This window comes from Spirulina sp. LEGE 11439 (assembly GCF_059821285.1).
Window position 1 is genome coordinate 57672 of sequence record NZ_JCAMRX010000006.1, and the last position, 55412, is coordinate 113083.

Below are 55412 nucleotides of genomic sequence, written 5' to 3' on the forward strand. Positions count from 1 at the left end.
GTGTTAAAACTACCGGGAAATAGCGATCGCCAAAAAGTTTATGAAACAGTGGCTCGTGGGTATAAGGAGCAATTCAATTTAATCTGGCTCGCACCCTCTCCCATGAACAATACACAAGCATTGGTCGTCACGCAAGCAGGAGCAGAAAAATACGGCATGAAAACAATTTCCGATTTAATCGCGAATGCCGATCGCATTACTCTGATCGGACCGCCAGAATTTCAAGAAAGAGAAGATGGTTTGCCCGGTTTGGAAGAAGTCTACGGAAAGTTTACCCTAAAAGAATATCAAGCTGTTGACGCTGGATTGCGCTATCAAGGATTAACCCAAAGAGAAGCCGACGTTGCGGTAGGATTTAGTACTGATGGAGAAATTAGTGCCTATAATTTAATCGTATTGCAAGATGATAAAAATCTTTTTCCTCCCTATCAAGTTGCTCCGGTGGTACGTCAAGAAATTCTCGATCGCCATCCTGAAATTACAGAGATTCTCAATACTGTCACAACTCGCCTAACCGATAAAACCATGCAAGAATTAAATTACGAAGTGACAGGAAAACAGCAAGAACCTGCTGATGTGGCTAATGAGTTTTTGCAGCAAGAAGGATTATTAAAACGATAATCTGCAAGACTTTGCAGGTAATAAGGAGTTGATAATTGCTTGTATTGTTCGCTTGCATTTCCGCGTTCATTTTTCATTTCTCATTGGAAAAAACTTCGGGCAAAACAGTTTTTTCTCCTTCCATTTTCCAGCCGTTTTCTATTGCAATTTTTTCTAATTTATTAACCCGATTTTCTGATAAGGGGTGACTATAAAAATATTCAGAAATTTTCAATTTTGTTTCTTCTTCTTGCAAACGTTTAAACAAATCTAAACTATGATTGCCATGATCGTAACGACGGATAATCGCTTTTAAACCATATAAATCTGCGGCTGATTCTTGACTTCTACTATAGTTTAAATCAGAAAGATTGAGTACAGTTCCCACAACTCTTGAATCTCCGCCGCCTGCTGTTCCAAAAATAACTGACCAACCCAAATTAATCACTAATGCTCGACCCAAACCGCGTAAACTATCTCGGTTTTTTAAATGCCCTAACTCATGTGCCAAAACAAAAGCTAATTCATTTTCCGATTTAACTTCATCGAGGAAAGCCGTCGTTACGAGAACATGACCGCCAGATATTGCTGCGGCATTGACAATCGGACTTTCTAACAGATGCAAAGTTAGAGGGATTTTCGCTTCTGGATCTTGTAGAGAATCAAGCAATTCTTGGAGATGAGAAATGCGAGGATCGTCTTTAATCGGTTTTCCGTCTAAGACTAAATAAGCGCTGGCAATAGACGCATCGCCGATCGCTTTTTCGGTTTCTGCGGGAACTCGGGGAATGACAAGATCCACTGCAAAACCCAAGGCAATATAAATTGCAACACTCACCCCGATAACCGTTCCCAATAATTGGGTTAAATTCGTGAGGGGATGAATTTTAGAAACGTTGACTTCTTCTTTGATTTCCTTGGGTTTGTATTCCATTGTCTTAACGAATAGCCGTTCCGTAAACAATGACTTCTAATGAGGCAACTCCTTTCTTGCTGCTATTCCCAATGGTTGCAGTTTCATAGCGAACATTCAGCACTTGGGTTGCCCCCCATTCGATCGCCTGTTCCTTTAAGCGTAACAAACTTTCCCGACGGGCTCGATCGAGGAGAGTTTCGTAAACCGTGACTCGCCCTCCCACTAAGTTCCGCAATGCTAACACAAAGGTTTTAAAGGCATCGGGAGAAATCACGACTTCTCCGACAAATAAGCGAGCTTCTCTTGCATCGGGTAAGGGTTGCTTGCAACCGAAATTAATAACGGGCAAGTGCAAAGTTTGGCGTTCTCGCTTACGAATACTTTCGTAATGCTGTTTCTCAAAATATGCTCCGATTAAATAACCAAAACCAATGAGAAACAAAGGGACTAGAATAATAATTAGGTCGTCCATCGTTATGAAACCCTCACTGCTGTTCCATAGGCGAATAATTCGGCGGCACCTTGGGCAACAGAAGAGGTGGCAAAACGAATGTTAACAATAGCATTTGCTCCCAATTGTTGCGCCTGTTGGATCATGCGATCGAGGGCTTCTTGGCGGGCTTCATGGAGCAATTCGGTATAGCCTTTGAGTTCGCCTCCGACAATATTTTTCATGCCAGCTAAAAAGTCTTTGCCGATATTTTTAGCACGGACGGTGCTTCCTTGGACGATCCCATAATGTTCTAAAATTTCTTTTCCCGGTACGCCTTCAAGGGTGGTGAGAATCATGGTTTTCCTTGTGTTGTTAATGAAGTATTGATGAAAGGTTAAAGTTTCCTCCCTTGAAAAAAGGGAATCGATCGCAGATTATGGCATAGTTCTTTTCTGGGGAGGGCATTTGTAACAATTCTTTCTCAATTGAGCGATCGCAGGGGTTTTGCTAGGATAGCGATCGCAAAAAATCAAGAAAACAGCGTGACACTCTCAAAATTGCAAATATCCCCCCTGACCCGAGAAAAACTCGAAGCAGTAGTGGAACTCGATCGCCTCTGTTTGGGGGGAATGTGGAGTTTGGCGGGTTATCAAAGAGAGTTAGACAGCCCCAACAGCGAAATTTTAGTCTTATCCGTACCCAACAATGCGATCGCGGGAATCGGTTGTTTTTGGTCGATTCTTGAAGAAGCACATATCACCCTCCTCGCCATTCATCCCGATTATCAAGGACAAGGTTTGGGACAGCTTTTACTCTATTCTTTATTGAAGGCGGCAGTACAACGCCAATTAGAACGGGCAACTTTAGAAGTTCGCGCTTCTAATCAAATCGCCCTCTCTCTCTATCAAAAATTTGGTTTCAAAGAAGCCGGACGACGGAAAAAATACTATCCCGGTACAGATGAAGATGCTTTGATTCTCTGGCGTGGAGGATTGCATACTCCCGAATTTGACCGACAATTAAACATTTGGCGCGAATGTATTTTCTCTCGCTTGGCGATGCAAGAGGCTTGGTGTGTTGAAAACGAGCATTGAGAAAGAAAGCTGTCTTTTCTGAGAAAAGATTCTTTTTTTATGAAGAAACGTAACTAGAAAAATTTTAGTTTGGGAATTGCGATCGCTGTTGACGACTCACCTTTTCTGAGTTTTTCCTAAGTTTTGTAAATCGAGATTGGGCGGCGCGATCGCCAAAACAAAGGTGAGTCAATAGCTGTAAATCCTAAAACTATAAGGTTTTGAGAAATTTTCATTTTTCTCTATCTTCACAAAAAAAGGGTTCTTTATCATAAACTTTCAACAAAAAGTATTACGTTTCATTACAAACATTTCATCTTCCTGAAGAATTTATCTATACTGACTTATCAACGAACGCGCAAAGAAAAATCAAAAATTAACAAGATCGGTTTAATTAAAAAAATTGGGAGGAATCAGACAATGGTTTTAACAAGAAGCCAAAGTTGGGAGAAAACGTACTGGGCGATCGCAAAAAGTTTTTTAACATGGAGTTTCACATTAATCGTTTGTTTATTAGTGGTCGGATTTCCTCTGGTGGTTTTAATGACAACAATCGCGGTACTGGCGGCCATGATTTTACAATCCGTGCTGCCGGTTAGTGCGGTTTTGGTGGTTGTGGGAAGTACACTCGGCATTAATATTTTAGCCGTATTATTGGGCGCAATGATATTGACATTTAAAGGCATTCATCCTGAAGAAGTCAGTTGGTTGAGTTGGCTGCATGGCGAAGCAAACAGGGCCAAAGAACCGACTTTTGCATCTTGTCCGTTAACCTGTGCAATTGAAGATTGAGCGATTAAAAGCAACGCTTCAAGACGCTCTTTCAAAAGGTTTTGAATTCATCTTTGAATTCATTAAAGTTTGCAGTGCAAAGTGAAGCCATCGGGGTAAGTTTTATCTTATCCCGATTTTCTTAGAATCGAGTCCTTCTGCTAGACGTTGCAAGCGTTGGAGTTGTGCTTTCATATCCGCTTGCGTCCAAGATGAGGCAAAAAGCTGAAACCCCCACCGGATTAAAGGATTGGGAATTGCAAATTCAAATCGGTTTAATAAGATTGTTCCTCCTTCAGTTGCTTGACATTCCCAGCGATCGCGTCCTTGGAAAAAACCGCGAAATTCCCAGACAACCAACCCCGATTCGCGCTCGATGACTGTGTTTTCTAAAACGAGAGGTAAAGGGGAAAATTTAACAATAAAGCGACTGCAAGCGCCGATTTCCGTACTCCATTCTCCGATCGGTTCGCAGCGCAAAGCAGGATTGAGCCAACAGTGCATTAAATCGCGATCGACGATACATTTTTCTACTGTAGCAACACTGGCATTAATTTTTATAGATTGCTCGAATTTCATAAAATTCATGATCTCTCCAATTTTTTCCGCAAGCCTCATGTATTTATATTATTGAGCTTTACCTCCAACAAGCTATCAGATATTTAATTGATGTGGCCGATCGCTCGTTGGAGAAACTCCTAAGTGACTTGTTCATCTTAGCGATGAGGTTTAGCCAATAATTCCTAAGATCTCCAGTAATTATTGGCAGCAGCTACTGTCGCAAATTCGGTAGCAACGGTTTGCCCGATAGCGATTAACATCATCGCATCGGAACCATATACATCTCGCAATTTGTCTCTCGTGTCTGCATTGGGTTGCGTCAGCTTAATGGTGAGTCGTGCCATTTTCACTGCCAACTGTCGTCCTTCTTCAGGGGTTTCAACGATCAAGGAATTATTTGGGACTAAAGTTACTTCTTCCATTGTTGGTTCTTTCCTCATTTTAAGGGAACACAATAATCGTGTGCGATTAAATCGTGTGCGATTGTTTCATCGTAAACAATACCTTTTGAAAAGTCAAGCATTTGCGAATAAATCGCACGCAACTTACAATTGAGGAGAGGCTGAAACCTTTTTATAGCAATCCATTTAATACTCTTGACGAAAGGAAACAATGTCTGACTCTATTCCCCAATCTAAGATATCCCTTAGTCTTGATAATTTTCTGTGTTTTGCTCTTTATTCTGCCAACCATGCTATGAACCGTGCCTATAAACCATTGCTAGAGAAGCTAGGACTCACATACCCTCAGTATATTGTAATGGTTGTGCTATGGGAAGAAGACAAACAGACAGTCAAGAGTTTAGGTGATAAACTTTTTCTAGCCTCAAATACACTCACTCCTCTTCTGAAGCGTTTAGAGAAAATGAGTTATGTTAGCCGACAACGAGATCTAGTTGATGAGCGAAAAGTTCTCATTTCCTTAACACAGCAAGGCAAAGAGCTAAAAGAAAGTGCACTCCACATCCCAAGCTGCATCATTGATTCCACAGGACTAACGCCAAAAAACTTGCAATATCTTCAGGAGCAAATGTTTCTACTTCGCAAAAATCTTGAGATTGCAGTAGAAACAGACTGAAACGGCTTAAGGGATAACAACCTACCTGTAAGGCTTGTCAGATTTAGGTTTTTCAGGAAGGCGAGCTTATCTTTGGGTGTATTAAGACCTGTTGCGGCGATCGATTTGTTTTCAAGCTTGTTTTGTCTAAAGCTCACCTCCAGAGGCTTTCAGCCATCTTGTCACCTTGTAACCTTTGTTTGCTAAGGATACAAAAGAGCCATTAATTATCCATCAAATCTCGAATCGTTAATGCTGTAGCAGGGGCGAGTAATACGCCATTGCGATAATGGCCAGTTGCCAAGAGGACGTTAGTATAGCCGGATAAGTGCGTAATAATGGGGGCGGGTTGGCCTTGGGGACGAGGGCGCATTCCCCACCACGATCGCAGTATTTCTCCTCGGGCGAGATCGGGACAAAAGGCGATCGCATCTTCTCTCATTTTTTCTAATAAGGAGCGATCGGGGATTACTTGCCCACTTTCATCGGGAAATTCTACTGTTGCCCCCAACCAATATTCCCCGCAACCTAAAGGAACAACATGAACGTCATTCCCAGTAATTGCAGGCTGAAATTCGGGATTTCCAAGAGGATTGGCAATCTTGAGATGGAATGCCTGGCCCAACACCGGACGAATATCAACGGGTTGTTTCAAATGCGTCGTGAGGGAAGTCGATCCTAATCCAGCAGCCACAATCAGATCGTCGAGTTCGAGAACCTCTTCGGTGGTTTCAATATGGCTGCATTGACGGTTTTCAGAGCCATTCAGTGAGGTAGAAAGACCATCTCGAAGCTCAACTTCAAATTTGCATTCAACCCCCTGTATTTGGGCAGCGTGGACGAGAGCGCGAGTGAGGGATATGGGGTCAATTTGTCCATCTTGGGGAGAATAAACTGCTCCGATCGCGCATTGGCGTTGGCTTCGCTTTGCGAATAGCGTGTTTTGAGAAGTATCGCCTCTAATTTGAGGACAATATCTCTGCAAAGTTGGGGAATCCCACAACTGCAACTCCCATCCTTGAGAAGCACGAATTTTAGCTAAATTTTCCCACTTTTGCCAATCGTCTCCGGCAAACAAGAGTTTCACCAGTCCATCACGATTGTAGGGAATGTTTTGTCCGGTTAGAGCCGCCAATTCCGGAAGCAGGGTCTTGTAACGTTCTAAACTTCTTTGGCGCAATTGCCATTGTCGTCCCTTTGTTTTCTGGCTGATGATTCCCATTAAAAGACCGAGAGCAGCACCAGTAGAGCCGGATGCGGGAACGTGTCGATCCACCAAAGTAATGTGTAAATGGGGAAGCGAACTGAGTTCGTAAGCGATCGCGGCTCCAATAATACCGCTCCCAATGATGACAACTCGTCTCACGAAGCGATATCGCTTTCCGTGGGAATTAAGTCGATATAGGCATCAAAATCTTTTAACGTGGTTTTGTATTCCCCGATCGCAAAGCCATACGTTCCAGCTTGTGCCGCCGCATCTAAGCGTTCAATATCTTTGTAAAAAGACTCGTATAAGGTTTCTAGGGCGGGTCGGTCTTTGGGCAGAACGACAGTACGATTGATATAGCCCATTGGACTGCTCAAACCACCTAGCGGTCCGTGAATAAAGGAGCTAACATTGCCCCAATCTTCTTCTTCAATGTATTCGGCTAACTCAGGCATTCTGTCCCGTGCGATGTATACGGGAGTCATGTATCTTTGAATCTCGGCGATTTTCTCGGGGGTGTAAACTGGGGGCGCTTTTGCAACATTTCCCCCACAACTGACCAAGAGGATAGCGAAGGCCGCTAACAAAATGGGTAATATAGACCGCAAGCGTTTCATAAGTTGATTTCTGCAACAAAATACTCAACTTAATAGGATAGAACCTTCTGGCGTGTAATCCCCACTCGGTTAAGAAAATGTATTAACCGTAAATGCCAATCTTGACTCCCTATTTTTTCGCGATCGCAAAAATTGAAGCTCGCTTATTAATCTGTATTATGATGCGAAGGGCGCAAGCATTACCCCAAACTTGCGCCCCTTGGTTGACACAACGATTCTGTGCCAACCATTTATTAATTAATTAACCTTTTTCGACTTCTGCAACCATCAGCAGGGTTTTCAGCACCGAATCTGGGTTTAAACTCATAGAATCGATCCCTGCTTCGACTAAAAACTTAGCAAACTCGGGATAATCGCTGGGAGCCTGACCGCAAATGCCAATTTTGACTCCTTTTTCTTTGGCGATCGCGATCGCCATTTTCACCATGCGTTTCACCCCTTCATTGCGTTCATCAAATAGGTGCGCCACTAAAGCCGAATCGCGATCCAAACCCAAAGTGAGTTGAGTGAGGTCGTTGGAACCAATGGAGAATCCGTCGAACACTTCCGCAAACTCGTGAGCCAAAATGACATTGCTGGGCAATTCGCACATCACGTAGACTTGTAAACCATTTACCCCGCGTTTCAGCCCTTGTTTGTCCATTTCTGCCAGCACCCGTCGCCCTTCTTCCGGGGTACGACAGAAGGGAATCATCGGAATAACATTGGTTAATCCCATCTCATCCCGCACTCGCTTCATGGCTTGACATTCTAGGGCAAATGCCTCGCGATATTTGGGGTCATAGTAGCGAGAAGCGCCGCGCCAGCCGATCATCGGGTTATCTTCGTGGGGTTCAAAACCCTGACCTCCCAACAGATTCGCGTATTCATTGGATTTAAAATCCGACATTCGCACGATAACGGGTTTGGGATAGAATGCCGCTGCGATCGTGCCGATCCCTCGTGCCAATTTATCCACGAAGAAATCGGGTTTATAAGCATAATTTTTGGTGAGCTTTTCGATCTCGGATTTTTCCCAACGATCGCTCAATTCATCAAAATGCAGCAACGCTAAAGGATGCGCTTTAATATTATTGGCGATAATAAACTCCAATCGCGCCAAACCCACGCCATCTGCGGGAATGCTCGCTAAAGAAAATGCCTGTTCCGGGTTGCCAATATTCATGAGAATTTGCGTGCGGGTTGTGGGCAAATTATCCAAGAGAGTTTCCCGGACTTCAAAAGGCAATAAGCCTCGATAAATACGCCCTTCTTCCCCTTCCGAACAAGATACCGTCACCTCGCTTCCTTCGGCGATCGCTTCCGTTGCATCTCCACATCCCACGATCGCAGGGATACCCATTTCTCGGGCGATAATGGCCGCGTGGCAAGTCCGTCCTCCTTGGTTAGTCACGATGGCGCTCGCTTGTTTCATAATGGGTTCCCAGTCGGGATCCGTGCGGTTGGTCACTAATACTTCCCCGGGTTTGAAGCGATCTAAATAGGAAGTACTGAGAATTGTGCGCGCTTTTCCTTGACCGATCGCGGTGCCGACACTGCGACCCGAGGCCACAACCTCGCTGCGTTCCTGCAAAGCGTAGGTTTTAAGCACATTAGCCGCTTTTTGAGATTGGACGGTTTCCGGGCGTGCTTGCACGATAAACAGTTCCCCCGTGCAACCATCTTTCGCCCATTCCATATCCATCGGCGTGTCAATGCCTCGAACTTGAGAATAATGTTCCTCAATTTGGATCGCCCATTGTCCTAACTGCAAGATTTCTTCATCGGTCAAACAGAATTTTGTTCGTTGCGGTTCGGGAACTTCGACGTTTTTCGTCAGTTTTGAGCCGCCGATATCGTACACCATTTTAATCGCTTTCGTTCCCAAACGCTTTTCCAAAATAGGTCGATATCCTGTTTTCAAGGTCGGTTTAAAGATTAAATATTCATCGGGGTTAACGGCACCTTGAACGACATTTTCTCCTAACCCGTAGGCGGCGGTAATGAGGGCGGCATTTTTAAATCCAGTTTCCGTGTCGATGGAAAACATGACCCCCGATGAAGCCAAATCCGAGCGCACCATTTTTTGTACCCCGACGGAAAGCGCGACGGTAAAATGATCGAAACCGTTGCGATCGCGATAGGAAATAGCGCGATTGGTAAACAAGGACGCAAAACATTTATGACAGGCTTCAAGAACCCCTTTAATACTCCGGACGTTAAGATAGGTTTCCTGCTGTCCGGCAAAACTGGCTTCCGGTAAATCTTCCGCCGTGGCACTCGATCGCACTGCCACATCCATATCTTGGCTAATATCCTCGCAAAGGGCGCGATATTCTGGGTCAAAGTGAGCATAAGACCCTGTATTGCACCCATGCTCCCGACACATTTTTTTATACGCCAGGGCGATCGCGTCTTGCAGGTCTTTGGGGAAGAGGGTGTGCAGGATCAAAGAACGAGCCTGTTGCCCTCGCTCTTGTAAGTTCTGAATATTAGTAACATCGAGATCGCTGAATAACTCCCGCAAGCGCGGCTCCAAACCCGTCTCTCGAATGTAGTAACGATAAGCGTAAGCCGTTGTTGCAAATCCCATGGGAATATTAATTCCTTTGGGTTTTAGCTGTTGGATCATTTCTCCGAGAGAAGAATTTTTTCCTCCCACTAAACTTACATCTTCGCTTCTCACTTCATCGAACCAGAGAATAAACGTATTCTCTCGGGTGGTTTCTATTGGGCGCTCTAGGTTAGCTTGTACCATATTCTGCTCCTCGAGAATTAAACTCAATGCAAAAAACTGCGGCGATCGCGCTCATTGAGCAACGATGCCTCTTTTTGGGGACTCGCGATCGCATCGGTTGAGGGTTTCCAGTTTCTCTATTTTCTGGTTTGTTCGGCCGGTTGCGATCGAGAGTTTCCCAAACAATATTTAGCAATTAAATTGTCAAGTTTGACAATTATTAATCAACATTCAAGTTACTGTTACCGTGCAAAATGGAATCAAAATAAGTCAGAACATTATATTGTCAACATAACCCTTGCCAAAACAATTTTTATGTTGTATAATGCTTGCAGTTGTGATTTGCTCCGAAAAACCAATTTGCTTGATATGTAAAGGTTTAGACCGCTAAAAAACACTTTAAATTAAACCTTTGATTTACCAAGAAATGTTTTTCTTGTAATACTTTTAGTTTAATCTTTTTTCCGATTTTTTAAAGAGGTACTTTGAATTTATTTACTTTCGATCTCTGTTCTGTGTGTTTTTGTAAAGAAAAGAATAGTAATATTAACAACAGAAGGAAAAAGTAGATTCAAGAAAAGATATAAAAACAATCATGTTGTTCTTGCGAAAATTTTTGCAATTTCTGTTCTTCCTCCCTCTTTTTCCGATCTTTCCCATCCTTCCGTTCCCAGTGTAAAATCGAAAAGCGCGAGATAGACGAACTGAAAACTGCATGGCCGATAACAAGACTGATAACAAGACCGACGAAAAAAAAACAAACATTTGGGTAGAAAGCGCGATGCTGGTGGGAGTTAGCGTCGGTCTAGCGTTAGCAATCCGCACCTTTATCGCCGAAGCTCGCTATATTCCCTCTAAATCCATGCTCCCCACTTTGGAGGTTGGCGATCGCTTGGCGATCGAAAAAATCAGCTATCTTTTCCGGCAACCCAAACGCGGCGATATTATCGTCTTTACGCCTCCCGATAATGCCATTCGCTGCAACCCCGCCCAACCCCAAACTTTACCCATTAAAGATGCTTATATCAAGCGTATTATTGGCGTGCCGGGGGAGACGGTGGAGGTCAAAGAAAATCGGGTTTATGTGGATGGACAGCCTTTAGAAGAAGACTATATTAACGCTTTACCTCAATATCGCTTTCCTCCCGTCACGATTCCCGACGATCGCTATCTCGTGTTGGGAGATAATCGCAATGAATCCTGCGATTCCCATGTTTGGGGCTTTGTGGTCAAGGATAAAATTATCGGTCGCGCGGGGTTTCGTTTTTTCCCTCTGAATCGTTTGGGAGGGTTTTAGGACGATTGGGCGATCGCTTTCCCGAACCCAACCACGAAAGTAAGGCAAAAAAGCAGACAAAAGAGATAAAAACCTTCAAGAATTCAAAAATCCCCAGCCAAAAAATTCCCCAAGGATTTTGCTGTAACATCATGCGACCGGTTGGGGAGAACAAAACAAAAATTAAATGAACGATCGCGACAATAATCCCCAAACAAGCCCCAAAAATTAAGGTAATACCCAACCACAATTGCAAAATTTGGCCGCGTTCTCCGAGATTTTTCCAGTTTGAGAGATTTTTAAGTTTTGCCAAAGTGGATAAACGGATGGGAAAGTGTTGCAGGATGGGTTGAGGGGAGAAGCGCCGCCACGTTTGCTTTGAGGGCAACCATTTCCGCTTTCGCGATCTTTTTGGCAGACGAGGGGATGCGATCGCGTTGGTGGGAGTGCGATCGCTGGGCAAATCTTTTTCAGGCGAATCTTTTTCAATAGAGATGAGGGGTAAACTATCCGCGAGTTTCAGATATTCCACGCCCAAAATCTGAGAATAATGTTGAATAATGAGGCGGGTTTGTTTGGGTGTGGGTAACAGTTCTACTCTTCCCCCTTCCAATGCCAGTAAAACAGCAGGATCGATCTGGAGTCTAGCAGCAAGGCGATCGAGGGGGCGATTGTCGCGATGAAACTGAAGCATTACGCCAATCAGTTGCAAGCGTTCGATTTGCTGGGGTTGCCATTGGGTCATTTCAGTTATCAGTTATCAGTTATCAGTAAAAAGATATACTCTACTCAGACTGGATATCCCCTCATTTTTCTCGAACAAGCCAATAATATAATGTGGCTTCTTCTTCTGCCTCGATCGTCTCGAGTTTCAGACTGCGATCGCATTTCCAGTCTCCCATCTCAAAATCCCTTGAAATGACTCGCGTTCCCGGTTTTAATTGTCGCCAAAGTTGGGGGCGAATTCGCAAGTTAAGATGAGGTAAAAGATATAGAAAAACTACGCTTGCTTCTCTAAAGTTGCAGGAAAATAAATCTTCTTGGCGAAGCTCGACTAAGTTTTGAACATTCGCTTCTGTTGCTTTTAAATTTGCTTCGGAAAGGCGATCGCGATCGCATTCAATTCCCACACCCCGAGTTCCGAATCTCTCGGCTGCACGCATTAAAACTCGACCATCTCCGCAGCCCAAATCATAAAGGATATCCTCTCGGGTAATTTTGGCAAAATCCAATAAAAGATCGACTAATTTAAACGGAGTGGGAATATAACCAATATCAGGTTTTTTTGTTAACATTAAATCGATCGCTTGTCAAGTTTAGCGGCACGCCACAACGAACTAAATGCGCCCAATATTATAATAGCAGAAACAATACTAATGAGTTGCCCTAACTGTTCTTCAATTCCTGCTTCCAGTTTAATCAATACTCGCTGCTTTCCTTGAGGGATAAAAATTCCGACAAGTCCGCGATCGGCATAGGTAGAAAGAAAGCGATCGCTTGCGATAATTTTTGCGCTCCATCCTTGATAGTAAAGTTGTCCAATTTTGATAAAAATATCTGTTTGTGTATTTGTTTTTAAGATAATATTTCTCGGTTTCCATTGCTCAATCGAAACACTTCCTTCACCAAAAACAACTTGAACTTTATTAATATTATGACTGAGTTTTGTCATTTCTTCATCTGACCACCATATTTCATCGTCAAACCATCTCGGACGATATTCAGGAGGATCTCGTCTCAATGCTAATATCTTTGATAATTGCTCGGGTTGGCTAATATTGTCATTGAATACAAATCCTAAATGCAATTTTTTCTCGATCGCCCAACCACCCGTGAAACAAATCGCGATCGCGATTAAGAAAATTGCGATCGCCAATATTTCTGGACGACTTCCCAATCGAGATTCTATCATGAGAAGTGACGTGAAAATTGGGAGTAACGCCAGACCAAAAAAGATAAAAACTCGCACAAGTTTAAAGTTTTCATCTTGAACCGAGTACATTGAATAAGATATCCATGTAGTTAAGCTAATAGATAAAATTAAAAGCAAAGCGATTTTGGGTTTCTTCAGAACATTGAATAACTCCATCTTTAGAGAAGAGACTACGAAAGCGATCGCAGCTGAAATACTCAAGGTCAGCAAAGAATGAAACCGCCAAGGAAATTGTAGTTTGTGTAAAATTGTTACTTTATCCCAGAGCCATTCACTCAGAGGAGTCATCATCAATATTGAGGCAAAAGAAATGAATAGCCAATAGCTGAGTTCTCGTCTGTTTTTGTCACTGTTTTGATAGGGAATAAAGAAACAAGCTAGAATTGCGATCGCACCCATCAATAAAGTCAGAAGTTCTAAATAATTCCAAAAAGAAATTCTCCAATCTATTTTTTCAAAGAGGAACAAAAAGTTCTTATGATAAAGAAATCCTGCTTTTTCCCAGAGGAAATGAGTCGAAATATTATCTTGTGTTGTCATTGCTGGCAACCAATAGATTGCCGATAATCCCAATCCCAAAAAAAGCGATAATAATAGTTGAAATGCTATCTTTAATTTCTGCTTGTATTTTACCATTAAAACTGCATAAATAATGGGAACAAAAGCAAAAACAACAAAAGTCAATAAATGCGTTACAGACAACAAAAAATAACTGATGATGATGCCAATAAAATTTAATTTTATTCCTTTAATATAGCGAACTAAAAAATAGAGTATTAAAGGCAACCAAACGAAAGCCCAATATTCTGCAAAAGCAAAGCGGAGATATAAATTAATAGTGAGATGATAGGGCAGAATCATATAAGCGATCGCGCCAATTAAAGCCCCAGATTTCTTGGTAATTTCTTTGAGCCACAAATAAGCAGCGATTCCCGATAAAGTCAGAGATAAACAAGCAGATGATGCTAAAGCAAGCCATCCCGAGGAATCTCCAGCAAAAAGAGGCTGAAATAAACTCGTAATATAATAAGGAAGAGGAGGATAAAAGAAAAAACTCGGACTGCCTAAACCGGCATGAGCGTCGGACAACCAACGTGGATAGAATTCACCCTGCCAGAATTGTTTCGAAAAGCCATTTGACCAAAGGAGATGAGCCTTAATGTCGTGAGCGTTAAAAATGCCATAAAATAAAACAGGAACCGTGACGAGGAGAGCAACTGAGATAATTAAAAATAAATGCCAAATCGTGTTTTTTTTCAGAGAGAGCATTGAAGGTTATTTAAAAAGAAGTAAAAATAAATAATACCCAAAAATGAATAGGACTCCACAGCAAAATAGGAACGATCCAAAACCACTGTAAAAAGCGAGTCTGTTTGCCAATTGTTTGTTGTATCCCCCAGATTGCGACTTCAAAAACAAACAAGTAAATAATACCCCCAAGCCATAACGCTATCTCTGAATTCGCGGATAGAGGTACGCCAATATCAGCAATATTTCTGCCTCGACTCATAGCAGCGATCGCAATTGCGATCGCCGATGAAATCCAAACAGTAACAAATGCCAGAATCCCCAACAAAAATCTCATTGTTATTTGTTATTTGTTAGTCTTTTAATCTAAGCTAAGTCCGGTGGAATATTGCGCGATTTAGAGAAAGATTTCTGCCAATCTTGCCATTGTATCTCAACGAGCTTCTGTAGATCCGATCGCCGCACTTCCTTCCCTGCCGATAAATTACCGGGAGTTTCCATAAAAACGATACTATCGACTTCTTTGAGGGCAAATAACTGAAATAAAATATGCGTCACCGGTAGCGCGATCGCAACCAAATTGGGATCGGAAGTGTCTTGAAATCCTGACGCATCTTTGAGCGAGGCAAAAGCATAAATTACCTTTTTTTCCACCCCTTCCCGAGCGCGATTGCTCAAAGTCGTCAGCACCCAACCCTGTTCCAACGTTTGTACGACATAATACTCTAATTGCTTTAACTGCTCGGCAAACGCTCTTAACGTCGGCACCACTGCTCGCTCGATAATCTTCACCGTCATACCATCATCCGGCGATCGTTCGATGAGGAGTTGTAATTGTTCTTCGATGTCCATATTTTATTAAGAATTGCGTTTTCGGTCGGGCAATTTCCGCCTATATCGAGTTTATCTTTGGATCGCGTCCGTGCTAACCTCTACAATATTCTCTAGAGAAATCACTATTTGGCAAGGGGCTCTACTCAAACGTGGAGACAGTTTTACAACATCTAGTTATCCAGTTGCGGCAACACACCAAGGCCTCCGAAAGCCAGTGCCGCAATGTTGCCTCGCGCATTACTGACGAAGTTCAGCGCATTTGCAATGAGAGTCCCCGCATTCAAGCCTCGGGGGAAATCGAAAATTGGGCCAAAACTCTTGCCAACCATCGTTTTAAACAATGCCTCCGCTATTATAAACTCGGCTCCGCTCGAGGAAGAGTCGAATTGCAAAGCCTTCTCAGTGCGATGGTCTATCGTTATATTTCTCCTCTCCACGGCTCGAATAGCTATCAAGGACGCGTGATTCTCATTGAAGACTTTCTGCAAGGATTTTACGTCGAAGCCCTCAATAACCTTCGTAAAGAAGCCAAACTCCCCTTGACTTATTCCCCGCGATCGCTGCTCGAATTGGGAGAATACATGGCATTTTGCGAGCGCTATGCCAAACGGCGCATTTCCTTACCCGGTCGTCGCTCCCAACAACTGATTATCCTACGAGCGCAAACCTTTTCCAAAAAACAGCCTCCCGAAACCTCCGTCGATATGGATCGCGCTGCAGAAGGAACTATTTCTGACTCGGAGGATCGCGGCGATCCCGTCGTACAGCAACTTCGCGCCCTCCTCGCCAGTAATAATAATAATCCTGCCGATACGACCCTGCGAGATACAATTATCGAAGAAGTGATTCAATATCTCGCCAGTCGCAAGCAGAATGATTGTGCCGATTATTTCGTTCTGCGCTTGCAGGATCTAACCGCTAGCGAAATCGAAGCCATTTTAGGCTTAAACTCTCGAGAGCGGGACTATCTCCAGCAGCGCTTTCGCTATCATTTAATTCGCTTTGCTCTTTCCCATCGATGGGAACTCGTCCATCAATGGCTCGAGGCAGATATCGAGCGCAATTTGGGATTAACCGCTCGAGAATGGCAATCTTTTCACAATCAATTGACTCCCCAGCAACAACAAATCCTACAATGCAAGCGTCAAAGCATGGCGATCGCAGAAATTGCTCGCAAAATTGAATTAACACCGACACAAACGGAAAAGCAATGGTATAAACTACTCGAACTCGCTTGGGAGATTCGCAATCGTTCTGTATCCTGATCGGGGGCATCGGTCGATGAATAATGAAGTAAATCAAAACTGGGACTCTTTATACTGCCAATTTCTCAGTTGGCTTAAATCGGAGTCCGAACATCCATCCTCCTTAGAAACCAGCGAGGAATCCCAATTTTCTGAAGGCGAAAACGCCATGCAGGAATTAGATATTGAATCGCTAGATCCCTTGGACTGGGAGGAAGAAGAGGTGAATTTGGCATCTTCCACTTTTGATGAACCTACAGCAACCCCTCAATCTTTCACTATGGGAGAATCCATCGTGCAAAAACGCTTTCAAGCGCTGTTGCGGCGCAAACTTCAGACAGAGATCGAGCGCAACCCTCCCCTCTTTCCGTGGGAAACGGAACTCACCGAATACGACCCCGAATATGCTGACGAAGCGGTGGCAGCAATGTTGCCTTCGCGTCAGTTGTGGCTGCCCCAAGTAACGGCGCTGATGCCTTTTGCCTTGCCCGATCGCGTCCTTTCGGTGCTTCTCGATACCTGTACCGAGGCTATGGGGTTAATGCGCCCTCAAAATGCCAAAATGGTCAATGCGGTGAAGGCTTTGTTCCCCGAATATGCTCGTAAGCTCAATGATATGGCGGGACGCATTCGCCTCTCTCCCAGCTTTGCCGTCACTCGCTTGTCTTCCCAAGAGCAACAGCGACAGCGACAAAAATTGGCCGAGGTTTTACCCAGTGCTTACGATGAGGCAACATTGGAACAACAAATGGCGATTTCGCTGTTAGTGGCAAAGGAAATTTTGGAAACTCTCTCGATCGCCCTCTCTCCTCGCCAACCGCGCATCGAACGACTTTGGGAAACCACTGTTGGCATCGTCAGGTTTTTAGTTGATTACAATCCCAGCGATCGCGATCGCGACGACTTATTCAGTCTCACCCCCTTGCGCGTCAGGGTGCAGTTACCCAAAGGAGGCAGTTTAACGTTACAAGCTGATGGCGAATCGATCACGGCACAACGAACTTATGCAGGGTATTTAACCGTTGAATTATCCGATTGGCAAGCAGGGGAGCAGTATTTACTCGAGGTGCGATTGAGCGATCCGGGTCAAATGCCGTTAAAATTCGCGATCGTCTGTCAATAATTTGATGCTAATTTTAGTCAAAAAAATGAGAAGTTAAATATACGCCTTGAGATGCGTCAAATTTTCTCCCTCCATGCTCGGGACTGGGGGGAGACCTTTCGCTCATTGGAATCGATCGCGATCTGCATACAAGAGGAAAACCCGCCATTCAATTTGCCGATGGGTTTAGCATCTATGCCTATCATGGGGTAAGATTTCCCGAAAAATACGGCAAACTTCCTCTCTCTCAATGGCGATCGCAATCAATCTAGAAGTTAACGAAAGATTGAGAGAAGAACCGATTTATTTATTCAAAATGACATGTCCTAGCACCGGACACATTCATGTATTTCGCGTTCCTCTTACTATAGTACAGGATAAAAATTGGATGATCGCAGCTTTTGTTTGACGGCTATAACTCACAAATTGACTGAAAATGAAAAAATGAAATCTCATAACAAGGTCTTGCGATCGCCACAAAAACATGATTTAGAAATTCGTGTAGGGTGCAGAAGCGCGATTGTATAACCCATCCAAGTTTTTAAAAACCAATTCAGCAACCGATCGCTGACCTTGGGGAGTTAAGTGCGCCCAGTCTACAAAATAAGATTTTACCTTTTCGCTAGGAAGTTCCGACCAAGCGCAATGAATGTCAATCGCAGGAATTTCAGATTCTTGCAGAAATTGGAAAAATTGGCTTTTGTAAAGAGGAATATTAGGGATGGGTAAAACATCCTCGCGACTGGGAGTATAAATCACAAAAAGCGGAATATTATTTTCTTGAGTTAAAGTGGCGATCGCTTGTAAATATTGTAGATTTTCTGTAAATTGCCAGTCTAAATTCTCATTGCTGAATGCGACTTTTCCGCGTAAAAAATGGGAGATGCGAGGAATCAGATAGCGTTGAAATAGTTCTGCGATCGCCGAGGGAGGATAGTCGGTGGGATACAAATCTCTTCCTTGACTTTTTGGCTGTACTAGATCGTGAGTGCCAATTTGTAAAATAACGGCATCAGCATTAAATAACCCAAACTTCTGTAAATAGCCTAATTGATTGCCAATTCCCCAAGAATTTGCCGAAGCATTGAGAATTTCTGTATCTGTCCTTGTTGCTTTGAATTGTGCTTCCAATTGTTCGGGAATTGTTTCCTTTTGATCGGTGCGGTTGCCACCATTCAATACCGAATCCCCTAACATTAAAATCCGCAAAATATCTTCTTTTTTGGTGCGATCGATGGGTTCGGAACGCTGAGAATATTGATTGTATTCTACCCAATTGCCAAAACGCCGCGTTTGTTGATTGGGTTGGAAGCGATAGCCTATTTCTGCATCAGTTTGGACTAAGGCTGGTTTACCTAGACCGAAAAAAAAGCGCAGTCCTATTTCTGTTATGAATACACTTAATAGAACTGCCAGTAATATTTTACTAATACCAACAAGTTTCATCTCATTCATTCAGCTATTAGCTAAAAATTGCAGTTAATTATCAGCACTAACTAATTAAAAATTTGCTTAAAAAACTGCTTCATTGCCGTCCAAGAACGCTTATCTGCTTCTACTTGATAGGCGACTCCTTTTGAAGGATCGTCTCCTGCATCGGGATCGCTAAAACTGTGTACGGCACCACCATACATTACCAATTCCCAATCAACATTAGCCGATCGCATTTCTTCAGAAAATGTTTGCACTTGTTCGAGAGGAACTAAGGGATCGTCAGCACCGTGGAGTACCAAAACTCGTCCCTGAATATTATTTGCATCAGCAAGATTAGGCGTGTCTAAATTACCATGAAAACTAACAACTCCTGCAACAGAAGACCCACTGCGGGCGAGTTCCAAAACTGTTCCACCGCCAAAACAATAACCGATCGCAGCTAATTTTCCCGGTAATGTTAACTCGTGGCTTTGCAGGATTTTTAAACCTGCATTCGCGCGATCGCGAAGCAATTGGCGGTTAGAACGATAAATCGTTGCTTGCGTTCTCGCTTCTTCGTTATTTTGAGGACGAATACCTTGACCGTAAATATCAGCAGCAAAGGCAACATAACCTAACTCGGCTAACTCTCTTGCTCGGCGTTTTTCGTAATCTCCCAAACCTTTCCACTGGTGAACGACAAGAATTCCGGGGCGTTGTTCTTCAATGTCATCATCGTAGGCTAAATAGCCTTCTAAAATTGTTTCACCGTGACGATATTCAACGATTTCCGTGCGAATAGCGGCTTCGGCAGGTGCAGCAATCCAAGTAATAACGGGAGCGAGAAACAAGGCAATAAATAAAGGCTTCATGGCTTGAATTAATATTTTTAATGTTTACTCTATTTTACCAACTTTGTGACAATTTCAAACCCAATGTTTTGCGAACTTTTCGATTAACTTTTTTGAAAAGATTGGGTTGGTAATCAAAATAAGTGGATTCGGTGTAGCGATCGGCTTTATCGTGACGAATCACAAAAGGAGGATGTTTTAAAGGAAATTCCAGTGCTTGGACTTCCAATTGATTGTACTGGCTTAATTCATTGGTTGTATGGGTCGCATCTTCAGTATAACCAATGTATTTAATCAGATTTTCTCGAGGTGTTATGGCTAAGCCACCATGAACCCAATTGGCAAAAATCCACTGAAAATCCCAACAATCTAATTGTTTCTCTCTGATAATATTAAAAGTGTGCGTCCACGACTTAACTGCATGAGGATCTTGCAAAATATCTTGTAATAAATCTTTTTCTCGAATTTCCGGCCATAATTTTAAGTCAAAGTCAAAATATTGCCAAGCTCTGCGCCAACTTGCCCAACCCCAACAGTGATTATAGCGAGAAAAATAATAACTGTAGTCTGTTGGATTATTGCCAAATTGTACGTTTAAACCGCAGATTGTCATAATGCGATCGTTATGTCGATAATACGCTAATAAGTCCTGACAATAGCGAAAAAAGCTCGGATGAGGAAGACAATCATCTTCAATAATAATGGCTTCTTCTACTATCTCGAAAACCCAATCAATTCCCGTAGATGGACGCTTACCACAGCCTAAGTTAACATCAGAATAATTTTTGTGAACCTGACAGTCCCAATCTACTTTTTCAATAATTTCTCTAACCGCAGCGCATTTTTTTGCTTCTCCCGGTTTGTCAGGACGAGGACCGTCAGCAATCAAAAAAAGAACAGGAGGTTTAACTTGACGAATTGCCTCAAATACTTTCTCTGTTGTCTCGGGTCGATTAAAAACAATCATCGCAACAGGGGTTGTTAATTGCCAATCATTCATCGTGCTGAATCTCCATCGTTTGCATTGATAACTTTCAATCGATCGACAAAAGCGATCGCGTTGACAATATTTCTACACTACTCGATATCACTTGAAAATGGCAAGTAAAAACTTGATGAGTAAAGAATTCCTAGATACAGTCTTTTTAACGCTCAAACAGACCAATTAAGAAAATTGCTTTAGTTTGTCGCCAAAAAATAGCGCGAGTGGGTTTAAATAATAATCCTGATAAATAAGAGGCAACAATTTGAGAAATCACGGTAGCAACAGCCGCCCCTATACCGCCATAAGTTTTAATCCATAAGGTGTTCAAAATAATATTAATTACAGCCCCTAATGCAGTTGTTGCTGCCGCAAATTTCGTTAGGTTTTCTGTAGTTAACCATGTGGTTCTCGCTACTCCCAAACCGATAAATAAACCTGCCCAGATATGAATGGTTAAAATATTTGCAGATTCCGCATACTGAACCCCGTAAATCAGATTTACAATAAAAGGACTTAAAAAAGTCACAGGAATGGCTGCCATATAGCCAATAATAGCAACCACACTCAATAATTTTTGGATGCGACCGTAATAGATGCGATCGCCAAGATCTTTTCCTTGAACGATAGAAGGATAAACCGAATTAATAATAGAAATGGGAACAAAATACCACATTTCAGAAATTTTGACGGCGGCTGAATAAATCCCTACTGATTCTGAATTAACCATTTGTGCTAGCATAATTTGGTCGATTCTCATGTAGATAACAGTGACGATATTTGCTAAGATTAACGGCCAACTATCTTTAAGCAAAGAACGAGCGCGATCTCGACTGAATCGCCATGCTTGAATTAAGCTACCACTCAATTGATAAACAATCGCTAAACTGGTTGCTGTTAAAAGTTGTTCGAGAGAAATAATAACAATAAATGCTAATAAAGGAAATTGCTGTTGAATAGAAATGATTTTAGCAATGTTAATAATAACATAAACAATATTTTTTGCCAAGACAACATATTTAGATTTAACTTGAGATTGAAACCAGTAATCAATCACCTCCGTCGCCCGTCCAAAACTGGTTGCAAAGGAAAAAATACCCAATAAAAGATAAATTTGTGGATCGCGTTGTGTGGAAGTTAAAGCAAAGATCATTACGGCGATCGTTGAGAGAAGACTAGCGCTAAATCTTAAGAGAAAACCTGTTCCCAGCGTTTCATTTTTTTGCTCGATATCTCGGGAAATATCGCGAACAATAATTTGTTCTAATCCTAATTTTGCGATAACACCAAATAGTAAAACAATGGCAATGACATAGTTGTATAAGCCAAATTTCTCTGGTCCTAAATAACGTGCAACCCATACTCCTACAAAAAGTCCGAGAAAAAGCTGTAAAATTTTTTCCCCAAATAACCAAGTTGTATTGCCAATAATTTTCCGTAAATTCGGATTAATTTTTTCTAACATTTCATTGCCAATTAATTGTTTCCGTGTTAGTGCAAATTATTATGAATGACTGATATCAATACTAATTCGCGTAGTCAAAGTAACATACCAAAAAAAAATACTGGTAACGCCGAGTAAACCGGTCTCAGTTAAATTAGTCACGAGGATATAAGTTAAGAGAAGTATTGGTAAACCACCATAAGGCATGGAGGCACGACTTAAGTAGATGACTGCTTTGACAATACTAGCAAGAAATGCAGTAATAAAAAAGGTTAACCCTAGATAACCTAAATCGACGGTTAAATCCATGAATCCATTGTGAGAGTGAGGGGGAGCAAATTGGGTTTTTTGGACGACAACATCTACAGCAGGGTTATTTGCACCTTCCCAAGGTTGCCAGAATCCATCAATTCCATAACCTAAAATCGGACGTTCGTTAATCTTATTAATAATCAGCGGCCAAAAATCAGTACGCCCTGTCAGTGTTAAATCTTTATTGAGCGTATCAACAACAATAAATTCAAGATTTTCTGTTACTAAAATGGTTACACCAATACTGAGAATCATAAAAAGAATAACAGAAGTTACCGCCCATTGAACGGGCAGCGTTTTTACAAATCCTAAATAAAACCAAAGTGCGCCTAGGCAAACAACTGTCACTTTTCCTGCACCACTTCCACCTTTATTTAAGGCGAATAAAGCCATTAAAATCATGAGAATGCAAAATAGGCGTTGTTTAGGATGATATAGAGATTGAACAAACCAAAGATTCGCACTGAGTGCCATCAGAAAACAAAATTGATTTTTATGTCCGTTGATGCCAACCCATGCTCCTTCTGAAACCCCAACTGAAGGTTGGAAAAAGCCATAAAAAAAGGCTAGCAAAACAAGAATTGCATGAAACCATAATAATAGAGGATATAGCTCTTCCCAAGTAAAGCGTTTGCCAGTATAAATTGCAAAAACAGCAGTTTCTAAAATCACACAACTGGTTTTTAATGTTAGGATAAAATTATTAGACCATGACGCTGAAAGTAAGATTAATAAGAGAAATGAGTAAAGAAAAGGATTACGAGTAATGAGAATTCCAAAAACATCAACAAACCCTTTTAAGGTATAGCGTAAAAGAGGAATGAGTAAAAAAATTGCTACTCCATATATAGCAACTTGTGCAATAATTGTTGGTGGTGTTACTGTCGTATTAGAAAGGACTCGAGGATGCAATTTTGTGAAAGGAGAAATAGTTGCTCCTGTTGCTCCAGAGATGGTAATCAAAAACAGTATGAGACAGCATTTTTCGTAAAGAATTGTATATTTGAGGTGGGTTCCTAAGTAATTGAAGGCGATCGCTAAATAAATTACACCCATACCGAGGATAAGGGGTAAAATAAGAGGATCGAGAAGAATTTCTTTCATGGCAGTATTTTTCAGGGGTTGGGCGATCGCAAGAAATATTGTTTTGTAAATCTACTAAACTTGCAATACTCTTATTTTTATTAACTTTTCTAGCGTAATATTTTTAGATTTTGCTATATTTAACGTTCTTTGACTTTGAAGGGACTCAATTTCAGAAATCGTGTTCAATGATTGCAACTGCTCGAAGCAGAACTATTTTTAACAGGGAAGCCTCGATCGGACTCAGATTTTTTAACTTTCAGACGAAAATATCGCCAACAGCAATAAACGCTGTTCGTGTTTTATCGCTATTTTTAGGGGATGGCAATGTACGAACCTTCCGAACGAGATAAGTTGGCTTTAGAATTCCGTCGAGAACGTTCGGTTCGTCGAGCGGCTGCTATTCTTGAAGCCAAACGCAAACGCATTAGGGCAGAACTCAAACAGTTACTCGCTCATATTTCCCTGTTAATTCCGGCTTCGGAAACAAAGAACGATCGCAATTCTAAATTAACACTACTGGAAGATGCTGCCGAACGCTTGCGGGATGAAAATTTTTCGCAGTTACTTTTAGAGATTTTGCGCGAACGTAAATAAAATCAGCAAGCATTAAAACCCTCTAATTTGCTGTTTGCGCCGCAGTTTTCTCACTCGCCTCAAAACAAGGCTGAGAACAAACAAAACTACAATTCCTGCAAGCACGGGAAGCAGTAAAGCTAAAATGGACAGCGTGATGGCACTGAGGGCTTCTAGGGTAGCAAGGATGCCGTTTCCCAAGCCTCCTGTTGTGGTCGTGGAGGCTAAGCGAGTAACACTGGTAAAACTTTCGATCGCCCCAGCCGTTCCGCCTCCGGCGATCGCGGCTAAGCTCCAGCGCAATAGAGGATTGACTTCTCCTAAGCTGGCTGCTGTTATGATGGTACCAAAAGCGATAGCGGTGGGAATTTCTAGGGTATCCAAAAAATTATCGACAACGGGAAAATAATAAGCAGTAACTTCGATGAGGGTAGCGATCGCAAAGGTAATGAGGGCTGGATAAGTCCCGAGCCAATCAAAACCGGGAGCAAGGGTCAAATTCCCCGTTAAAGTGGCAATGCTCATGGCTAAAGGAGGAATAAAAATCCGAAAACCACAGGCTGCACTCAAGGCAACTCCCAAACAAATTCCTATCGCGAAATCGATCATGGCAAGGTTATATAAATTGGTATTTCTGTTATAGATCGTCCCTGCAAAATTCGCGTACTTTTTATTATAATGCAGCCCAGTTCAGTCTTTTACTCATTCGGCTTTTGTTCCTCGGGTGCGAGTAATGCCAATACGATTTGAGGAACAAATTGGGTACTTAAAAAATCAGGTCGAGAGTTACCTAAAGTTGTATTACAATTCAAGACAGGGTTTTTCATGCGATCGGGAATGCTATTGCCTCCGCAAACTGCACCAATTAAGCCGCCAACAATACAGGCATTGGTATCCGTATCACCTCCTCCAAAAAGGGTTTCGCGAAGGGCTTGCTTATAATTCGTTCCTAATCGTAAATGCCGGAAAGCGTGAATAAAGGCAATTTTAATAAATCCGATGCGGGGAGAATAAGAAACATTAAGATTGTTTGCGGCGGCATCTAACCAACTGGTTACTTCTTCATAACCTCGAGAATGTTCTAAAGAAGGTGATAGATCGCGTTGAGTTTCCAGCCAGTTTTGAGCGCGGTTAAATGCCAGTTGACTATCACCCAAATCTCGCATTAAACTGGCGATCGCAATAACATAACAAGCAACAGCATAACAACAAGTTGGATTGGGATGAGAGAGACAAGAATCTTGCATAGCATAGCTTGCTAATTCTTCATCAGTTGAACGATGTCCCCAAATTCCTAACGAGGTAATTCGCATCAAACTCCCATTGGCTTTTGACCCCAAACAACGCTCCTTTGCGGCTTGGGTCATCACTACTGCAATTCCTTCTTTTTCTCGCAAATCCTGCCATTTCTGTTGAGAATAAGAGCCAATTGAAGCGGCTGTCGTATTGCCGAGATCGAAAGGTTTAGAATCAATCCACCGTGCATAATTTTGGGCAATTTTCTCTAAATTAAAAGTCGAACTTTGTCCCAATGCTCGTGCTAAACAAAGGGTCAGTTCGCCATCATCGGTAATCTGTCCGGGAGCAACTCCTAAGATACCTCCACCGGGCATTTTTAGGGCGCGATCGCAATCTTCTAATGTTACCTGCTCTCTAAATTCTAAAATAGCCCCGGCTGCATCGCCTACTAATGCACCAAGCAAACAACCCAGAGCGGCATCTTGAAGATTTTGACTTTTTGGCTGCATAATAATTCTTGACAGAATTTTATTTTTATGATTCAATCTCCCACAAGTAAAGCACTGGCTAATTTATCTTTCGATAAAGTTTAGAAAAATTAATTATAATTGAGTTAATCGTCATGTTAAAGAAATTAAGCAAAAAAATAAAACTTTGGTTTTACAATCGCGAACTACAGAATAAAGTTCAAGAAGCTGCCCACAATTTAGAGCGACCGCGATCGGTTATATTTTATACGACGCATAAATGTGCTTCAACTTTTGCTCAGAGGCTGTTTGAAGTCATGACTAAAAATGCCGATTATGAATTAGTCGATTATGCGGGGGCAATTTGGGAGGCAGGCGATCGCTTAAAAAATATTGCTAGCCCCTACGAAGTATTCTTAGAGAGAGCTTATACGGAATTATATTCTCTCAATGGTAAAATATACGCACCTCAGCGAGAATACTTAGATTTTCCCGGTCGCCATAAGTTTAAGCATATTTTCTTTTTACGAGATCCCCGAGATGTTTTAGTCTCTGCTTATTATTCTTTTGCTTTTACTCATGCAGAACCGTTAAGAAGTAGCGATCGCAATACGTTTATCGAACAAAGAACGCAAATTCAAGAACAAGAAATCGATGCTTATGTTTTAGAACAAGCAGAACAATGGATCGTGCCTTTTTATGCAAATTATCAACGTTTGCGAGATACTGCTGATGATTATTTATATGTTAAATATTCTCTTTTCATTAATGATACTGCTGAATTTATTCAGAAGATATCTGATTTTTGTAACTTGAATCCCTCTGACCAAGATATTCGGTTTTTAATGCGAGAAGCCAGTCCTGTACAAATCAAGGAAAAAATGAGTCATAAGCGATCGGGTAAAACGGGACAATATCTCAAAAAACTGCACCCGGAAACGATAGAAAAACTCAATCATATTCTGGCAGATATTTTAAAGAATTGGGAGTTTGAGTCTTAGAAATAATTGCGATCGCAGTCAATATCAATGTTATACTTGAAATTCTTTAGATTTTAGATCCAAGGAGAAAGAACTTGTTTTATCCTAAACTGCGATCGCTTTTATCGATCCTATTAGCTTCAGGCTCTTTATTAACAATGATAGGTTGTACTCAACCTGAATCACCAACAGCTAATGGAGAATCTGAAACTTCTGAACAAACGGCTTCAGAAAAAACAGCTTCAGACTCTTCCAAAAAATCGCCTTCTACTTCTAGTTATAAAAATGCCGAGACTGAAACCGGAACGGGTAATATTACAGGTGAAGTGCGCTGGAATGGCAAAGGTGCTACTAATCTAGAAGTTAAATTGTGTGAAAATCTGACTCTCATCGGTTGTAGTGGAGAGCAATTTGATACCAGAACAAATGATGCGGGAAATTTTGAATTTGCCAATGTTCCTACAGGAACTTATAGCGTTGCTGTCAGAGTATTTGAAACTGATTCTTGGGTTTATCCCACAAGCGGTCTGATTAGTGCTTCAGAGTTTGAAATTAAAGAAGGAAAAGTTCTCGAAACCAGTTTGCTGAATATTTATAAAAGTTTACTTTTAAAGAATCCTTCCCCAGAACAAAAGATTTCCACAAATCCACCTATTCTGTCATGGCAGGAAATTACCGAGACAAGTTACTATGAGGTTTATGTATCGGCTGAGAAAAATTTTCACCCTTACGAGAAAGGAATTACTAATCTCAAGATTGAAACTAATGAATATACTATTCCTGAAGAATTACAAAAGTGTAAATATAGGTGGCGCATTGAAGCATTTAACACAGAAGGAATTCTGATTGCAAGAAGTGATTTTGGTAAGTTTTCGATCGAAGGATGTCAGTCTCCTAGCGATGAATAAATTGAGAATTTTATTGGTTGAGAGAATTGCGATCGCCAAAAGCGCGATCGCATTTTTTTAATCCTGATGACAAGTTTCTCAACCAATTGGGTAACTTAGAAACTAAGGCAGCGATCGATCGAGCCAAATCCATTTTTTAACCATTATAGGACGATGAAAAAATCTCGGATTCGAGGAGGCAAAGTTCTCTTCATGGTTTTTATTGTCACGACGGGTTTAAGTCAACCCATAAGAGCTTTTTGCGGATTTTTTGTCAGCAAAAATTAGATGATTTTACTGCACTGCGTCTCGTTCTATCTCATTTTGTGGCTTCGCATTTTGCGGTTGAGGAATTGCGATCGCATTTGCTGAATTTTCCTGGGTAAATTGGCTTGTCAGTTGTTCTAAAGTTAAATCTACAGAAGTGGGTATTGCTTGTAAATCCTGCAATATTTCCGAGACAGCAGTATAGCGATGGTTTATGGCAGACTTTAACATTTTATCTAAAATTCGTCCAATTATCTAAAATTCGTCCAAATTCTTCACGAACAGCCCTCTTTAGCGATTGTCTCTAAGTCCATTCTCCTTGGTGAATATCAAAGAGATCGAAAGGATGCAAACCCGTTAATAAACTAATACAAGTTACGCCTAAACTGTAAATATCGCTGGCATAAGTTGCGCGACCGATCGCCTGTTCCGGTGCGGTAAAACCTTGAGAACCGATCGCCGTTGCCGTCTATCCGAGAGTTGCCGAATCAATCGTTTTAGCTGCACCAAAATCAACTAAATATAACAAGCGATCGCTTTCGCGGCGAATAATATTTTCAGGTTTAATATCTCGATGAATCATTTGCTTGTCGTGAATGAAGGCGAGAACTGAGAGAAGATTTTCTAATAAAGCACGCACTTTAATTTCATCAAATGCCCCCAATTTTCTGACTTCCCGGGCTAAGTTATCTCCAGCAATAAATTCTTGTACCAAATATTGGCGATCGTCCCAAGAAAAATAAGCCAACAAATCGGGAATTTGCGGATGCTGCCTTAATTCATCTAATTGAATGGCTTCCCGTTCACATAATTCGCTCGCTTTAGCAAGAGTGCTTTTTTCTGCAATACGAGGAAAAAATTGCTTGATCGCACAATAGGGTTTTGAGGGCTTATCTTCGTCAATCGCGAGAAATGTTTTCCCAAATCCACCTTGTCCCAACGGTTTCAGGGTTTCAGCGTCCGATTGCGATCTTTGAGTTGTAAGTTTGCCCCACAAGCATGACAATAGTTTGCGTCATGGGGATTTTCCGGGTGAGAACATGGGGATTAAGACAATAGCTCATGGATGACGAAATGCCAAAAATATATCCTGCTTCTATGGTATGCCCGATGGAGAGAAATCAAAGCGATCGCGAGTTTGCTGGAAAGGAATATGTAAAGATTGATGCGCGATCGCGACAATATCAAAATGTTTTTCTCCTTGTTGAGAATATAAGGGAAAACCCGATCGCGGACAAACAATCTCGGTTGAAAAATTGCTCTTTTTCCGAACAGTGCGAGCAAATACGAGAAACTCAGCCAACAATCGATCTTTTTCTTTCGCGATCGCCTCGCGTTCTTGGATTAATTCTTCTGTTGCTTGGAATAAAGCGATCGCAACAGTTTGCAACTCTAGAAAACCGGGTAATAATTGCTGTTGATATTGCAGGAGATAAGCAGAAGGCTCGACGAGATGAACGTGCAAATTTAATCCCGTCGTCGGATCTTGAAAGAGTTTGAGCATTAATAATTTGTGAGATGCAGGCAAAAAGGCTGTGTAATGGCTGCATCTCCAATTTGTAAATCCCCTCGATCCTCCTTTTGTAAGGAAGGGATCGGCTTCCCTCTTTCAAAGGGAGACAGAGAATTTCTGCTAAATCGTATTTTTGCAAAACTGAGATGCACCTTCAGTATAAACCTTCTTTATTGGTTGACAAGGACGAGACCATACCATAAGTGACTAGATCTTATGTTTCACTAATTAGCAATTCAATAATCTTAAGTTAACCTTTTCTTAACTAAAATACAAACTTTTCTTTATCTTTGCTTTAATTTATCGATTTATTCTCAGTAAAAGTCAAAGCCATCACAAATTTCATAAGGAGTTTTCAAATGAAAATTGCAAAGTTATTGGGAATAGTTGCATTTTTGATTGGTTTGCCGAGTTACGCGAATGCTGCCACGGTTACCTACACAAATCAGTCTAATTTTGAAGCGGCTTTAGCCAATGATTTCAAATTGATCGATCTTGATAGTCAACCAGCCGCAAATTTTGTTAACGAGTTAGATCTATCGGGCTTAAATGCTGGTTTTTTTGGTGCTAATGCCGAGATCATCTCGAACCAAAATGGACAGACAGAAGGAGATAACGATCGCCTCATTAACAATGGTCCGGGGTTTAATGGTTTAATTGGTTTAAATTTTTTTCACGGATCTAATGGTGTTGGGGCTTTTTCAAACTTTATCGATGGTGGAAGGATTCAGTTATTTTCCGAACAAAACGGTCAGGGGAATCTTATCGCCGAAGTTGGTTTTGGAGGTGGAAGTATAAATGGTGGAAACTTTGGTGGAATAACCATCGATGAAACTTTTCATTCGGCAATCGTTACCTGTGATTTTAATACGGATTTAAAATGTGGAGTTCATGACATCCAATTTAGTAGTTTTGACGCGCCAGAAACGGTACCAGAACCTGCATTTTCCTTCGGTATTCTCATGCTAGCAGCGAGCGGCAGTTTGGCCATCAAGCGCAGGAAATCGGCAAAATAGAGGGAATTTGTAGCAAAGGCACAAATCAATAAGATTGCGATATCTATACGCAGGGTAAACGCATCTAAATTCGTATCAAAAGCTACAGATAGAAATTCAATCATAGTATCCAAGATATGTGATTTTCCTTGTTGTTGACAATATCTATGGCTTATTGCACATTGGAAAGGAATTTCTCTTTTGTGTAACTTGAAAAATCCAAACATGGCGATCGAGATCGCAACGGTTCTTGTTTTTTTCTTCAAAATCATTGGACAATTGAAGCAAAATAGAACAAAATAACTATCTTGCCCTTCGATTTTAGGACAAATTAAAATAAGTGGATTTTTTTCAGTTACAATTTATACCAAATTAGATGCGTTTGCCCTGAGCAAAATGGCGCTATCACGATCGCTTTAAATCTCAATGGAATCAAAATCTCGCCCAGTTAACAGGCTGGGATATTGAAGAGATCAAAAAAAAAGTGGAATTACGAAGCGCAAGGATTTCAGATAATCTGCAATCTTCTCAAGAAAAATAGAATAATTTATCTTTACTCTTTGCCAACGATTCGACAATCTCGCAACCACAGGCGCACGGCTTGACCGATCGCGCCGTTACTGGCTTCTCTGGGAGGGGATGGGGGTCGATCTTTTTGCAGGGAGCCGTAACGAGTAAAAAGTGTTGCCATACGCCACCCGTCAGAGGTTGGAGCGAGAAATAACCAATGATAGTTTTCTCGAGAGATGGCGCGATCGCTTGCAAAAGACTGCTCTAGGGTGGTAAAAAAGACTTGTTTGGGGGCATCGGGAGAGGCTGGTAAAGAGCGCGATCCTCCTAATTCCAAGGGGTCAAATTCTGGTTGACCCGCCATAATGATATAAGTTTCGCGATCGCTAAACCCCGAAGTACGCGATCGCTGAATGATGCGATTCGCGTAACCGGGTAAATCCTCCAAAAGCAAGCCTACAACGGTTTCTAAGTCTCGCGGACAGGCAATCTCTGCAATAGCAGCAGCAGGAAAGATACTGCCAGTGGCGATCGCGATCGCGAATCCTGCCAGCACTTTTTTAATACTCACAGCAAAGCTCACAATCAAAGCGCTCCGGCAACTTCTTCACAAATACGATTCCATGCCTCTTGGGGATTTGCAGCTTGAGTAATGGGACGACCAATGACTAAATAATTCGCCCCTGCTTTAATTGCTCGGGCGGGGGTCATCACTCGTTGCTGATCTTTCGCCTCCGACCAACTCGGACGCACTCCTGGACAAACTAAAAGAAAATCATTACCGCAAACTTCTCGTAATTGCTGAGCTTCTCGAGGGGAACAAACCGCACCATTCAGTCCGCATTCTTTTGCTAATAATGACATCTGCAAAACATATTCGGGCAATTCAAGGGGGATTTTTAGATCGAAGGCCAATTCTCGAGAATCGATACTCGTGAGCAGCGTCACGGCTAAAAGTTGTAGGTTTCCCGAGCCGCGAGCCGTTTTTGCGGCTCCTTCTAGCGCCTTGCGCCCCGAGGTTGCATGAATGGTGAGGAAGTTAATATCATAAAGTTTAACTGACGCACAAGCACTGGCGACGGTGTTGGGAATATCATGGAGCTTGAGATCCAGAAAAACGCGCTTATTTCGTTGTTTGAGAACTTTAAGAACTTCTACTCCCGCACTGATAAATAATTCCAAACCGACTTTCCAAAATGTGACTTCTGGGAGTTTATCGATCAGCGCGATCGCTTGGACGGGAGTGGGTACGTCAAGGGGTACGATAATGCGATCTTTAACTGACAATTGCTCGCTTTTCATTGATGACCGTTCATGGATAAATGAATTTTTTCTGATAACTTGTAAGACTTTACCATCGATCGACAGAAGCGATCGCTTGATAGTTCCCACTCAAAATACTCCTATAATGATTGCAGAAATTGTTTTAAGCGATCGAATGCTAAACTTTCCCAATTAAAGTAACTTGCTTCAGATGCTTCTGCAAGGCGCTTGCTCGGATCAATTTGAGAAGATAACCAAGCATGAATTTTAGCTTTTGCCATATTTTCAGGTTGTTGGTTAGCACAATTTTTTACACATTCAAAATATTTATCAATGCAAGACATAACAGGACTATCTTGAAGAGACTCTAAACATAAATCTTCTAGCATTCCCGTTCTTATTCCATCGGGAAAGAGAAAAGAAGCGATCGTGGGTTCTCCTTCTATTTTCTCACCAATTCTAGTAGGGACGGAAAATTTATTATTGTTTAATGCAGAGCAAATGCTATTCCAAGAAGATGTAACATTATCATCTGCATCTCTGGTTATTGCGAGAACTGCTAAACGAGAAAATCCCGGAATCAATTTTAAAGTTTTCAAATATCTTGATAAATTATCTTTACCGCTATATGCTTCTACTTGAATATCAGTAAGATTAAGATATTTTAGAAAAGCCTTGAGAAAGCGTCGATCTTCAACCCCTTCACCAATGAGTAACTTAGGTTTGACAATTTCTTGAGGTTTATTTGTCATTAGCGCATTTCAAGGTTAAGTTCTGTTGATGTTTCAATTGATTCTCGATCGTAGGTTATGGCCTTAATGCGATCGTCAATTCGTTCTAAACGATGATAGCGAAAGTCATACACTTCTCTTTCTGAAAAAGCATGATGAGCAGCGCGAATACTTTCTATACTATGAGTTGTTGCAAAAATTTGCGTGTTCGATCGCCTTGCGGCTTCACCAATGGCCTGCCAAATTTTAGGTAAAATAGAATGATGTAAACCATTATCAATCTCGTCAATGAGTACAATTCCATTTGGTGCATTTGCGATCGCTAAAATTATAGAAAGCAATCTTACCATTCCTTCTCCAGATAAGGGTAGAGGGACAAGATGTTCTAAACCTAGATTAGTATAAAGCATGGGCTTTCCATAGGAAACTAGAATAGATAACTCTTTTAATCGTGGTTCAAGTATGGTTAGAGTTTTTAAAATACTCTCTCCCTGTTTGGATTCTTGAAGAATACTATAACGTTCTATATCTTCATTAAGAGAATGATGACCTGTTTTGAGAAAAACTGACGGGAATGAGATATTTATTTCTCCTTCACCTTCACTTGCCCAGACAAATCTATCGATTTGTTGTCTATCAACACTTAAGTATAATCTATAAGTTAATTTTTGACCATCTATATTCTCATATTCTATCTCCAAATCTTTTTGTCTCGATTCTCTAATAGAAAATTGAGGATGCAATTTAAAAAGTTCGATATCTTTTGCATGAACAAGTTTGAGTTTTAATATCCCATTTCTTTGATTATTTTGAAAATCGGTAAAACAAATCTCTCTATCTATTTTTTGATTATAGAACAACCAATTGCAATTTCTTTCTATATCAAAAGATTGCTCTATTGCTCCTCTCTCATCATTTAATTGGAGAGGTGCGTATAACTTATTAATCCCAAAATGTAAAGAGATCGCTTCTAATAATGCCGTTTTACCAATATTATTCATTCCTCCAATTAGATTTACTTGTTCTAGAGGCTCTATCTTCAGTTGCTCGAAACATCGGAAATTTTTGACAGAAAACGCAGTTATCATTTTCGTTTGGGTATCAACGATCTATCCTTTAGATTAGCAGCAAACAGAATAACTGACAAGCATGAGCAAAAATTAACGACAATATTAAAATCCTCCCTGCCGCAAAACAGCAAAGAGGACGTTAAAGAAAATCACGAAAACGAAAATCGGAATGTGCAAAGTGAATTAGAATGGCAAGTTAAATAATCCCCAAGAATCACCTTGAAAACTATTCAGCAAAGCCAGAAAAGCAAATATGTTTAGCCCGGCAAGCAGGAAAATAATTAAGAATTGCTCCGGTTTGACAAGATTGGATTTCATTCGTTTCTCCTATTTTGGATTGAATTGAAGTAACAGAGCAATGCTACATATTGCTTTTTCCAACTTTGAGTTTAATCTGCAATTTGCGATCGCCTTGGATTCTCTTATTAACTTTTAAGATTTGTAAATTTTAGGTATTCTAGAACACAAGTCTTGCTTTGATTCGCGATTGTAGAGTCCAGAAAAAATGAACAAAAAGTTAAGCAATCAAACGCACAAATTTTTTCTTACCCACTTGTAAAACTTTGCCATCTAGATCCGCAGGGGAAGCGAATTCGAGATTGACATCAGTAATGCGATCGCCATCCAAACGCACTGCACCGCCTTGAATCTGTCGGCGACCTTCCCCACTACTTTTACATAAGCCACTCGCCCCGAGAATGTAATACAATTTGGCAGGAAATTGTACTGCGCTTAAAGCATATTCGGGGACGGCTTCCGTGGCAATTTGCGTGCCTTTACTTAAAGATTCGGCGGCTTTTTTCGCTTCTTTCGCTGCTTCCTCACCGTAATATTGAGAAACGACATCCAAGGCCAGTAATTTTTGCTGCTCCCTCGGATTTCCTGGCAAACTCTCTAACGATAGCTTAGTCAGTAACTCAAAATACTGCTCCAAGAGAGCATCAGGAGTTCCTTCCAGTTTGGAATACATCGAGAGGGCATCCTCGGTCAAACCCACATAATTATTGAGAGATTTCGACATCTTATTCACGCCGTCAAACCCCAACAGTAATGGCAATAACAAGCCAAACTGAGGCTTTTGACCAAAATGGCGTTGCAAGTCCCGTCCCACGGCTAAATTAAACTTTTGATCCGTTCCGCCTAATTCCACATCCGCTTTTACTGCCACAGAATCATAGCCCTGCATCAAAGGATAGAGAAATTCGTGCAGATAAATAGGATTTTCCTTCTCGTAACGCTCGGAAAATCCTTCCTTAGCGAGCATTTGCCCCACCGTCATCGTCCCCAACAATTGCAGGATTTCCTTTAAATCCAGATCGCTTAACCATTCCGAGTTATAGCGAATTTCCAAGCGTCCGGGAGTGTCAAAATCCAAAACCGGGCGCAATTGTTCCAGATAGGTTTCTGCATTCTCTCGCACTTGTTGGGGAGTCAATTGGCGGCGAACTTCCGATTTTCCTGTCGGATCGCCGATTTGGGCGGTAAAATCGCCAATAATGACGACAGCAATGTGTCCGGCATCCTGAAATGCCCGCAACTTCCGAAACGGAATACTATGGCCGAGGTGGAGAGCCGATCCTGTCGGGTCAATACCCAACTTGACTCGTAAGGGGCGATCGCATCCAGTCAATAAACGCGCTAAATTTTCTGCGGGGTCATCCGACTCGGGGCGATCGGGAAAAATTTCGTTTGTGCCTCGGAAGAGCCAAGCTAAATCGGGATTGGAGTTGCGATCGGGCATAGGATTCGACAAGTTAAGGGTTTAACGTTAGGATACCAAGCGAGTATTCTAAAGGAATACGCACCAATTCCATCGAGTGGAGGATATATTTTCCTAACCTGTAGGGATAAATTAGAATGCCTGAAGCGTTAAGCAAATGTTAAAGTTTTCAGAGGAGGAATTTGCCAATGGGTTCTCGGTCATTGCTTATACAATTTAAAGTAACTGTTTTCCCCGTTGTTTGAGACTCTCGTTCTGACAAACACTAGAGCGTCAATTATTTTTAGCGTGAGGTAGTGGAATTATCGTGGCGACCAGTAGCACCGTTCGACAAAAAGGCACCAAGAAAAGCGATCGCAAGCCCTTCGTTCAATTTGCTCTCGGGACGACCAAAGCGGCGGGAGGAACGATTCTCGGCATCACTATGCTCGCCAGTTCGGTAGTCGCAGGAGGGCTGGTCGGACTGGCGATTAGCTTTCGCAATCTCCCCGACGTTCGCGTTCTACGAAACTTCGTTCCCACGGAAACAAGCTATATTTACGATATCAAAGGCAAACTCCTCGATAGCCTGCACGGAGAACATAACCGGGAAGTCGTCAAACTCGACGAAGTTTCCCCCGACCTCAAACGAGCAGTTTTAGCCATTGAAGATAGCCATTTTTATTTACACGATGGCATTAACCCCAATAGTATCGGACGCGCCCTCCTCGTAAACTGGCGACGAGGTGCGGTGGTGGAAGGAGGATCCACCGTGACCATGCAGTTAGTCAAAAATTTGTTTCTCTCCCGACAGCGCACCGTCAGCCGTAAATTAGCAGAAGCCGTTCTTGCTATTCGCGTTGAACAAATTTTCACAAAAGATCAAGTTTTAGAAATGTACCTCAATAATATTTATTGGGGTCATAACAGTTATGGGGCAGAAACCGCCGCTCAAAGTTATTTTGGTAAATCAGCCAAGGATTTGAACTTAGCAGAATCCGCCATGATGGCCGGCTTGATCCAAGCCCCAGAAGATTACAGTCCTTTCATTAACTATAAAGAAACCAAGCGGCGGCAATCTTTGGTTTTGCAACGGATGCAAACTTTGGGTTGGATTACATCACAAGAGGCAGAAACGGCGAAAAAAGCCAAACTTTTAATCAATCAACCGACCGCTTGGAAGACCAGCGAACTCCCTTATATTACAGAAGCTGTGGTTGCTGAATTGCAACAGCGTTTTGGTGAAGATGCTCTCCTGAAAGGCGGACTGCGAGTGCAAACCACGGTAGATTATAATTTCCAAAAAATGGCGGAGGAGAATGTCGCCAATGCTCACAAAAGGTTGATCGCTCGCGGTTTATATGCGGATCAGGTGGCTTTGGTGGCAGTAGATCCTCGCACTCACTATGTTAAGGCCATGGTGGGGGGTGTTAACTATAAAAAGAGTCAGTTTAACCGCGCCATTCAATCTCTACGACAGCCGGGATCGTCTTTTAAACCGTTTGTTTACTATACGGCTTTTGCCAGTGGCCGGTATACTCCCTATTCAACCATTGAAGATAAGCCGGTTAAATATCGCGATGGCTCGATTTACTACGAACCGCAAAACTATGGTGGCAATTTTTCCGGTTCTGTGAGTCTTCGTACGGCGATCGTGACTTCTCTCAATATTCCAGCAGTGAAAATTGGGCAAGCGGTGGGGATCGATAAGGTTATTGAAATTTGCCGTACTTTGGGGATTACCAGTCCTCTCGATCCGGTGATTTCTTTGCCCCTAGGCTCTATTGGCATTACACCGATGGAGATGGCGGGAGCTTTTGCGACCTTTGCCAGTAATGGTTGGCATTCCAAACCGACGGTGATCGCTCGGGTGACAGATAGTAGTGGTAATGTTCTCCTCGATAATACACCTAAGCCTCGGTTAGTTCTCGATCCTTGGGCAACAGCTTCCTTAACTAGCTCATTGAAAGGGGTTTTGGCAGGGGGAGGGACAGCACCGAGGGCTGCGATCGGTCGTCCGGCGGCGGGCAAGACGGGAACGACGACTTCAGAACGAGATGTTTGGTTTGTAGGCTACGTGCCGCAATTATCGGTTGCAGTTTGGATCGGCAATGATAACTATCGACCTCTGGGACGTGGGGTAACGGGAGGAGGATATGCGGCTCCCATTTGGCGCGGTTTCATGCGAGAAGCCTTGAAAAACGAACCGGTGAAGTATTTTCCGGCACCGTCTAAGTTTCCGCGTCCCAAAGCGTGATTCAGTTATCAGTTATCAGTTATCAGTCACCGAGAGAGGGTTTATGAGAAAAGTGGCTGTTTTTGGGAATGCTGGGGGTGGGAAGTCAACTCTCAGTAAGCAATTAGCAGCAATGACTGGTTTACCCTTGCACGTCTTGGATAAAATTCAATATGAAGCGGGTGGGATCGCGGTTTCTGAAGAAGATTATCAGCGCACTCACAATCGGATTTTGGCGAGCGATCGCTGGATAATTGACGGATTTGGTTCAATGAAAACTCTCTGGCCGAGGTTGAATGAGGCTGATACTCTTGTTTATATTGACTTGCCTTTATCGGTTCATTTTTGGTGGGTGACGAAGCGATTTTTAACGGGGTTCTTTGTTCCTCCTGATGGTTGGCCCGATCGCTCTCCCATTTTGAAAAGCTCCCTCACCAGCTATCGCACCCTTTGGCTTTGTCACAAGTATTTGACCCCAAGATATCGGGATTACGTGCAGCAAGCTAAAAAGACTAAGCAGGTTTATCATTTGCGATCGCGCCGACAAATTGCCCAATTTTTGCAGGCGATAAAAATAAGGGCAGAAAAATGACCTTGACCCCTTAAGATCGAGAGATAGCTGCAAGCATAAGCGGGTCAATGGCTAAGATTGAAACCACGGGAAAGGTAGATGCTGACGGAAAATTAACGGCGCAGGTTGAAGGAGTACCGCCGGGGGAATACGCGATCGCGCTAACGCCTCAAAAGGCTGCCCCACAAGTTGCCTCTTTCAATACGCCTCAATTTCCTGATATTCAAGGGCATTGGGCGCAACCCTTTATCCTTGCCCTTGCCAGTGCGGGGATTATTCGCGGTTTTCCCGATGGCACTTTTCGCCCCAACCAACCCGTAAACCGCGCTCAGTTTGCGTCGTTGGTTGCGGGGGCATTCGATCGCCCTAAAGCCAGAGAGGCGATAAAGTTTGGCGATTTATCTTTGGGATTTTGGGCCAATGCGGCTATCCAACAGGCTTATCAAATGGGTTTTTTAAGCGGGTATCCCAATAAAACATTCCGCCCGCATATCGAGATTAGTAAGGCACAAGTTTTTACGGCGTTGGTGAATGGTTTGGCGATCGATCCGGCGAGTTTACCGGAGATTTCTCTTGAGGATTATTATCAGGATGTGGGGGAGATTCCCAATTACGCGATCGCACCCATTACGACAGCGACACAGGCGGGAATTGTGATTAATTATCCCGATCGCGATCGCCTACAACCGAACAAAGCCGCCACTCGTGCTGAAGTTGCCGCCCTATTGCATCAAGCGATCGCTTACACCGGGAAAATGCCGAGAATCCCCTCGGATTATTTCATTCCGCCTCCTGCCTCGCAAACTGAAGTTTTAAGCCATCAGAGGGAGTTTCGCGGCGCTTGGATCGCTTCAGTGTGGAATGTGAATTTTCCTTCCAAACAAGGACTTTCTGGGGAACAACAACAACAAGAATTGCGAGCCATTCTCGATCGCCTGCAAAGCCTGCATTTTAATGCGGTTATCTTGCAAATTCGTCCGGAGGGGGATGCACTTTATTCTTCGGCGCGAGAACCTTGGAGTGTTTGGCTGACAGGGATTCAAGGCAGACCCCCAGAACCGTTTTACGATCCTCTCGAATTTCTAATTGAAGAAGGACATCAGCGCAATATTGAGGTTCACGCTTGGTTTAATCCTTTCCGCGCTAAAACCAGTAAATCCGAAGCCAATAAGCCTCCGCATTTCGATGCTCTCCATCCTGAAGCAGTATACGATTACGGTAAGGATCGCTGGATGGATCCGGGGCTGCAAATCGTTCAGGATCATACTTACGAAGTTATTCTCGATGTGGTGCAGCGCTACGATATCGATGGGGTTCACATTGATGATTATTTTTATCCCTATCCCATCGCAGGGCAGGAATTTCCCGATCGCGTCACTTATGAAACTTATCAGCAAGGGGGCGGCACCCTTGAACTCGCTGCATGGCGACGGGACAATGTAAACAAGATGGTGCAACGTTTATCGGCAGGGATTCGTGGTACTAAGCCTCGTCTGAAGTTTGGGATCGCACCTTTTGGTATTTATCAACCGGGAAAGCCGGAAGGGATTACGGGATTAGATCAGTTTAATGCCCTTTATATGGATCCGCTTAAGTGGTTATCGGAGGGCTGGGTTGATTATTTATCGCCGCAATTGTATTGGCGAATCGAACAAACGAAACAAAGTTATCCAGTTTTATTGCAGTGGTGGGCGGAGAATAATCCGCAAAATATTCATCTTTATATTGGCAATAATTTATCGCGTTTAAACCCGGCAACCAGTAGTTCTCCGTGGACGGTGGAAGAGTTTGAAAATCAGGTCAAAATTACGCGAGATTCTGGAAATCCGAATGTTTTGGGTAATATTTTCTATCACGTTAAACCTCTGATGGAAAATATGCAAAATGTCAATGAGGTTTTTAAGAATAAGATATACGATCGCCCGGCATTGATTCCAGTTATCTCTCGACAAGGCTCGGAAAAACCTTCGGTTCCGACGGTAACATTGGATGGGAGCAATCTAGCGTGGAAGCCGCGAGAAGGTGAGGAGATTCGTGCTTGGAGTTTGTATCGTCAGAATGGGGAAAGTTGGGAACTGGCGGCGATTTTTCCTGCTTCGATTCGCGCGACGGGAATTGCACCGGGAAGTTACGGGTTATGCGCGGTGAATGCTTCGGGGGTTGAGAGTGAGGGTGCGATCGTGAACCTGTAACTAAAAATTAGTCCTAATGTGAGGGAGGAATTGCGACTTTGTCGTGAGCGCGATCGCAATTGTTTATTGCGTCTAGAAACCATTGACCCTCCCCGCTCTAAAGAGACGAGGCTATCAATCTCCCGATTTTTCTCGTATTCGCGTAGTGCTATATTAGGTTTGCGCTACCCACACTCTTAACCAAAACAGTTCAGCGATCGCACTCCCCCTGTTTAACGAGAAATTGACTCGCAAGTCGTTTGAGGATTTGTAGGACAATATACAAACCGTTTTCGCGGTTGCGGAGATTGAATTCATCAGAGAGAGCGTAAGTAAACCCGTTAGGAGTCGAGATAAGTTTAAGAAAATTAAAATTTGCCCCATTGGTAAGCATCCCGTAAGTAGGAGACAAAGACGCATTGGGACTAGCGAGAAGGTAAGAAAGAAGTTGAGATCGCCCCACTTCAAGGGAAAATGCCGCTTGTTTGGATTCGATCGCTAACACCCAAAAATCTTCGCAGAGAATCAGTACATCGAGAAGTCCCGTTACTTTCAGTTCCCCATCTCGGTCAATAATCTCAGTAGAGGCTTCCGAACGAATCAGGAAAGGAGGGCTAAAAAAGCCTGCGAGATCGAGTAATGGCGAAAGAACAACCATTTTCACCGTATTTTCCAATAAAGGAGGATATCGGAGTAGATAAGTATAATTGCTTTTGATACGATCGCAGCGATCGCGTTCTGTATCCGTTAACTCGGGAAGTTCGCTTTGCCATTCTAAAAAAGCCGAAAGCTCGTCAGTAAATTGAAGTTGGAATCGCTCTTCCAATTCATTTAAAGCAATATTTCTAGCCGTGAGAATTTGCATCGGTTTGTTAAATTTTGTTCTCGTTGGTCATTCCCATTTTCCTCATGATATCCTCCTCATCTTGCATCGTAGAATCGATCGCGATCGCCTCCTCATTTTCGCGCCTGAATCACTTGCAAACTTCCCCCCGCATGCAGAACGCGATCGCACTTCTCAAAACCTACATTCTGCAATTCTGCTATTAAATCTCGTTGTAATAATTGCCACGCCGTTTCCGTTTCAAACAACCACATAAAAACAGCCAGCCCCGGCACAAACAATAGATTAGTCGGTTGATGAAAATCAACGATCGCAAATATTCCCCCCGGTCGCAAAACCCGATACACTTCCTTGAGAATTTGCTGAAATTGTTCGGGGTTCATTTCATGTAAAGCCGCACTAACATGAACGATATCAAATGTATTTTCCTCAAAGGGCATTTTCTCCGCAAAGGCTTCCACATAGTTTCCTTGCGGTACATTTTGACTCGCCCGCGCGATCGCCTTCGGAGACGCATCCAACCCCGTCACGCGATCGCTCGCAGCAACCAAAAACCGCGTCACTTGACCCGCACCGCAACAGAGATCTAAAATTTCTGTATCGCGATTAATCGACAAACCTTGCAACGCCAATTGACGAAAGCGTGCTTCTCCTCCCACCGCCAAAGCAGAAAGGCGAGTAATGCCGTCATATAACCACTGATAACGATAGCTGAGAGGTCTGAGAATCGTGGCCAAAATTGCAACTCCTAATTCGCGTTCATCATCTCTCATTTAGATTAACGAAGAAACACCATTATTGTTAAACTTAGTCAAGAATCTGAAAAAATTTAGAAATTTGTTATGACTGCCAATAATAGTGTAGGTGTATTATTGCTCAACTTAGGGGGACCAGACAAGCTCGAAGACGTTGGCCCCTTTCTATTTAATCTCTTCTCCGATCCCGAAATTATTCGCTTACCCTTCCCTTGGTTGCAAAAACCCCTCGCTTGGTTTATTGCCACGCGGCGCACGCAAACGTCCCAAAACAATTATAAGCAAATTGGGGGCGGTTCTCCTCTGAGACAAATTACCGAAGAACAAGGACAAGCATTACAAGCCAAACTCAGCGAGCAAGGTTGTAACGCTAAAATTTATATCGGGATGCGCTACTGGCACCCCTTCACCGAAGAAGCGATCGCGCAGATCCAAAAAGATGCGATCGATGAATTGGTGGTTCTTCCCCTTTATCCGCAATTTTCCATTAGTACGAGCGGCTCGTCTTTTCGCCTGCTCGATCGCCTTTGGCAAGAAAACCCGCAACTCGCCAACATTCGCTATACCGTCATTGCCTCATGGTACGATCAACCCTCCTACCTGCAAGCAATGGCTGAATTAATAGCCGGAGAACTCGATAAATTTTCTCATCCCGACAACGTTCATATTTTCTTCAGCGCTCATGGCGTACCTGTCAGTTATGTAGAAGAAGCGGGAGACCCCTACCAAAAAGAAATTGAGGAATGTACCCGCCTCATCATGCAAACCTTAAACCGATCCAACGCTCATACCCTCGCCTATCAAAGTCGCGTCGGTCCGGTAGAATGGCTCAAACCCTACACGGAAGAAGCCTTAGAAGCCTTGGGAGCAGCCGGAGTTAAAGATATCGTCGTGGTACCGATCAGCTTTGTTTCCGAACATATCGAAACCTTGCAAGAAATTGATATTGAATATCGAGAGGTTGCTGAAGCAGCCGGAATTGAGAATTTTGGCCGCGCTCCGGCTTTAAATACCCATCCCCTCTTTATCGAATCCTTGAAAACTTTGACAATGGACGCTCTATCCAGTCCGCCTCAATCTTTTGCCGATGTCAAGCGCATGGAGAAAAAAGTCAAGCTCTATCCCCCAGAAAAATGGGAATGGGGAATGACTACCGCCGCAGAAGTTTGGAATGGTCGCTTGGCAATGTTAGGTTTTTTAGTTCTCGCGATCGAGTTAATCACAGGCAATGGACCATTACATTTAGTCGGATTACTGTAGTTTTACAGGCAAAGTTAAGTGGCAAAAATTCAAGGAAAAGGGAAAAGTTAAAATTTCCCTTTCTGCTGGAAAACTCCTTTTTAAGTTAAAATATGTTAAAAAGTATGTAGATTTTTTAATATTCGCCAAACACGGCAAAAAAATGACCTCAGTAACCTCTCTTTTTTCCCCAGTCGATGCCGATCTGGGAATCTTAGCGGAAAACCTCAAAAAACTGATCGGCGCAAAACACCCAATCCTCAGTGCTGCGGCAGAACATTTATTTGGGGCTGGAGGTAAGCGCTTGAGGCCGGCGATCGTCTTATTGGTTGCTCGCGGAACAATGTTAGACCAAGAGATTACCTCGCGCCATCGTCGTTTGGCGGAAATTACTGAGATGATTCATACCGCCAGTCTCGTACACGATGACGTGGTAGACGAGTCGGACATTCGCCGACGGGTGGCAACGGTGAATAGTCTTTTTGGCAATCGTATTGCTGTTTTGGCGGGGGATTTCCTCTTTGCTCAATCTTCTTGGTATTTAGCTAATTTAGACAATCTTGAAGTGGTGAAGTTATTATCTGAGGTCATTCGCGATTTTGCTGAGGGAGAAATTCAACAAGGTCTCAATCGTTTTGATACTGATATATCGATCGAATCTTATTTAGAGAAGAGTTATTATAAAACTGCGTCGTTAATGGCGAATAGTGCGAAATCTGCGGCACTTCTCAGCGATGCAGCTAATGATGTTACGCGAGATATTTATCATTACGGTCGTCATTTTGGCTTAGCTTTTCAAATTGTTGATGATATTTTGGATTTTACGGCTTCGAGTGAAGTGTTGGGAAAACCGGCAGGTTCCGATCTCGCAAGTGGTAATTTGACGGCTCCGGTTCTGTATGCAATGGAAGAGAATCCTTATATTACCCCTTTAATCGAGCGAGAATTTAGCGAAGAAGGAGACTTAGAGAAGGCGATCGCAATGGTGAAAGAAAGTCAGGGTATTGAAAAATCCCGGCAACTGGCAGCCTATCATTCTCGTACTGCGATCGAGTATCTCGCTCCCCTCAAACCCTCAGAATGTTCTCAAGCCTTGAGAGATTTAGCGAAATACATTTTACATCGCATGTATTGAGCTTTTTTTGTGAATGAGAACTTCGCACAGATCTGAGGAATCAATATTTTCTCGCAAGAAATCTTCATATAAATGCGATCGCTTTATTTCTATTTTGTAAAAGAATATTAAAAATAGTAGGTTTATCGATTGCCAAAAGGTTAGGATTGTGCTGTGAAGAAAAATCAGTTTGTATTTCTCTGGCTTTCTTTGTGTGAGTTCGCGATCGCCAAGCAAGACAGTTGAAATCAGGCAATCAAGAGGGAATCCTTGGAGGTTCTGATGAACAAAGTATTATTAGCTGTACTCGGGACTGTTGTTTTCGGTGCGATCGCTGCACCAACTGAAGCGGCTATTTTGTCAGTCGGGAATGGTGGTCAAATCATCAATGCTCCGACTTCTGTATTTAACAATGCTGGGCAAGGGGGACTTGAAGATCCAGAATTTATGTTGGGTTTTAATGAAAAACAAAATGTTTTGCTGACCGAGGATTTAGGTGTTGACGGCGGCACGATCGCATCTGGAACTCGAGTAAGCAGTCATATGATTTTCCTGAATAATCCAGGAAATCAAATTTTAGATCTCGAGAATATTCTCTGGGAATTTGATGGAAAGATTATCGGGGTTATGTCCGATAGCTGGGGAGAATTAGAGGCAGCCTCGAACGATATCTTAGGCAATCCCGGTACAGCTTACCCCGGCAGCTTTAATGCGAGAGGAATGGAAAACCCTAGTCAGGATTTTTATAGTGGGGTAGGAACAAACACTCTCGATGTTTCTATGCGGGTTAGCGAACCGGGAGACTGGATTCGCGTCGTGACTGTTGTTCCCGAACCTGCATCAATTCTCGGTTTACTGGCAATTACAGCATTGGGCGGTTCTTCCTTGCTCAAGCGTCAGAAACATTAAAGAATAGAAGCATAGAGAAAGAAGAGATGAGGAGACAAAATTACTTATCTCTTTTACTGCGATCGCTATCAGTATCAATGCAAAATTTTCTCCTCTTCACTGTTCACTGAAAACAAGTTGATTCGCGATAGTCGGGAGTAGAATCAGGGAAAAATGTGCGAATACCTGCCGATCGCCGCACGAAGACATTGGCAAAGGTTCGGCCATCATCCCGAATGGTCAAAATACAAGCCGTACTGCGGGAGTTTGTCGTCGGATTATTGGCAAAAGCTTGAGTTGCGAATTTAAGGATATCCTTAGCACTTAAAGTGTATCCATAGCCTTTAACCCGAGAAATGGCTAATTGTCCATTGACCTTGATAACCGCTCCTATGGTATAGATCAGACCTTCTTTGGCTTCTTCTCGTCCTTTGTTGCGATCGAGGCGACCTGCCAGCCCTTTTTGTTGTAAATCTAAATAACGACCGTAATAGTGGAATCCGCCAATTTTACCGCCGGGGATCGGTTCGCCACAAAAAATATGCTCGAATCCATGAGCATTAAACCAAGCATCGGTTAGATCGTCTAAATATTCATTTTGAGTTTTTGGGATAGCGCGATCGCCATAAACTTTCCCCTCTGTATAGTCTTGAAGCTCTCTCAAAACAGCAAAGTTAGACCGCATCAAGTTTCTAAATTCTTGGCGGCTGACTGCTTTTCCCGGTGAACCGCAGACGTTGTTAACTGCAAGGTCAAAATCATCGAGTCTGGGAGGTTCGGGAGTCACGTCAACTCGACCGCTTTTGGGTAAAAAGATAGGATTATCTTCAAAATCGAAGAAAGGTAAAAACGTTGCTTCTTGTTTGACTGCTTTGAGAGGTTGCGGTTTTTGCTGTTCTCTTGAAGGAAGTGCAGGCAAATCCCGGCCTTTGTCAAAAGTTCCGCATTCCCTCGCGACCCATTTGCGATCGCCATTGATATTGAGATAAATATAATTGGCTTCTCGAGGTTTATTTTTGCCTAATGCCCGGTAAGTTGTGCCAATCTTTAAAGCAATAGGTGCATTCTCTTTGCGAATGGACGCAACTGCATTGCAAGTTTGCGTAATGGTAAAGTTTTTAGAGCGGGCAAATAAGACTTGTGCGAAAGCCGGTGAAGGCAAGAGAACCGCGATCGCCAATGCCAACATTGTGAAAGTTGCGAACAATTTTTTCATTTTTCCCAGAAATCCATTCCCAAAATTTAGCATTGACCTGTGACAGAATCGCAAGAGTGAATGCGATCGCTTCATCTCGTGCGAAAACTTGCTATGACAAGAACAGCAATTAACCAAGGTAAAAAATGGGAATGAGACGTAAACAGCCAATTCCACTCTGGATACAATGGATCCTCGCGACTAGCCTCTCGATTCCTTTGGGTTGGGGTGTTTGGGCATTGTCATCTCTCATTCCGTTTCTGAATTCTCAGTCCTCGATCGCAGTCTTCCTGTGGTTTGCAATAGCAATGATGACGTTTTTACCCTTGGGTGTGAGTCAATGGGCGATATTGCGTCGGCGAATTCGCCATGCAGTTTGGTGGATACCCGTGACAGCGATCGGAGTCATCCTCGGATTATTTGCAACATTCTTGAGCTTTTCTTGGTTTGGGAGTCATAATTTTTCTCTTGGCCCGGGTTTCTTTCTGGGTGCTTTTGTTGGCGGTGGAATCCTCGGTTTTTTGCAATGGCTCATTCTCAGATCTGCTAGTAAAAGAGCCTATTGGTGGATTGTTGCGAGTGGTTTGGGGTGGATGGGGAGTGTCAGTTGGTTTTCTTTATATTCGATGAGGTTCTTTTTCGGCGGTTCTAACCCTTGGGAAATAATGGGTTGGTTCGTATTGGCTGGAGCGAGTGGCGGTATAGGAGGGCTAATTAAAGGTGTTGCGATCGCTTGGATTTTAGCCATTCCTCGCCATTCCGATCGCACTCCCTCAAAACAATAAACGCGATCGCGATCGCAGGCTCTCCGTATTTTCCGTCATCTCCAAACCCGATCGCATTCCTACGATTACCACGAGGATTATCACCGCGCATCCCAGAAAAAAGAGAGATGATGAAATTGTCGATAAGGAAGTCAGTCCCACAGAATCATGTTTAACTCTCTCGCTCTTCTCCCCGGTGCTATCTCTGAAATCTTCGCTACTGCTACCGAAACCGGCATTTTAACCCTTTCTGACCGTTATGGCTTAATGGCTGCAACCTTAAACGAAAACCTCGACGAAGAAGAAAGAAGAGTCGTTAATCGCCTTTTACGAGCCATCAAACGCGGACGCATTCAACTCGCTACAGCTTAATCGCAATTCGCAATTTACACTTTAAAATCAGACTTCCTCTTACTCTTCTCTCCCCTGACATGGCAAGATTGTCGGGGGATTTTCTTATCAATTGATTTTGCGATCGAGATCGTCTTGATTGTTTATTGCGATCGCTTTCTCTTCGTATTTTCCGTCATCTCTAAACCCGATCGCGTTCTCATGGTTTTCAAGAGGGGTATCACCCCTGTTTCAAGCAAAATAAGAGATGATGAAATTGTCGATAAGAAAAGGCAAAAACCAATCATGTTGAATCAAATTGAACTCCTTCCCGGTGCTATTTCCGAAATTGTTGCCTCTGTTGCCGATACCAAAATTTTAACCCTTAGCGATCGCTATGGTTTAATGGCTGCGACCTTGAAAGAAGACTTAGAAGAAGAAGAAAGACGCGCGGTTAATCGCCTGCTTCGTTTCGTACAACGGGGTAAAATTCAAGTTAGTTCTCAATGGGTTTAATGGCAATAATCGTGCGATGGCGCGGATCGCTCGCAGTTGTGATTTTATGCTCAAATCCCACTTCTTTTAAGGCTGCTTCGACATCAAAAGTATAGAAATCATCGCTCCAGGGTTCGGTACTTTTCATGAGAACAAATAGGGCGGGCGGTAAGCTTTGAATCACAGGAGATTTAGGATTATTATCAATAATACTCAAGATGCCTCCCGGTCGCAAAATTCGCAGCATTTCTTGAAATATCTTTTTGCTGGCATACCGAGGCAATTCGTGAATGACAAATTGTAAGGTAATAATATCAAAACTGCGATCGCTCAATTCTGTATTTTCAGCATTGGCATGAAGCCAGCGATCGATCTCGTCTTTTTCGTCGCGAATTTTAGCCACAGAGAGCATATAAGGAGACAAATCTAAACCCACGGTACGCACGGGGTCTTTTTGCCTCCGGCTGTAATAATGATGTAAAGTCAGGGTAGAAATTCCGACAGAACAGCCCACATCGAGGATATCGCGAACGATCGCAGGACTATATTCACCAAGAATATTGTGAAAATTTCCGCGCATTCGGTTCTCAGCTTCTTGCCACGAGATACTTTCTCCTTTCCACACCCGCAACCCCATTGCTTGCGTTGCGGGTTGGGCTTCAAAGGCTGCAGCCCAACAGAGATTGCCTTCATGGTAAGCATGGAAGGGAACTTGATAGTATTCGGGATAAGTGAGATTTGGGTTGGTTATTTCCCGAAGGAGACTTTTTGCCGGAGAGCGATCGAATTTCTGATAGATTTCTCGCCAAGGAATACCATTTTTTTCGGCAGTTTTGATGAGAACTTGCCGCGCTTGGCGTTTCATAACATTGTAGATGGGCTTGGTTTGAATCAGGAAATTGACAAATCGCGAGAGCATATCTTTGCCAGCCCAATCGGGTTTGAGTTTGTCCGTCATCGGTGCGTTGGGATTTGAGGAGAGGTGCGTTTTTGATTGTCTCATGGAAGGATGCGTTAAAATGGGTAATTCTCCTAAATTGGTTAAGAGCGAGGACTTCCGTAATCTCAGGAAACTTCACTCTCTAAACCCCTTCAATTTGAAGAGTGATTAGAGGGCGATCGCATCAGTCCCGAGAGCGATCGCTATTTTTTTCAACGGCGATCGCCTTCACATCAATTAATCGGATTGGGGATTTCGCGTTATTCATTACTCGTTACTTCTTCCCCCGCATCCCCTTTTCCCGTAAACTGTGTAGTGGTCAAAATTTTTACATCAAATTATAAATTGGAGTCGGAATGGAAATCGGGAAAAAAGTTAAAATTTGTCGGATTCGCGATCGCGTCGGTCAAGATGTCGCCAAAAAACTCGGCGCAGTCGGTACGATTACCGGTTACAAAATGACCGATGGTAGTGGTGTTGGCGTTGTTGTCGAATTTGACGACAAAAGCGCGAGTTGGTTCTTTGAAGACGAACTCAAAGCAGTTTAAGATATCCTGTTGAAAATATTGTAATGGCTCACCTGATAACTTTTTTAGGAAAAGGCGGAGTGGGTTGTACCACCGTTGCGATCGCCGCCGCCAAAAAACTTGCTAAAAACGGCGATCGCGTTCTTTTGGCTAGTCAAGATCCCAGTCCGGCCTTTGGTTTATTGCTCGGGCGATCGCTAGGAGTTGAACCCGAGGAAATCGAACCCAATCTCTGGGCAGTACAATTTGACACGCCTGTTTTATTAGCAAAAAGTTGGGAAGAAGTCAAGGAATTTGAGGCCAAATACTTGCGCTTCTCTACCTTAAAGAATGTCTACGGACAGGAATTGGGGACATTTCCGGGGTTTGAAAGCGCTCTCGGTCTCTACGAAATTCGCAATTATAACGCCAGCCAGAAATTTGATGCGATCGTCTACGATGGTACAGCAGATTTGGCATTAATTAGCGCCCTGGCCGTACCGGATAATACCAATTGGTATATCCGTCGCTTCCGGGAATTAATCTTGGAGTCGGATTTGGGAAAAGCGCTTTCTCCTTTCATCCAACCCATCACCTCAGCAATTTTTAATGTGTCGTGGTCTTTGGATAATTTCGCCGAAGAACCCATCGGCGAAACGCGAACCTTGTTAGAGGAAGGCATTGCAGCAGTGGCCGATCCCAAAAGAGTTTTAGCGTATTTGGTGACGAATAACGACCCCGTCGCGATCGCAATGGCTAAATATTTATGGGGAAGCGCACAGTTAGCTGGGGTTCACGTCGGGGGCGTATTCTGGAATCGAGCCAAGGCGAATAACTCGTTAACCGGAGAATTTTCACCCCTATCGTTTACAGAACTCCCAGATACAAAAGATCTTAATGCGATCGCCGATGCACTTCCCAATATTCGCGAGGTGGGAGAGATTCCCCAACCTCTTGCCGTTGATATTGACAAACGCCAAGCTAAGGTCTTTTTACCCGGATTTGACAAAAAGCAAGTCAAGTTAACCCAATACGGGACAGAAATTACCATTGAAGCAGGCGATCGCCGTCGCAATATTATTTTGCCTCCACCTTTAACAGGACAACCCGTAAAAGGAGCAAAATTCCAAGACCATTATTTAATTCTTTCCCTGTAGCAGGAATTGTTTTTCAGGGAAAGTTAAGTTATTGCGATCGCAAATCAATAGAGGAATTTTAAATTTAACGTCCCGATAACCATTATCTGTTGTTGAGCGATCGCAAATAACTATCCACTAATAACTATCTACTAATAACTATTCACTGATAACTGTTTACTGAAATGACACAAAACCCAGAACAAAGTCAAGATACTTCTAAAACCCGTCAACTTTTAGGCATGAAAGGGGCTGCATCGGGAGAAACGAATATTTGGAAGATCCGCTTGCAGTTAATGAAACCCATTACATGGATTCCTTTGATTTGGGGGGTCGTCTGCGGGGCGGCTTCTTCAGGCGGTTATATTTGGAGTGTCAATGATTTTTTCATGGCGTTGACTTGTATGTTGTTATCGGGCCCGTTGATGGCAGGTTATACCCAAACCTTAAATGACTTTTACGATCGCGAAATTGATGCCATTAACGAACCCTATCGCCCCATCCCTTCCGGTGCAATTTCTGTTCCTCAAGTGGTCGCTCAAATCCTTGTTTTACTATTCGCAGGATTGGGGCTTTCTTACTTATTAGATATTTGGGCCGGTCATGATTTTCCTGTCATGGTTTGTTTGACGATATTTGGTGCTTTTATTGCTTATATTTATTCTGCGCCGCCACTAAAATTAAAGAAAAATGGTTGGCTGGGAAATTATGCCCTCGGTTCGAGTTATATTGCTTTACCGTGGTGGGCAGGTCATGCGCTATTTGGGGAATTAAATGGGACAATTGTAGTTTTGACCCTATTTTATAGTTTGGCCGGTTTGGGGATTGCAGTGGTCAATGATTTTAAGAGTGTGGAAGGCGATCGCGAATTGGGTTTAAAATCTCTGCCGGTAATGTTTGGCGTAACCACTGCTGCTTGGATTTGTGTAATTATGATTGATACTTTTCAAGCCGGAGTTGCGGGTTATTTGGTTAGTATTCATCAGAATCTCTATGCAACTTTGGTCATGTTGTTGGTAATTCCACAAATCGTCTTTCAAGATATGTATTTCTTACGCGATCCTTTAAAGAATGATGTGAAATATCAAGCCAGCGCACAACCCTTTTTAGTCTTGGGAATGTTAGTGGTGGGTTTGGCTTTAGGTCACGCTTAAAAGGAAGTTCATTATCAGGATAGCTTAGAGACATTAAAACAGTTAAAAACTAGAGAACGCAAAATTCAATTCATTCTTTATGTTCTGAATTTAGTGAGGGAATTTGGTCTGCGGTTGAGGTTTGATTTTATGGGATCGGTGCGATCGCATTGCTTTCTACTGTTCTGATTCCATTTCTCGGATAATTTTCATGGTTGCTACAGAAACAGTGCATACTCGGGTCAATAAGTCAATAACTTTCTCTTTATAATCGATGAATTTGTAAGTATTGAATTTTTCGCGGATGGTGGGATCGCGAGGTTTCTTTTCTTTATGTTGGTCTAAGATCCATTCTAAGGCAGAACGGTTGCCGAGTTTGTATTCCCATGCAATGGGAGGAATATCTTTCAAGGTGGTGATATTATCGAGGAGAATTTGATTTTTATCTTTATCTGCTTTCAGTTTGGGTTTATAGAGTTTGCCTGCTTTTAAGGGGATATCAATCTGTTGGAGTTTGTAGGGAGTCATGGTTTCGTAATTGAGGTGCAATTCCATTAATTTTTGACCCCAGTTTGTCCATTGTGGGAAGTCGTCGTAAAAGGGAAGTCGAGGAAAGTCTCGTTTGAGGTTGAGTTCGTATTTTTTGCGGTATTGGGGGTTATGGAGGACAGCGTAGGTATAGTGGAAAATATCCAGTTTAGTGATGGTTTTATTATTATAATGGGTTTGAAATTGTTCGAGTCCCCAGTCGGTGATATTGTCGATGCGGTTTCCTTCTTTATCGTAGCGGTAGAGAGGGAGACATTGAGCCGCAGTTCCTACTAAATGAATATCGGGTATGCGATCGGTTACTACAATCATAAATAGTGATTGAGTACCCGCATCAGTACACGAAATTACTTGATTTTCAACTGTATTCTTAGGGAATATACTCGGTATTTGATAGGTCATTCCATTAAAATGCTTATCAAAATACAGATATTTTATTGTATAAGGACGATATAAACTTTTCACAATTTTAGTGTTTTCAAAGATTTTCTTCACTCTACGAGATAAATATTTTTTCAATTCTCTATCCCATTTTATATAATCTTTATCTTTGTGATTTTTATCATTAAATGTTTTCTGATATATATCAACAAAAGTTTTCATTTTTTGCGTTAGGAAATCAGCAGAAAAATCATATGCCCATTCATCTCGCTGTGTTTTTAAACCAGAGGAAAACAACTCAAAAATTGCCTCTTGAGAATAACCTGCTTTCACATCTTTGTCTATAAGTGCTAACAAATCATCAAAATCATTATCTGTTAAATCAATCCAATTGTTCTTTTTGTCAGGTTTGATGTGATCAAAATCCAAGCTTTTTAACTGATTTGTTGCTAAAAAGTTTAGCTTTTCTTCAGCCAACTCAAATTCTGGACGACAAATATAGTCAATATTAAAATCTTGAATTTTATTTTCTTGTTTCTTAACTAAAAATGTAATTGCTACAGGTGTTTGAATTCCAAAAATGTTATGAGTTGTTCCTGATAGCTTTGGATTTGTACGAACATTTCCCCCTAAATCAACAACATAAAGATCGCTAAACTCTTCAGCAACAACTTTTCTAAACCCATCAAATGTTAACGCATCTACAAAAGAAGAATTGGTTACAAATGCAATGATTCCATTTTCACTAATACGATCGCTTGCCCAACGAATAAATCGGGTATACATATCATAAACTGCAATTTGATTCTGTGCTTTTCCTTGTTTTATATAAGTATCTTTAATGCGATCGTCAATGGATTTATAAGCACGATTAGCATTATTTCGGTTGAAATCTTGCTGATTTGCATTATAAGGAGGATTGCCAATAATCACCGAAATTTGTTTCTCATTTTGCCGTCTAATCCGCTCCGTATTCTCCAACGTCATCGCAAACAAATCCAACTGCTTTCCCGCAAAAGATGTATTATCCAACGTATCCATAAAACAAATATTCTTAAACTCCTCATACTCCCCCATCTTCTGCTGATAAGTATACTCAATATTCAAATTGGCAATGTAATACGGCAAAATTGCCACCTCATTGCAATGAATCTCATTGAGATACTTATACTTCAACTTACTCGCCGGCAAATATTCAATCAACTCCGTAATAAACGTCCCCGTCCCCGTCGCCGGATCCAAAATTTCCACCCCTTTATCGCTCAAAACCTTGCCAAAATGTTTGTGTAATAAATAATCCGTACTCTCCACCATAAACTTAACAATTTCATTCGGCGTATACACAATTCCTAACCGATCCGCCGCCTTGGGATTATACGCCTTGTAAAAATTCTCATACACCACCTTTAAAAACTTTTGTTTCTCGTGATAATTGGAAATATTCGCCGCCGTCCGTCGAATTACCGCATAATAATGCTCGATACTTCCTAACGTATTTCGACGCACCGATCCCGTAAAAAACGTCTCGATAATTCCTTGTAACGACTTGGCAATATTATTTTCCCGATGAAACTGAGACTCATTAAAAACCGTCGTAAAAATATCCTCCGTGAGAATATGTTGAATCATCATCTCCCGAATATCGTCCCCCGTCACTTCCGGATTAATCGACTTGCGACATAACTCTAAAAACGACTCCCTCGCCTCCCGAAACTTCTGATTATTCGCTGCCGCATCTGCTATTCTTTCTCGTAACTCCTCCGCAATATAAGGTACATCCTGTTTAAACTTTTCTAACGCCTCCCGAAAATCTTTGACCTCCGGACGCACGTAATTAATAAACTGCTGTAAAAGCCGATCTAATGCCTCCCAGTCCGCCATTGAAACCCGCAATATTTCCGCATTCCCTTGCCATAAAACCGCCGTGCGCGTATCTTCAAAAATAATATTATCTGTGGGATACCCTTTCGCTAACTTCTTCTCGATTTCCTCATCTAAATTGTCCTTCGTATCCTTCGCTTCCCAATATCCCCAATCCAACCGCAACGCATCTTTTACCGTCCCATCCGGACGAATATAGGTATTTTTAAAAGTTAACTCTGCAATCAGACGAAAATCCCGCGTTTTACAATATCCTCCTAACAAAGACTCAAACGCCTTTCGCAGAGAAGACTCATTGCGAGACCCGCCATAACGTCGTAACTCTTCTAATTCTCGCTTGTATTGTTCGATTAGCAACTTAGACATCGCTGCCAAATTCCTCACTCAAAAAAAAGGGATGTAATCTTCTATTTTA

The 55412-nt window shown here is 42.4% G+C and carries 61 protein-coding genes and 1 pseudogene (1 of these 62 only partly in view); 25 read left to right on the forward strand and 37 right to left on the reverse strand.

Annotated features, from left to right (window positions below):
* Positions 1–621, forward strand: the 3' portion of a protein-coding gene (locus AC6RV6_RS05970) for a glycine betaine ABC transporter substrate-binding protein (RefSeq protein WP_500239832.1). It extends 291 nt beyond the left edge of the window; only the last 621 of its 912 coding nucleotides appear in the window; its start codon lies beyond the left edge, outside the window; it ends in the stop codon at positions 619–621.
* Between the two features lie 73 nt (positions 622–694).
* Here the strand turns inward: AC6RV6_RS05970 and AC6RV6_RS05975 are convergent, their stop codons facing one another.
* From AC6RV6_RS05975 to AC6RV6_RS05985, 3 genes are read right to left on the reverse strand one after another with little or no spacing between them, the layout of a single operon-like run.
* Positions 695–1534, reverse strand: coding sequence for a M48 family metallopeptidase (locus tag AC6RV6_RS05975; protein WP_500239684.1), 840 nt, complete (start codon positions 1532–1534; stop codon positions 695–697).
* Between the two features lie 4 nt (positions 1535–1538).
* Positions 1539–1988, reverse strand: coding sequence for a YbjQ family protein (locus AC6RV6_RS05980; RefSeq protein WP_500239685.1), 450 nt, complete (start codon positions 1986–1988; stop codon positions 1539–1541).
* A gap of 2 nt (positions 1989–1990) precedes the next feature.
* Complete coding sequence (locus tag AC6RV6_RS05985) at positions 1991–2305, reverse strand: YbjQ family protein (protein WP_500239686.1); 315 nt, start codon at positions 2303–2305, stop codon at positions 1991–1993.
* Between the two features lie 186 nt (positions 2306–2491).
* Between AC6RV6_RS05985 and rimI the strand changes: the two genes are divergently transcribed.
* Positions 2492–3043, forward strand: coding sequence for a ribosomal protein S18-alanine N-acetyltransferase (rimI, locus tag AC6RV6_RS05990; RefSeq protein WP_500239687.1), 552 nt, complete (start codon positions 2492–2494; stop codon positions 3041–3043).
* Positions 3044–3442: 399 nt separating this feature from the next.
* The gene (locus tag AC6RV6_RS05995; RefSeq protein ID WP_500239688.1) at positions 3443–3814 is read left to right on the forward strand and encodes a hypothetical protein; all 372 of its coding nucleotides are present in this window, start codon (positions 3443–3445) and stop codon (positions 3812–3814) included.
* Between the two features lie 102 nt (positions 3815–3916).
* On the opposite strand, the gene AC6RV6_RS06000 is transcribed toward AC6RV6_RS05995, so the two are convergent.
* Complete coding sequence (locus AC6RV6_RS06000) at positions 3917–4381, reverse strand: SRPBCC family protein (protein ID WP_500239689.1); 465 nt, start codon at positions 4379–4381, stop codon at positions 3917–3919.
* A gap of 155 nt (positions 4382–4536) precedes the next feature.
* On the reverse strand, positions 4537–4776 hold the full coding sequence (locus tag AC6RV6_RS06005; protein ID WP_500239690.1) for a hexameric tyrosine-coordinated heme protein: 240 nt from the start codon (positions 4774–4776) through the stop codon (positions 4537–4539).
* Positions 4777–4966: 190 nt separating this feature from the next.
* Here AC6RV6_RS06005 and AC6RV6_RS06010 point away from each other — a divergent pair, with 190 nt between their 5' ends.
* Positions 4967–5431, forward strand: a complete 465-nt coding sequence (locus AC6RV6_RS06010) for a MarR family winged helix-turn-helix transcriptional regulator (RefSeq protein ID WP_500239691.1) — start codon at positions 4967–4969, stop codon at positions 5429–5431.
* A 202-nt stretch (positions 5432–5633) separates the two neighbouring features.
* Here AC6RV6_RS06010 and AC6RV6_RS06015 read toward each other — a convergent pair whose 3' ends face one another.
* Positions 5634–6776 carry an NAD(P)/FAD-dependent oxidoreductase gene (locus AC6RV6_RS06015; RefSeq protein ID WP_500239692.1) on the reverse strand — a complete coding sequence of 381 codons (1143 nt, stop codon included), beginning with the start codon at positions 6774–6776 and terminating at the stop codon, positions 5634–5636.
* On the reverse strand, positions 6773–7234 hold the full coding sequence (gene psbQ / locus AC6RV6_RS06020; RefSeq protein WP_500239693.1) for a photosystem II protein PsbQ: 462 nt from the start codon (positions 7232–7234) through the stop codon (positions 6773–6775). The genes AC6RV6_RS06015 and psbQ overlap by 4 nt, the downstream gene beginning before the upstream one ends.
* A gap of 92 nt (positions 7235–7326) precedes the next feature.
* Here psbQ and AC6RV6_RS06025 point away from each other — a divergent pair, with 92 nt between their 5' ends.
* Positions 7327–7479, forward strand: coding sequence for a hypothetical protein (locus tag AC6RV6_RS06025; RefSeq protein ID WP_500239694.1), 153 nt, complete (start codon positions 7327–7329; stop codon positions 7477–7479).
* On the opposite strand, the gene ppsA is transcribed toward AC6RV6_RS06025, so the two are convergent.
* Positions 7476–9971, reverse strand: a complete 2496-nt coding sequence (gene ppsA / locus AC6RV6_RS06030) for a phosphoenolpyruvate synthase (RefSeq protein ID WP_500239695.1) — start codon at positions 9969–9971, stop codon at positions 7476–7478. The genes AC6RV6_RS06025 and ppsA overlap by 4 nt on opposite strands.
* Positions 9958–10146, reverse strand: coding sequence for a hypothetical protein (locus AC6RV6_RS06035; RefSeq protein ID WP_500239696.1), 189 nt, complete (start codon positions 10144–10146; stop codon positions 9958–9960). The genes ppsA and AC6RV6_RS06035 overlap by 14 nt, the downstream gene beginning before the upstream one ends.
* 519 nt (positions 10147–10665) lie before the next feature.
* Here AC6RV6_RS06035 and lepB point away from each other — a divergent pair.
* Positions 10666–11247 carry a signal peptidase I gene (lepB, locus tag AC6RV6_RS06040; RefSeq protein WP_500239697.1) on the forward strand — a complete coding sequence of 194 codons (582 nt, stop codon included), beginning with the start codon at positions 10666–10668 and terminating at the stop codon, positions 11245–11247.
* Here the strand turns inward: lepB and AC6RV6_RS06045 are convergent.
* The 5 genes from AC6RV6_RS06045 to AC6RV6_RS06065 form a co-directional block, all read right to left on the reverse strand.
* Positions 11192–11971 (reverse strand): helix-turn-helix domain-containing protein, encoded by a 780-nt coding sequence (locus tag AC6RV6_RS06045; protein ID WP_500239698.1) that lies wholly within the window; start codon positions 11969–11971, stop codon positions 11192–11194. The genes lepB and AC6RV6_RS06045 overlap by 56 nt on opposite strands.
* A gap of 61 nt (positions 11972–12032) precedes the next feature.
* Complete coding sequence (locus AC6RV6_RS06050; RefSeq protein WP_500239699.1) at positions 12033–12521, reverse strand: class I SAM-dependent methyltransferase; 489 nt, start codon at positions 12519–12521, stop codon at positions 12033–12035.
* Positions 12521–14428: a putative glycosyltransferase family protein gene (locus AC6RV6_RS06055; protein ID WP_500239700.1), complete on the reverse strand. Its 1908-nt coding sequence runs from the start codon at positions 14426–14428 to the stop codon at positions 12521–12523. Before AC6RV6_RS06055 ends, AC6RV6_RS06050 begins: the two co-directional genes overlap by 1 nt.
* Positions 14429–14438: 10 nt before the next feature.
* A complete protein-coding gene (locus tag AC6RV6_RS06060; protein ID WP_500239701.1) occupies positions 14439–14744 on the reverse strand; it encodes a hypothetical protein in 306 nt (101 codons plus the stop codon).
* Between the two features lie 29 nt (positions 14745–14773).
* Entirely contained in the window at positions 14774–15259 is a 486-nt protein-coding gene (locus AC6RV6_RS06065; protein WP_500239702.1) for a hypothetical protein, read from the reverse strand.
* A 131-nt stretch (positions 15260–15390) separates the two neighbouring features.
* Here AC6RV6_RS06065 and hetZ point away from each other — a divergent pair, with 131 nt between their 5' ends.
* From hetZ to AC6RV6_RS06080, 3 genes and pseudogenes are all read left to right on the forward strand, one after another.
* Entirely contained in the window at positions 15391–16506 is a 1116-nt protein-coding gene (gene hetZ / locus AC6RV6_RS06070; RefSeq protein WP_500239703.1) for a heterocyst differentiation protein HetZ, read from the forward strand.
* 16 nt (positions 16507–16522) lie between these two features.
* Complete coding sequence (locus AC6RV6_RS06075; RefSeq protein ID WP_500239704.1) at positions 16523–17608, forward strand: hypothetical protein; 1086 nt, start codon at positions 16523–16525, stop codon at positions 17606–17608.
* Between the two features lie 122 nt (positions 17609–17730).
* Positions 17731–17996 (forward strand): annotated as a pseudogene (locus tag AC6RV6_RS06080) (hypothetical protein); the annotation flags it as partial.
* A gap of 80 nt (positions 17997–18076) precedes the next feature.
* Here AC6RV6_RS06080 and AC6RV6_RS06085 read toward each other — a convergent pair.
* The 5 genes from AC6RV6_RS06085 to AC6RV6_RS06105 all read right to left on the reverse strand — a co-directional run bounded on the left by AC6RV6_RS06085 (position 18077) and on the right by AC6RV6_RS06105 (position 23693).
* Positions 18077–19042 (reverse strand): SGNH/GDSL hydrolase family protein, encoded by a 966-nt coding sequence (locus tag AC6RV6_RS06085; protein WP_500239705.1) that lies wholly within the window; start codon positions 19040–19042, stop codon positions 18077–18079.
* 41 nt (positions 19043–19083) lie between these two features.
* Positions 19084–19872, reverse strand: coding sequence for a dienelactone hydrolase family protein (locus AC6RV6_RS06090; protein WP_500239706.1), 789 nt, complete (start codon positions 19870–19872; stop codon positions 19084–19086).
* A gap of 34 nt (positions 19873–19906) precedes the next feature.
* Positions 19907–20851, reverse strand: coding sequence for a glycosyltransferase family 2 protein (locus AC6RV6_RS06095; RefSeq protein WP_500239707.1), 945 nt, complete (start codon positions 20849–20851; stop codon positions 19907–19909).
* Between the two features lie 145 nt (positions 20852–20996).
* Positions 20997–22298: a flippase gene (locus tag AC6RV6_RS06100; RefSeq protein WP_500239708.1), complete on the reverse strand. Its 1302-nt coding sequence runs from the start codon at positions 22296–22298 to the stop codon at positions 20997–20999.
* Between the two features lie 39 nt (positions 22299–22337).
* Positions 22338–23693 (reverse strand): O-antigen ligase family protein, encoded by a 1356-nt coding sequence (locus AC6RV6_RS06105; RefSeq protein ID WP_500239709.1) that lies wholly within the window; start codon positions 23691–23693, stop codon positions 22338–22340.
* Between the two features lie 306 nt (positions 23694–23999).
* Between AC6RV6_RS06105 and AC6RV6_RS06110 the strand changes: the two genes are divergently transcribed.
* Positions 24000–24269 (forward strand): hypothetical protein, encoded by a 270-nt coding sequence (locus tag AC6RV6_RS06110; RefSeq protein ID WP_500239710.1) that lies wholly within the window; start codon positions 24000–24002, stop codon positions 24267–24269.
* A gap of 12 nt (positions 24270–24281) precedes the next feature.
* Here AC6RV6_RS06110 and AC6RV6_RS06115 read toward each other — a convergent pair whose 3' ends face one another.
* Entirely contained in the window at positions 24282–24857 is a 576-nt protein-coding gene (locus AC6RV6_RS06115) for a DUF4126 domain-containing protein (protein WP_500239712.1), read from the reverse strand.
* Between the two features lie 89 nt (positions 24858–24946).
* Positions 24947–25996: an ADP-ribosylglycohydrolase family protein gene (locus AC6RV6_RS06120; protein WP_500239713.1), complete on the reverse strand. Its 1050-nt coding sequence runs from the start codon at positions 25994–25996 to the stop codon at positions 24947–24949.
* A gap of 113 nt (positions 25997–26109) precedes the next feature.
* On the opposite strand from AC6RV6_RS06120, the gene AC6RV6_RS06125 reads away from it, so the two are divergent.
* Positions 26110–26955: a sulfotransferase domain-containing protein gene (locus tag AC6RV6_RS06125; RefSeq protein ID WP_500239714.1), complete on the forward strand. Its 846-nt coding sequence runs from the start codon at positions 26110–26112 to the stop codon at positions 26953–26955.
* Between the two features lie 74 nt (positions 26956–27029).
* The gene (locus tag AC6RV6_RS06130) at positions 27030–27842 is read left to right on the forward strand and encodes a carboxypeptidase-like regulatory domain-containing protein (RefSeq protein WP_500239715.1); all 813 of its coding nucleotides are present in this window, start codon (positions 27030–27032) and stop codon (positions 27840–27842) included.
* A 10-nt stretch (positions 27843–27852) separates the two neighbouring features.
* Here the strand turns inward: AC6RV6_RS06130 and AC6RV6_RS06135 are convergent, their stop codons facing one another.
* From AC6RV6_RS06135 to AC6RV6_RS06150, 4 genes are all read right to left on the reverse strand, one after another.
* Positions 27853–27975, reverse strand: coding sequence for a hypothetical protein (locus tag AC6RV6_RS06135; RefSeq protein WP_500239716.1), 123 nt, complete (start codon positions 27973–27975; stop codon positions 27853–27855).
* Positions 27976–28115: 140 nt separating this feature from the next.
* The gene (locus AC6RV6_RS06140) at positions 28116–28319 is read right to left on the reverse strand and encodes a hypothetical protein (RefSeq protein ID WP_500239717.1); all 204 of its coding nucleotides are present in this window, start codon (positions 28317–28319) and stop codon (positions 28116–28118) included.
* Between the two features lie 238 nt (positions 28320–28557).
* Positions 28558–29085 (reverse strand): protein kinase domain-containing protein, encoded by a 528-nt coding sequence (locus AC6RV6_RS06145; RefSeq protein ID WP_500239718.1) that lies wholly within the window; start codon positions 29083–29085, stop codon positions 28558–28560.
* A gap of 99 nt (positions 29086–29184) precedes the next feature.
* Entirely contained in the window at positions 29185–29592 is a 408-nt protein-coding gene (locus AC6RV6_RS06150) for a hypothetical protein (protein ID WP_500239719.1), read from the reverse strand.
* 368 nt (positions 29593–29960) lie between these two features.
* Here AC6RV6_RS06150 and AC6RV6_RS06155 point away from each other — a divergent pair, with 368 nt between their 5' ends.
* Positions 29961–30617 (forward strand): hypothetical protein, encoded by a 657-nt coding sequence (locus tag AC6RV6_RS06155; protein WP_500239720.1) that lies wholly within the window; start codon positions 29961–29963, stop codon positions 30615–30617.
* 532 nt (positions 30618–31149) lie between these two features.
* On the opposite strand, the gene AC6RV6_RS06160 is transcribed toward AC6RV6_RS06155, so the two are convergent.
* The 6 genes from AC6RV6_RS06160 to tyrS form a co-directional block, all read right to left on the reverse strand.
* The gene (locus AC6RV6_RS06160; RefSeq protein ID WP_500239721.1) at positions 31150–31677 is read right to left on the reverse strand and encodes a hypothetical protein; all 528 of its coding nucleotides are present in this window, start codon (positions 31675–31677) and stop codon (positions 31150–31152) included.
* A 14-nt stretch (positions 31678–31691) separates the two neighbouring features.
* The gene (gene pyrF / locus AC6RV6_RS06165) at positions 31692–32408 is read right to left on the reverse strand and encodes an orotidine-5'-phosphate decarboxylase (RefSeq protein ID WP_500239833.1); all 717 of its coding nucleotides are present in this window, start codon (positions 32406–32408) and stop codon (positions 31692–31694) included.
* A 101-nt stretch (positions 32409–32509) separates the two neighbouring features.
* On the reverse strand, positions 32510–33121 hold the full coding sequence (locus AC6RV6_RS06170) for a DUF3226 domain-containing protein (RefSeq protein ID WP_500239723.1): 612 nt from the start codon (positions 33119–33121) through the stop codon (positions 32510–32512).
* Complete coding sequence (locus AC6RV6_RS06175) at positions 33121–34188, reverse strand: AAA family ATPase (RefSeq protein ID WP_500239724.1); 1068 nt, start codon at positions 34186–34188, stop codon at positions 33121–33123. Before AC6RV6_RS06175 ends, AC6RV6_RS06170 begins: the two co-directional genes overlap by 1 nt.
* Positions 34189–34353: 165 nt before the next feature.
* A complete protein-coding gene (locus tag AC6RV6_RS06180) occupies positions 34354–34488 on the reverse strand; it encodes a hypothetical protein (protein ID WP_500239725.1) in 135 nt (44 codons plus the stop codon).
* 199 nt (positions 34489–34687) lie between these two features.
* Positions 34688–35911 carry a tyrosine--tRNA ligase gene (gene tyrS, locus AC6RV6_RS06185; RefSeq protein WP_500239726.1) on the reverse strand — a complete coding sequence of 408 codons (1224 nt, stop codon included), beginning with the start codon at positions 35909–35911 and terminating at the stop codon, positions 34688–34690.
* A 286-nt stretch (positions 35912–36197) separates the two neighbouring features.
* Here tyrS and AC6RV6_RS06190 point away from each other — a divergent pair, with 286 nt between their 5' ends.
* The 3 genes from AC6RV6_RS06190 to AC6RV6_RS06200 are packed head-to-tail and all read left to right on the forward strand — an operon-like array spanning position 36198 to position 40868.
* Positions 36198–38126 carry a transglycosylase domain-containing protein gene (locus AC6RV6_RS06190; RefSeq protein ID WP_500239727.1) on the forward strand — a complete coding sequence of 643 codons (1929 nt, stop codon included), beginning with the start codon at positions 36198–36200 and terminating at the stop codon, positions 38124–38126.
* A 43-nt stretch (positions 38127–38169) separates the two neighbouring features.
* Positions 38170–38697, forward strand: coding sequence for a P-loop NTPase family protein (locus AC6RV6_RS06195; RefSeq protein ID WP_500239728.1), 528 nt, complete (start codon positions 38170–38172; stop codon positions 38695–38697).
* Positions 38698–38744: 47 nt separating this feature from the next.
* Positions 38745–40868, forward strand: coding sequence for a glycoside hydrolase family 10-like protein (locus AC6RV6_RS06200; protein WP_500239729.1), 2124 nt, complete (start codon positions 38745–38747; stop codon positions 40866–40868).
* A 190-nt stretch (positions 40869–41058) separates the two neighbouring features.
* Here AC6RV6_RS06200 and AC6RV6_RS06205 read toward each other — a convergent pair whose 3' ends face one another.
* Both AC6RV6_RS06205 and AC6RV6_RS06210 read right to left on the reverse strand, forming a co-directional pair.
* Positions 41059–41712, reverse strand: a complete 654-nt coding sequence (locus tag AC6RV6_RS06205; protein WP_500239730.1) for a restriction endonuclease subunit R — start codon at positions 41710–41712, stop codon at positions 41059–41061.
* Between the two features lie 92 nt (positions 41713–41804).
* Positions 41805–42428, reverse strand: a complete 624-nt coding sequence (locus tag AC6RV6_RS06210) for a class I SAM-dependent methyltransferase (protein WP_500239834.1) — start codon at positions 42426–42428, stop codon at positions 41805–41807.
* A 105-nt stretch (positions 42429–42533) separates the two neighbouring features.
* Between AC6RV6_RS06210 and hemH the strand changes: the two genes are divergently transcribed.
* The 3 genes from hemH to AC6RV6_RS06225 all read left to right on the forward strand — a co-directional run bounded on the left by hemH (position 42534) and on the right by AC6RV6_RS06225 (position 45708).
* Positions 42534–43706: a ferrochelatase gene (gene hemH, locus AC6RV6_RS06215; RefSeq protein ID WP_500239731.1), complete on the forward strand. Its 1173-nt coding sequence runs from the start codon at positions 42534–42536 to the stop codon at positions 43704–43706.
* Between the two features lie 142 nt (positions 43707–43848).
* Positions 43849–44820 (forward strand): solanesyl diphosphate synthase, encoded by a 972-nt coding sequence (gene sds / locus AC6RV6_RS06220; RefSeq protein ID WP_500239732.1) that lies wholly within the window; start codon positions 43849–43851, stop codon positions 44818–44820.
* Between the two features lie 261 nt (positions 44821–45081).
* Positions 45082–45708: a PEP-CTERM sorting domain-containing protein gene (locus AC6RV6_RS06225; protein ID WP_500239733.1), complete on the forward strand. Its 627-nt coding sequence runs from the start codon at positions 45082–45084 to the stop codon at positions 45706–45708.
* Between the two features lie 103 nt (positions 45709–45811).
* Here the strand turns inward: AC6RV6_RS06225 and AC6RV6_RS06230 are convergent, their stop codons facing one another.
* Entirely contained in the window at positions 45812–46903 is a 1092-nt protein-coding gene (locus AC6RV6_RS06230) for an EndoU domain-containing protein (protein WP_500239734.1), read from the reverse strand.
* Between the two features lie 125 nt (positions 46904–47028).
* Between AC6RV6_RS06230 and AC6RV6_RS06235 the strand changes: the two genes are divergently transcribed.
* Positions 47029–47667: a hypothetical protein gene (locus AC6RV6_RS06235; protein WP_500239735.1), complete on the forward strand. Its 639-nt coding sequence runs from the start codon at positions 47029–47031 to the stop codon at positions 47665–47667.
* Here AC6RV6_RS06235 and AC6RV6_RS06240 read toward each other — a convergent pair.
* On the reverse strand, positions 47656–47808 hold the full coding sequence (locus AC6RV6_RS06240) for a hypothetical protein (protein ID WP_500239736.1): 153 nt from the start codon (positions 47806–47808) through the stop codon (positions 47656–47658). The two genes, AC6RV6_RS06235 and AC6RV6_RS06240, sit on opposite strands and share 12 nt — an antisense overlap.
* A gap of 6 nt (positions 47809–47814) precedes the next feature.
* Between AC6RV6_RS06240 and AC6RV6_RS06245 the strand changes: the two genes are divergently transcribed.
* Together AC6RV6_RS06245 and AC6RV6_RS06250 are read left to right on the forward strand one after the other, a co-directional pair.
* Positions 47815–48018, forward strand: a complete 204-nt coding sequence (locus AC6RV6_RS06245) for a hypothetical protein (RefSeq protein ID WP_500239737.1) — start codon at positions 47815–47817, stop codon at positions 48016–48018.
* A gap of 264 nt (positions 48019–48282) precedes the next feature.
* Entirely contained in the window at positions 48283–48492 is a 210-nt protein-coding gene (locus AC6RV6_RS06250; RefSeq protein ID WP_500239738.1) for a hypothetical protein, read from the forward strand.
* Here the strand turns inward: AC6RV6_RS06250 and AC6RV6_RS06255 are convergent.
* Positions 48473–49429 carry a class I SAM-dependent methyltransferase gene (locus AC6RV6_RS06255; RefSeq protein ID WP_500239835.1) on the reverse strand — a complete coding sequence of 319 codons (957 nt, stop codon included), beginning with the start codon at positions 49427–49429 and terminating at the stop codon, positions 48473–48475. The two genes, AC6RV6_RS06250 and AC6RV6_RS06255, sit on opposite strands and share 20 nt — an antisense overlap.
* Positions 49430–49767: 338 nt before the next feature.
* On the opposite strand from AC6RV6_RS06255, the gene petP reads away from it, so the two are divergent.
* From petP to chlG, 3 genes are all read left to right on the forward strand, one after another.
* Complete coding sequence (gene petP / locus AC6RV6_RS06260; protein ID WP_500239739.1) at positions 49768–49959, forward strand: cytochrome b6f subunit PetP; 192 nt, start codon at positions 49768–49770, stop codon at positions 49957–49959.
* A gap of 23 nt (positions 49960–49982) precedes the next feature.
* Positions 49983–51074 carry a Get3/ArsA fold putative tail anchor-mediating ATPase NosAFP gene (locus AC6RV6_RS06265; protein WP_500239740.1) on the forward strand — a complete coding sequence of 364 codons (1092 nt, stop codon included), beginning with the start codon at positions 49983–49985 and terminating at the stop codon, positions 51072–51074.
* 164 nt (positions 51075–51238) lie between these two features.
* Positions 51239–52207: a chlorophyll synthase ChlG gene (gene chlG / locus AC6RV6_RS06270; protein WP_500239741.1), complete on the forward strand. Its 969-nt coding sequence runs from the start codon at positions 51239–51241 to the stop codon at positions 52205–52207.
* 156 nt (positions 52208–52363) lie between these two features.
* Here chlG and AC6RV6_RS06275 read toward each other — a convergent pair whose 3' ends face one another.
* A complete protein-coding gene (locus AC6RV6_RS06275; RefSeq protein WP_500239742.1) occupies positions 52364–55363 on the reverse strand; it encodes a type ISP restriction/modification enzyme in 3000 nt (999 codons plus the stop codon).
* Positions 55364–55412: the final 49 nt, after the last annotated feature.

What these genes read in the sequence shown, in the direction of transcription:
- AC6RV6_RS06005 (WP_500239690.1), bottom strand. Translation starts at nt 4,776, where the DNA reads ATGGAAGAAGTAACTTTAGTCCCAAATAATTCCTTGATCGTTGAAACC.
- AC6RV6_RS06230 (WP_500239734.1), bottom strand. Translation starts at nt 46,903, where the DNA reads ATGAAAAAATTGTTCGCAACTTTCACAATGTTGGCATTGGCGATCGCG.
- AC6RV6_RS06140 (WP_500239717.1), bottom strand. Translation starts at nt 28,319, where the DNA reads ATGTTAAAGTCTGCCATAAACCATCGCTATACTGCTGTCTCGGAAATA.
- AC6RV6_RS06085 (WP_500239705.1), bottom strand. Translation starts at nt 19,042, where the DNA reads ATGAATGAGATGAAACTTGTTGGTATTAGTAAAATATTACTGGCAGTT.
- AC6RV6_RS06055 (WP_500239700.1), bottom strand. Translation starts at nt 14,428, where the DNA reads ATGCTCTCTCTGAAAAAAAACACGATTTGGCATTTATTTTTAATTATC.
- AC6RV6_RS06065 (WP_500239702.1), bottom strand. Translation starts at nt 15,259, where the DNA reads ATGGACATCGAAGAACAATTACAACTCCTCATCGAACGATCGCCGGAT.
- sds (WP_500239732.1), top strand. Translation starts at nt 43,849, where the DNA reads ATGACCTCAGTAACCTCTCTTTTTTCCCCAGTCGATGCCGATCTGGGA.
- pyrF (WP_500239833.1), bottom strand. Translation starts at nt 32,408, where the DNA reads ATGAAAAGCGAGCAATTGTCAGTTAAAGATCGCATTATCGTACCCCTT.
- AC6RV6_RS06120 (WP_500239713.1), bottom strand. Translation starts at nt 25,996, where the DNA reads ATGCAGCCAAAAAGTCAAAATCTTCAAGATGCCGCTCTGGGTTGTTTG.
- AC6RV6_RS05980 (WP_500239685.1), bottom strand. Translation starts at nt 1,988, where the DNA reads ATGGACGACCTAATTATTATTCTAGTCCCTTTGTTTCTCATTGGTTTT.
- chlG (WP_500239741.1), top strand. Translation starts at nt 51,239, where the DNA reads ATGACACAAAACCCAGAACAAAGTCAAGATACTTCTAAAACCCGTCAA.
- AC6RV6_RS06275 (WP_500239742.1), bottom strand. Translation starts at nt 55,363, where the DNA reads ATGTCTAAGTTGCTAATCGAACAATACAAGCGAGAATTAGAAGAGTTA.
- AC6RV6_RS06235 (WP_500239735.1), top strand. Translation starts at nt 47,029, where the DNA reads ATGGGAATGAGACGTAAACAGCCAATTCCACTCTGGATACAATGGATC.
- AC6RV6_RS06110 (WP_500239710.1), top strand. Translation starts at nt 24,000, where the DNA reads ATGTACGAACCTTCCGAACGAGATAAGTTGGCTTTAGAATTCCGTCGA.
- psbQ (WP_500239693.1), bottom strand. Translation starts at nt 7,234, where the DNA reads ATGAAACGCTTGCGGTCTATATTACCCATTTTGTTAGCGGCCTTCGCT.
- AC6RV6_RS06095 (WP_500239707.1), bottom strand. Translation starts at nt 20,851, where the DNA reads ATGAATGATTGGCAATTAACAACCCCTGTTGCGATGATTGTTTTTAAT.
- AC6RV6_RS06195 (WP_500239728.1), top strand. Translation starts at nt 38,170, where the DNA reads ATGAGAAAAGTGGCTGTTTTTGGGAATGCTGGGGGTGGGAAGTCAACT.
- AC6RV6_RS06090 (WP_500239706.1), bottom strand. Translation starts at nt 19,872, where the DNA reads ATGAAGCCTTTATTTATTGCCTTGTTTCTCGCTCCCGTTATTACTTGG.
- AC6RV6_RS05975 (WP_500239684.1), bottom strand. Translation starts at nt 1,534, where the DNA reads ATGGAATACAAACCCAAGGAAATCAAAGAAGAAGTCAACGTTTCTAAA.
- AC6RV6_RS06180 (WP_500239725.1), bottom strand. Translation starts at nt 34,488, where the DNA reads ATGAAATCCAATCTTGTCAAACCGGAGCAATTCTTAATTATTTTCCTG.
- ppsA (WP_500239695.1), bottom strand. Translation starts at nt 9,971, where the DNA reads ATGGTACAAGCTAACCTAGAGCGCCCAATAGAAACCACCCGAGAGAAT.
- AC6RV6_RS06200 (WP_500239729.1), top strand. Translation starts at nt 38,745, where the DNA reads ATGGCTAAGATTGAAACCACGGGAAAGGTAGATGCTGACGGAAAATTA.
- AC6RV6_RS06170 (WP_500239723.1), bottom strand. Translation starts at nt 33,121, where the DNA reads ATGACAAATAAACCTCAAGAAATTGTCAAACCTAAGTTACTCATTGGT.
- AC6RV6_RS06150 (WP_500239719.1), bottom strand. Translation starts at nt 29,592, where the DNA reads ATGCTCAAACTCTTTCAAGATCCGACGACGGGATTAAATTTGCACGTT.
- AC6RV6_RS06060 (WP_500239701.1), bottom strand. Translation starts at nt 14,744, where the DNA reads ATGAGATTTTTGTTGGGGATTCTGGCATTTGTTACTGTTTGGATTTCA.
- AC6RV6_RS06100 (WP_500239708.1), bottom strand. Translation starts at nt 22,298, where the DNA reads ATGTTAGAAAAAATTAATCCGAATTTACGGAAAATTATTGGCAATACA.
- AC6RV6_RS06245 (WP_500239737.1), top strand. Translation starts at nt 47,815, where the DNA reads ATGTTTAACTCTCTCGCTCTTCTCCCCGGTGCTATCTCTGAAATCTTC.
- tyrS (WP_500239726.1), bottom strand. Translation starts at nt 35,911, where the DNA reads ATGCCCGATCGCAACTCCAATCCCGATTTAGCTTGGCTCTTCCGAGGC.
- AC6RV6_RS05985 (WP_500239686.1), bottom strand. Translation starts at nt 2,305, where the DNA reads ATGATTCTCACCACCCTTGAAGGCGTACCGGGAAAAGAAATTTTAGAA.
- AC6RV6_RS06050 (WP_500239699.1), bottom strand. Translation starts at nt 12,521, where the DNA reads ATGTTAACAAAAAAACCTGATATTGGTTATATTCCCACTCCGTTTAAA.
- lepB (WP_500239697.1), top strand. Translation starts at nt 10,666, where the DNA reads ATGGCCGATAACAAGACTGATAACAAGACCGACGAAAAAAAAACAAAC.
- AC6RV6_RS06205 (WP_500239730.1), bottom strand. Translation starts at nt 41,712, where the DNA reads ATGCAAATTCTCACGGCTAGAAATATTGCTTTAAATGAATTGGAAGAG.
- AC6RV6_RS06105 (WP_500239709.1), bottom strand. Translation starts at nt 23,693, where the DNA reads ATGAAAGAAATTCTTCTCGATCCTCTTATTTTACCCCTTATCCTCGGT.
- AC6RV6_RS06075 (WP_500239704.1), top strand. Translation starts at nt 16,523, where the DNA reads ATGAATAATGAAGTAAATCAAAACTGGGACTCTTTATACTGCCAATTT.
- AC6RV6_RS06125 (WP_500239714.1), top strand. Translation starts at nt 26,110, where the DNA reads ATGTTAAAGAAATTAAGCAAAAAAATAAAACTTTGGTTTTACAATCGC.
- AC6RV6_RS06135 (WP_500239716.1), bottom strand. Translation starts at nt 27,975, where the DNA reads ATGGATTTGGCTCGATCGATCGCTGCCTTAGTTTCTAAGTTACCCAAT.
- AC6RV6_RS06250 (WP_500239738.1), top strand. Translation starts at nt 48,283, where the DNA reads ATGTTGAATCAAATTGAACTCCTTCCCGGTGCTATTTCCGAAATTGTT.
- AC6RV6_RS06225 (WP_500239733.1), top strand. Translation starts at nt 45,082, where the DNA reads ATGAACAAAGTATTATTAGCTGTACTCGGGACTGTTGTTTTCGGTGCG.
- AC6RV6_RS06265 (WP_500239740.1), top strand. Translation starts at nt 49,983, where the DNA reads ATGGCTCACCTGATAACTTTTTTAGGAAAAGGCGGAGTGGGTTGTACC.
- petP (WP_500239739.1), top strand. Translation starts at nt 49,768, where the DNA reads ATGGAAATCGGGAAAAAAGTTAAAATTTGTCGGATTCGCGATCGCGTC.
- AC6RV6_RS05995 (WP_500239688.1), top strand. Translation starts at nt 3,443, where the DNA reads ATGGTTTTAACAAGAAGCCAAAGTTGGGAGAAAACGTACTGGGCGATC.
- AC6RV6_RS06255 (WP_500239835.1), bottom strand. Translation starts at nt 49,429, where the DNA reads ATGACGGACAAACTCAAACCCGATTGGGCTGGCAAAGATATGCTCTCG.
- AC6RV6_RS06025 (WP_500239694.1), top strand. Translation starts at nt 7,327, where the DNA reads ATGCCAATCTTGACTCCCTATTTTTTCGCGATCGCAAAAATTGAAGCT.
- AC6RV6_RS06010 (WP_500239691.1), top strand. Translation starts at nt 4,967, where the DNA reads ATGTCTGACTCTATTCCCCAATCTAAGATATCCCTTAGTCTTGATAAT.
- AC6RV6_RS06175 (WP_500239724.1), bottom strand. Translation starts at nt 34,188, where the DNA reads ATGATAACTGCGTTTTCTGTCAAAAATTTCCGATGTTTCGAGCAACTG.
- hemH (WP_500239731.1), top strand. Translation starts at nt 42,534, where the DNA reads ATGACTGCCAATAATAGTGTAGGTGTATTATTGCTCAACTTAGGGGGA.
- AC6RV6_RS06000 (WP_500239689.1), bottom strand. Translation starts at nt 4,381, where the DNA reads ATGAATTTTATGAAATTCGAGCAATCTATAAAAATTAATGCCAGTGTT.
- AC6RV6_RS06045 (WP_500239698.1), bottom strand. Translation starts at nt 11,971, where the DNA reads ATGACCCAATGGCAACCCCAGCAAATCGAACGCTTGCAACTGATTGGC.
- AC6RV6_RS06115 (WP_500239712.1), bottom strand. Translation starts at nt 24,857, where the DNA reads ATGATCGATTTCGCGATAGGAATTTGTTTGGGAGTTGCCTTGAGTGCA.
- AC6RV6_RS06155 (WP_500239720.1), top strand. Translation starts at nt 29,961, where the DNA reads ATGAAAATTGCAAAGTTATTGGGAATAGTTGCATTTTTGATTGGTTTG.